51 protein-coding genes, 1 tRNA gene and 1 pseudogene (1 of these 53 cut by a window edge) are annotated in these 57,340 nt (G+C 69.8%); 28 read left to right on the plus strand and 25 right to left on the minus strand.

Annotated features, from left to right (window positions below; all coding sequences use genetic code 11):
- Positions 1–30: 30 nt before the first annotated feature.
- On the minus strand, positions 31–444 hold the full coding sequence (locus ACFWZ2_RS20265; RefSeq protein WP_384547507.1) for a DUF3151 domain-containing protein: 414 nt from the start codon (positions 442–444) through the stop codon (positions 31–33).
- A gap of 160 nt (positions 445–604) precedes the next feature.
- Between ACFWZ2_RS20265 and ACFWZ2_RS20270 the strand changes: the two genes are divergently transcribed.
- Entirely contained in the window at positions 605–1,264 is a 660-nt protein-coding gene (locus tag ACFWZ2_RS20270) for a hypothetical protein (RefSeq protein WP_384547509.1), read from the plus strand.
- 70 nt (positions 1,265–1,334) lie between these two features.
- Here the strand turns inward: ACFWZ2_RS20270 and fbaA are convergent, their stop codons facing one another.
- From fbaA to ACFWZ2_RS20305, 7 genes are all read right to left on the minus strand, one after another.
- Positions 1,335–2,357: a class II fructose-bisphosphate aldolase gene (gene fbaA, locus ACFWZ2_RS20275; protein ID WP_384547511.1), complete on the minus strand. Its 1,023-nt coding sequence runs from the start codon at positions 2,355–2,357 to the stop codon at positions 1,335–1,337.
- 136 nt (positions 2,358–2,493) lie between these two features.
- Positions 2,494–3,045, minus strand: coding sequence for an orotate phosphoribosyltransferase (pyrE, locus tag ACFWZ2_RS20280; protein ID WP_384547513.1), 552 nt, complete (start codon positions 3,043–3,045; stop codon positions 2,494–2,496).
- A gap of 10 nt (positions 3,046–3,055) precedes the next feature.
- Positions 3,056–3,853, minus strand: a complete 798-nt coding sequence (locus ACFWZ2_RS20285; RefSeq protein WP_384547515.1) for an aldose 1-epimerase — start codon at positions 3,851–3,853, stop codon at positions 3,056–3,058.
- Positions 3,854–3,878: 25 nt separating this feature from the next.
- Positions 3,879–4,769 (minus strand): SRPBCC domain-containing protein, encoded by an 891-nt coding sequence (locus ACFWZ2_RS20290; RefSeq protein ID WP_384547517.1) that lies wholly within the window; start codon positions 4,767–4,769, stop codon positions 3,879–3,881.
- Positions 4,770–4,815: 46 nt separating this feature from the next.
- A complete protein-coding gene (locus tag ACFWZ2_RS20295) occupies positions 4,816–6,384 on the minus strand; it encodes a polyamine aminopropyltransferase (protein ID WP_384547519.1) in 1,569 nt (522 codons plus the stop codon).
- A gap of 90 nt (positions 6,385–6,474) precedes the next feature.
- Positions 6,475–6,999 carry a DUF2617 family protein gene (locus ACFWZ2_RS20300; protein ID WP_384547521.1) on the minus strand — a complete coding sequence of 175 codons (525 nt, stop codon included), beginning with the start codon at positions 6,997–6,999 and terminating at the stop codon, positions 6,475–6,477.
- Between the two features lie 375 nt (positions 7,000–7,374).
- Positions 7,375–7,674, minus strand: coding sequence for a hypothetical protein (locus tag ACFWZ2_RS20305; RefSeq protein ID WP_384547523.1), 300 nt, complete (start codon positions 7,672–7,674; stop codon positions 7,375–7,377).
- A gap of 122 nt (positions 7,675–7,796) precedes the next feature.
- Here ACFWZ2_RS20305 and ACFWZ2_RS20310 point away from each other — a divergent pair, with 122 nt between their 5' ends.
- Entirely contained in the window at positions 7,797–8,996 is a 1,200-nt protein-coding gene (locus tag ACFWZ2_RS20310) for a pyridoxal phosphate-dependent aminotransferase (RefSeq protein ID WP_384547525.1), read from the plus strand.
- A gap of 63 nt (positions 8,997–9,059) precedes the next feature.
- Positions 9,060–10,268, plus strand: a complete 1,209-nt coding sequence (locus ACFWZ2_RS20315) for a hypothetical protein (protein ID WP_384547527.1) — start codon at positions 9,060–9,062, stop codon at positions 10,266–10,268.
- A 9-nt stretch (positions 10,269–10,277) separates the two neighbouring features.
- On the opposite strand, the gene ACFWZ2_RS20320 is transcribed toward ACFWZ2_RS20315, so the two are convergent.
- Both ACFWZ2_RS20320 and clpB read right to left on the minus strand, forming a co-directional pair.
- Complete coding sequence (locus tag ACFWZ2_RS20320) at positions 10,278–10,826, minus strand: YbjN domain-containing protein (protein WP_384547529.1); 549 nt, start codon at positions 10,824–10,826, stop codon at positions 10,278–10,280.
- 153 nt (positions 10,827–10,979) lie between these two features.
- The gene (gene clpB, locus ACFWZ2_RS20325) at positions 10,980–13,577 is read right to left on the minus strand and encodes an ATP-dependent chaperone ClpB (RefSeq protein WP_384547531.1); all 2,598 of its coding nucleotides are present in this window, start codon (positions 13,575–13,577) and stop codon (positions 10,980–10,982) included.
- 161 nt (positions 13,578–13,738) lie between these two features.
- On the opposite strand from clpB, the gene ACFWZ2_RS20330 reads away from it, so the two are divergent.
- Complete coding sequence (locus ACFWZ2_RS20330; RefSeq protein WP_384547533.1) at positions 13,739–14,179, plus strand: pyridoxamine 5'-phosphate oxidase family protein; 441 nt, start codon at positions 13,739–13,741, stop codon at positions 14,177–14,179.
- A gap of 148 nt (positions 14,180–14,327) precedes the next feature.
- Here ACFWZ2_RS20330 and ACFWZ2_RS20335 read toward each other — a convergent pair whose 3' ends face one another.
- The gene (locus ACFWZ2_RS20335) at positions 14,328–14,690 is read right to left on the minus strand and encodes a hypothetical protein (protein ID WP_384547537.1); all 363 of its coding nucleotides are present in this window, start codon (positions 14,688–14,690) and stop codon (positions 14,328–14,330) included.
- Between the two features lie 376 nt (positions 14,691–15,066).
- Between ACFWZ2_RS20335 and ACFWZ2_RS20340 the strand changes: the two genes are divergently transcribed.
- The 6 genes from ACFWZ2_RS20340 to ACFWZ2_RS20365 all read left to right on the plus strand — a co-directional run bounded on the left by ACFWZ2_RS20340 (position 15,067) and on the right by ACFWZ2_RS20365 (position 22,263).
- A complete protein-coding gene (locus ACFWZ2_RS20340) occupies positions 15,067–16,017 on the plus strand; it encodes a helix-turn-helix transcriptional regulator (RefSeq protein WP_384547539.1) in 951 nt (316 codons plus the stop codon).
- A gap of 306 nt (positions 16,018–16,323) precedes the next feature.
- A complete protein-coding gene (locus ACFWZ2_RS20345; protein WP_384547541.1) occupies positions 16,324–17,301 on the plus strand; it encodes a LuxR C-terminal-related transcriptional regulator in 978 nt (325 codons plus the stop codon).
- A 141-nt stretch (positions 17,302–17,442) separates the two neighbouring features.
- Positions 17,443–18,420 carry a LuxR C-terminal-related transcriptional regulator gene (locus ACFWZ2_RS20350; RefSeq protein ID WP_384547542.1) on the plus strand — a complete coding sequence of 326 codons (978 nt, stop codon included), beginning with the start codon at positions 17,443–17,445 and terminating at the stop codon, positions 18,418–18,420.
- A gap of 334 nt (positions 18,421–18,754) precedes the next feature.
- The gene (locus ACFWZ2_RS20355) at positions 18,755–19,129 is read left to right on the plus strand and encodes a hypothetical protein (protein WP_384547544.1); all 375 of its coding nucleotides are present in this window, start codon (positions 18,755–18,757) and stop codon (positions 19,127–19,129) included.
- A gap of 213 nt (positions 19,130–19,342) precedes the next feature.
- Positions 19,343–20,041 carry an ABC transporter ATP-binding protein gene (locus ACFWZ2_RS20360; protein WP_384547546.1) on the plus strand — a complete coding sequence of 233 codons (699 nt, stop codon included), beginning with the start codon at positions 19,343–19,345 and terminating at the stop codon, positions 20,039–20,041.
- Complete coding sequence (locus ACFWZ2_RS20365) at positions 20,038–22,263, plus strand: hypothetical protein (protein ID WP_384547548.1); 2,226 nt, start codon at positions 20,038–20,040, stop codon at positions 22,261–22,263. Before ACFWZ2_RS20360 ends, ACFWZ2_RS20365 begins: the two co-directional genes overlap by 4 nt.
- A 29-nt stretch (positions 22,264–22,292) precedes the next feature.
- On the opposite strand, the gene ACFWZ2_RS20370 is transcribed toward ACFWZ2_RS20365, so the two are convergent.
- The 3 genes from ACFWZ2_RS20370 to ACFWZ2_RS20380 form a co-directional block, all read right to left on the minus strand.
- Positions 22,293–22,472 (minus strand): hypothetical protein, encoded by a 180-nt coding sequence (locus tag ACFWZ2_RS20370; protein WP_384547550.1) that lies wholly within the window; start codon positions 22,470–22,472, stop codon positions 22,293–22,295.
- Entirely contained in the window at positions 22,469–22,780 is a 312-nt protein-coding gene (locus ACFWZ2_RS20375; RefSeq protein ID WP_384547551.1) for a hypothetical protein, read from the minus strand. The genes ACFWZ2_RS20370 and ACFWZ2_RS20375 overlap by 4 nt, the downstream gene beginning before the upstream one ends.
- Positions 22,781–22,884: 104 nt before the next feature.
- Positions 22,885–23,373: an ATP-binding protein gene (locus ACFWZ2_RS20380; RefSeq protein ID WP_384547553.1), complete on the minus strand. Its 489-nt coding sequence runs from the start codon at positions 23,371–23,373 to the stop codon at positions 22,885–22,887.
- A gap of 250 nt (positions 23,374–23,623) precedes the next feature.
- Here ACFWZ2_RS20380 and ACFWZ2_RS20385 point away from each other — a divergent pair, with 250 nt between their 5' ends.
- Both ACFWZ2_RS20385 and ACFWZ2_RS20390 read left to right on the plus strand, forming a co-directional pair.
- Positions 23,624–24,505, plus strand: a complete 882-nt coding sequence (locus ACFWZ2_RS20385) for a helix-turn-helix domain-containing protein (protein ID WP_384547555.1) — start codon at positions 23,624–23,626, stop codon at positions 24,503–24,505.
- 10 nt (positions 24,506–24,515) lie between these two features.
- Complete coding sequence (locus ACFWZ2_RS20390; RefSeq protein WP_384547557.1) at positions 24,516–24,713, plus strand: DUF397 domain-containing protein; 198 nt, start codon at positions 24,516–24,518, stop codon at positions 24,711–24,713.
- Here ACFWZ2_RS20390 and ACFWZ2_RS20395 read toward each other — a convergent pair.
- The 5 genes from ACFWZ2_RS20395 to dnaK form a co-directional block, all read right to left on the minus strand.
- A complete protein-coding gene (locus ACFWZ2_RS20395; RefSeq protein ID WP_384547559.1) occupies positions 24,682–25,194 on the minus strand; it encodes a hypothetical protein in 513 nt (170 codons plus the stop codon). The two genes, ACFWZ2_RS20390 and ACFWZ2_RS20395, sit on opposite strands and share 32 nt — an antisense overlap.
- Positions 25,195–25,328: 134 nt before the next feature.
- Complete coding sequence (locus ACFWZ2_RS20400; RefSeq protein ID WP_384547561.1) at positions 25,329–25,799, minus strand: heat shock protein transcriptional repressor HspR; 471 nt, start codon at positions 25,797–25,799, stop codon at positions 25,329–25,331.
- Between the two features lie 4 nt (positions 25,800–25,803).
- Positions 25,804–26,997, minus strand: coding sequence for a molecular chaperone DnaJ (dnaJ, locus tag ACFWZ2_RS20405; protein ID WP_384547563.1), 1,194 nt, complete (start codon positions 26,995–26,997; stop codon positions 25,804–25,806).
- A 33-nt stretch (positions 26,998–27,030) separates the two neighbouring features.
- On the minus strand, positions 27,031–27,714 hold the full coding sequence (gene grpE, locus ACFWZ2_RS20410) for a nucleotide exchange factor GrpE (protein ID WP_384547565.1): 684 nt from the start codon (positions 27,712–27,714) through the stop codon (positions 27,031–27,033).
- On the minus strand, positions 27,714–29,582 hold the full coding sequence (dnaK, locus tag ACFWZ2_RS20415; RefSeq protein WP_384547567.1) for a molecular chaperone DnaK: 1,869 nt from the start codon (positions 29,580–29,582) through the stop codon (positions 27,714–27,716). Before dnaK ends, grpE begins: the two co-directional genes overlap by 1 nt.
- Before the next feature lie 350 nt (positions 29,583–29,932).
- On the opposite strand from dnaK, the gene ACFWZ2_RS20420 reads away from it, so the two are divergent.
- The 7 genes from ACFWZ2_RS20420 to ACFWZ2_RS20450 all read left to right on the plus strand — a co-directional run bounded on the left by ACFWZ2_RS20420 (position 29,933) and on the right by ACFWZ2_RS20450 (position 41,329).
- Positions 29,933–32,215: a (Fe-S)-binding protein gene (locus tag ACFWZ2_RS20420; protein WP_384547569.1), complete on the plus strand. Its 2,283-nt coding sequence runs from the start codon at positions 29,933–29,935 to the stop codon at positions 32,213–32,215.
- A 207-nt stretch (positions 32,216–32,422) separates the two neighbouring features.
- Positions 32,423–33,778 (plus strand): FG-GAP repeat domain-containing protein, encoded by a 1,356-nt coding sequence (locus tag ACFWZ2_RS20425; protein ID WP_384547571.1) that lies wholly within the window; start codon positions 32,423–32,425, stop codon positions 33,776–33,778.
- A gap of 369 nt (positions 33,779–34,147) precedes the next feature.
- A complete protein-coding gene (locus ACFWZ2_RS20430; protein ID WP_384547573.1) occupies positions 34,148–35,545 on the plus strand; it encodes an FG-GAP repeat protein in 1,398 nt (465 codons plus the stop codon).
- 64 nt (positions 35,546–35,609) lie between these two features.
- Positions 35,610–37,067, plus strand: coding sequence for an FG-GAP repeat protein (locus ACFWZ2_RS20435; protein WP_384547575.1), 1,458 nt, complete (start codon positions 35,610–35,612; stop codon positions 37,065–37,067).
- Positions 37,068–37,182: 115 nt separating this feature from the next.
- On the plus strand, positions 37,183–38,664 hold the full coding sequence (locus ACFWZ2_RS20440; RefSeq protein ID WP_384547577.1) for an FG-GAP repeat protein: 1,482 nt from the start codon (positions 37,183–37,185) through the stop codon (positions 38,662–38,664).
- Positions 38,665–38,718: 54 nt separating this feature from the next.
- Positions 38,719–40,191, plus strand: coding sequence for an FG-GAP repeat protein (locus tag ACFWZ2_RS20445; RefSeq protein WP_384547578.1), 1,473 nt, complete (start codon positions 38,719–38,721; stop codon positions 40,189–40,191).
- A gap of 133 nt (positions 40,192–40,324) precedes the next feature.
- Complete coding sequence (locus ACFWZ2_RS20450; RefSeq protein ID WP_384547580.1) at positions 40,325–41,329, plus strand: Yip1 family protein; 1,005 nt, start codon at positions 40,325–40,327, stop codon at positions 41,327–41,329.
- 79 nt (positions 41,330–41,408) lie between these two features.
- Here the strand turns inward: ACFWZ2_RS20450 and ACFWZ2_RS20455 are convergent, their stop codons facing one another.
- On the minus strand, positions 41,409–41,906 hold the full coding sequence (locus tag ACFWZ2_RS20455; protein WP_384547581.1) for a phosphoribosyltransferase: 498 nt from the start codon (positions 41,904–41,906) through the stop codon (positions 41,409–41,411).
- Positions 41,907–41,914: 8 nt separating this feature from the next.
- Entirely contained in the window at positions 41,915–42,490 is a 576-nt protein-coding gene (gene dcd / locus ACFWZ2_RS20460; protein WP_362329563.1) for a dCTP deaminase, read from the minus strand.
- A gap of 552 nt (positions 42,491–43,042) precedes the next feature.
- Here dcd and ACFWZ2_RS20465 point away from each other — a divergent pair.
- A tRNA-Gly gene (locus tag ACFWZ2_RS20465) sits at positions 43,043–43,116 on the plus strand.
- Positions 43,117–43,481: 365 nt separating this feature from the next.
- On the opposite strand, the gene ACFWZ2_RS20470 is transcribed toward ACFWZ2_RS20465, so the two are convergent.
- The 3 genes and pseudogenes from ACFWZ2_RS20470 to ACFWZ2_RS20480 form a co-directional block, all read right to left on the minus strand.
- Positions 43,482–43,808 (minus strand): hypothetical protein, encoded by a 327-nt coding sequence (locus ACFWZ2_RS20470; protein ID WP_384547583.1) that lies wholly within the window; start codon positions 43,806–43,808, stop codon positions 43,482–43,484.
- Positions 43,805–44,149 carry a DUF6247 family protein gene (locus ACFWZ2_RS20475; RefSeq protein ID WP_384547584.1) on the minus strand — a complete coding sequence of 115 codons (345 nt, stop codon included), beginning with the start codon at positions 44,147–44,149 and terminating at the stop codon, positions 43,805–43,807. The genes ACFWZ2_RS20470 and ACFWZ2_RS20475 overlap by 4 nt, the downstream gene beginning before the upstream one ends.
- Positions 44,150–44,594: 445 nt before the next feature.
- Positions 44,595–44,884: pseudogene (locus ACFWZ2_RS20480) on the minus strand (YdcF family protein); the annotation flags it as partial.
- Between the two features lie 374 nt (positions 44,885–45,258).
- Here ACFWZ2_RS20480 and ACFWZ2_RS20485 point away from each other — a divergent pair.
- The 7 genes from ACFWZ2_RS20485 to ACFWZ2_RS20515 all read left to right on the plus strand — a co-directional run bounded on the left by ACFWZ2_RS20485 (position 45,259) and on the right by ACFWZ2_RS20515 (position 51,825).
- Complete coding sequence (locus ACFWZ2_RS20485; protein WP_384547713.1) at positions 45,259–45,822, plus strand: TetR/AcrR family transcriptional regulator; 564 nt, start codon at positions 45,259–45,261, stop codon at positions 45,820–45,822.
- Positions 45,823–46,010: 188 nt separating this feature from the next.
- The gene (gene phoA / locus ACFWZ2_RS20490; protein WP_384547586.1) at positions 46,011–47,390 is read left to right on the plus strand and encodes an alkaline phosphatase; all 1,380 of its coding nucleotides are present in this window, start codon (positions 46,011–46,013) and stop codon (positions 47,388–47,390) included.
- A gap of 78 nt (positions 47,391–47,468) precedes the next feature.
- Positions 47,469–47,645, plus strand: coding sequence for a hypothetical protein (locus ACFWZ2_RS20495; protein ID WP_384547588.1), 177 nt, complete (start codon positions 47,469–47,471; stop codon positions 47,643–47,645).
- A 9-nt stretch (positions 47,646–47,654) separates the two neighbouring features.
- Positions 47,655–48,254: a chemotaxis protein CheB gene (locus ACFWZ2_RS20500; RefSeq protein WP_384547590.1), complete on the plus strand. Its 600-nt coding sequence runs from the start codon at positions 47,655–47,657 to the stop codon at positions 48,252–48,254.
- On the plus strand, positions 48,254–50,173 hold the full coding sequence (locus tag ACFWZ2_RS20505; protein WP_384547592.1) for a CheR family methyltransferase: 1,920 nt from the start codon (positions 48,254–48,256) through the stop codon (positions 50,171–50,173). Before ACFWZ2_RS20500 ends, ACFWZ2_RS20505 begins: the two co-directional genes overlap by 1 nt.
- A 23-nt stretch (positions 50,174–50,196) precedes the next feature.
- A complete protein-coding gene (locus tag ACFWZ2_RS20510; protein WP_384547594.1) occupies positions 50,197–51,051 on the plus strand; it encodes a GAF and ANTAR domain-containing protein in 855 nt (284 codons plus the stop codon).
- A gap of 21 nt (positions 51,052–51,072) precedes the next feature.
- Entirely contained in the window at positions 51,073–51,825 is a 753-nt protein-coding gene (locus ACFWZ2_RS20515; protein ID WP_384547596.1) for an ANTAR domain-containing protein, read from the plus strand.
- 400 nt (positions 51,826–52,225) lie between these two features.
- Here ACFWZ2_RS20515 and ACFWZ2_RS20520 read toward each other — a convergent pair whose 3' ends face one another.
- The gene (locus ACFWZ2_RS20520; RefSeq protein ID WP_384547598.1) at positions 52,226–55,306 is read right to left on the minus strand and encodes a tetratricopeptide repeat protein; all 3,081 of its coding nucleotides are present in this window, start codon (positions 55,304–55,306) and stop codon (positions 52,226–52,228) included.
- Between the two features lie 266 nt (positions 55,307–55,572).
- On the opposite strand from ACFWZ2_RS20520, the gene ACFWZ2_RS20525 reads away from it, so the two are divergent.
- On the plus strand, positions 55,573–57,340 hold the 5' portion of the coding sequence (locus ACFWZ2_RS20525) for a hypothetical protein (protein WP_384547600.1). 812 nt of this gene lie beyond the right edge of the window; the window shows 1,768 of its 2,580 coding nt (coding positions 1–1,768); its start codon is at positions 55,573–55,575; its stop codon lies beyond the right edge, outside the window.

Consider the following 57,340-nt stretch of genomic DNA (forward strand, 5'->3'; position numbering starts at 1 on the left):
GCCCCGTACGGGGCGCGGGCGGCCCCTTTCTCAGCCGAGCGTGTCCGCCGCCGTCTGCGAGGAGTCCCGCAAGAAGCTCGCGCAGCGTTCGTACTCCTCCTGCTCGCCGATCGACTGCGCCGCGCGGGCCAGGGCGTGCAGGGCGCGCAGGAAGCCGCGGTTGGGCTCGTGCTCCCACGGCACGGGGCCGTGGCCCTTCCAGCCGCTGCGGCGCAGGGAGTCGAGGCCGCGGTGGTAGCCGGTGCGGGCGTAGGCGTACGACTCGACGACGCTGCCCCGCTCGTACGCCTCGTCGGCGAGCCGGGCCCAGGCGAGCGAGGACGTGGGGTACTTGGCGGCGACGTCGGCGGGCTCCGCGCCGTTCGCGAGCAGCTCGCGCGGCTCCGGGTCGTCGGGCAGGTGGGTCGGGGGCGGTCCCCCGAGCAGGTTCTCGTGAATGGCCATGTGGACAAGTCTGCGGCATTGTCCGAGATCGGTAACGGTCGCGTATGCCGTGGCCGGAATCCCTCCCTCCTGGCACACACTGCTGCGGCCGGTTCATTGACCGTGTACCGGCAAGCCGCACGCGCCCGCACCGCTCGCGTCCGACCCACGGGGGACCTCAATGCGCACGAAGACCCGCACGAACTGGAAGCTCTGCCTACTGGGCGCCACCGCCGCGCTCGCCCTGGCCACCACGGCCTGCGAGCCCTCCGGCGGCGACGACAACAGCGGCGACGCCAAGCCGTCCGCGACCGCCTCCCACTCCACGGACACGCCCTCGAACTCCACGGACACGCCCTCGAAGCCCGATGCCCCGGACAAGCCGGGCGGCGACTGGGACTACGCGGACCGGCAGAAGCCGCCGACCGTCAACATCTGCGACGCCCCGAAGCAGGACCAGTACGGAAAGATCGAGTCCGTGAACATGGGCGGCGAGAGCCCCTATCCGGTCATCGGCACCGTCCTCGGCTCCTACGACTGCGACGACGAGGGCCCCCACTTCTCGTCGTCCAGCGCGACCGGCGCCGCATCGGACCTGCTCGTCGACTCGAACCATCTGAAGGTGGTCGTGGGCGGCACGCTCGCCGAGGAGCTCGGCACCAGGACGCCGGACGCGAACACGTTCCTCGACAAGATCGCGGACATGCAGGACAAGGGCGAGCTCGACGGCGGCAAGGGCCCCGAGTTCTACATCGCGCACGACGCCGAGACCGCGGACAGCGTGCCGGTCGGCGACGACGTCCACGTCATCTACCTGTACCAGATCATCGACGGCGAGTGACGTCCCGTACGCAACGCGAAGGGCCCGGCACCCCCACGGGGAGCCGGGCCCAACTCGCGTACGGAAAGAGCTACTTGAGCTTCGTGCCCGTGGAGCGCAGGTTGGCGCAGGCCTCGGTGACACGCTTGGCCATGCCCGCCTCGGCGGACTTGCCCCAGGTGCGCGGGTCGTAGGTCTTCTTCGAGCCGACCTCGCCGTCGACCTTCAGGACGCCGTCGTAGTTCTTGAACATGTGGTCCGCGACGGGACGCGTGAAGGCGTACTGCGTGTCCGTGTCGAGGTTCATCTTCACGACGCCGTTCTCCAGGGCGGTCGCGATCTCCTGCTCGGTGGAGCCGGAGCCGCCGTGGAAGACGAAGTCGAACGGGGACGTCTTGCCGTACTTGGCGCCGACGCCCTCCTGGAGGTCCTTGAGCAGCTCGGGGCGCAGGACGACGTTGCCCGGCTTGTAGACGCCGTGGACGTTGCCGAAGGACGCGGCGAGCAGGTAGCGGCCCTTCTCGCCCAGGCCCAGGGCCTCCGCGGTGCGCAGCGCGTCGTCGACGGTCGTGTACAGCTCGTCGTTGATCTCGTGCGTGACGCCGTCCTCCTCGCCACCGGTCGGGGTGATCTCGACCTCGAGGATGATCTTCGCGGCGGCGGCCTTCGCGAGCAGCTCCTGGCCGATGGCCAGGTTGTCGGCGAGGGTCTCGGCGGAGCCGTCCCACATGTGCGACTGGAAGAGCGGGTTGAGGCCCTTGGCGACGCGCTCGGCGGAGACCTCAAGGAGCGGGCGGACGTAGCCGTCCAGCTTGTCCTTGGGGCAGTGGTCGGTGTGCAGCGCGACGGTGATGTCGTACTTGGCGGCGACGATGTGCGCGAACTCGGCGAGAGCGACCGCGCCGGTCACCATGTCCTTGTTGTACTGGCCACCCAGGAACTCCGCACCACCGGTGGAGATCTGGATGATGCCGTCGCTCTCCGCCTCCGCGAAGCCGCGCAGGGCAGCGTGCAGGGTCTGCGAGGAGGTCACGTTGATCGCCGGGTAGGCGAACTTGCCTGCCTTCGCCCGGTCGAGCATCTCGGCGTAGACCTCGGGGGTTGCGATGGGCATGTGTCCGCTCCTTGTGATGTGCGGGTGTGTGCTTGGCCCTGACCTAAGGGGGGCGACGTCATCGTCGCCCCCATCTTTCCAGACTTGCCGGACAGCTCCAGCCGGAGAGCGGCCGGATCCGTGGGACTTAAGTCCCTCAGTCCGTCAGGCCGAGGTCGTCCTTCGAGTACGCGAAGAGGTACGGGACCCCCGCGGTTTCGGTGATCTTCTCGCCCGCGCCGGTCGCGCGGTCCACGATCGTGGCGACGCCGACGACCTCGGCGCCCGCCTCGCGGACGGCCTCGACGGCGGTCAGCGGCGAGCCGCCGGTGGTGGAGGTGTCCTCGACGACCAGGACGCGGCGGCCCTTGATGTCCGGGCCCTCGACGCGGCGCTGCATGCCGTGCGCCTTGGCGGCCTTGCGCACGACGAAGGCGTCCAGGCGCTTGCCGCGGGCGGCGGACGCGTGCAGCATCGCGCCGGCGACGGGGTCGGCGCCCATGGTCAGGCCGCCCACCGCGTCGAAGTCGAGGTCCTTGGTCAGGTCGAGCAGGACCTGGCCGACCAGCGGGGCGGCCTCGCCGTCGAGGGTGATCCGGCGGAGGTCGATGTAGTAGTCGGCCTCCAGCCCTGAGGAGAGCGTCACCTTGCCGTGCACGACGGCCTTGTCCTTGATCTGCTGCAGCAGCTCGCCGCGTACGTCAGTCATGCCTATGAGCTTAAAGCCGCCGCCAGGTCCACGTGGTCGCCGTCTCCAGGGGCTCCAGGGGGGTGACCAGGCGCGGTGCGGTGTTGAGCCCGTTGGGCGGTCCGGTCTGCGGCTCGACGCAGACGGCGGCCTCCTGCTCGTCGTAGACGACGACCCACTGCTCGCGGCTCTGCACATCGAGCGCGAGCTGCCCGGGCCAGGTCAGCGTCACATCGACGCCGTCGGGCATGCCGAAGCAGTCGTCCCAGGGGCCGGGCCCCGCGTCGATGCGGCGGCCCGTGGGCAGGTGGTCGTCGCCGCGCTCCTCCTGCCAGCCGGGGCTGAAGTCGATCCGGACGTCCTGGTCGCCGAGGTTCCTGTTGAACCAGGGGTGCCAGCCGGCCTGCGCGGGGAACGAGTCGCCGTACGTCTCGATGCCCAGACGCAGCGTCAACGCGTCCTCGGCGAGTTCCACGATCTGGGTGACCCGGCCCGGGTAGGGCCAGGGGTCGGTCAGTTCGTACGTGAAGACGGCCCGGTCCGCCGAGAGGTGCGCGGTGCGCGCCGTGCGCCACTCGGCGTCGCGGGCGAAGCCGTGGATGGCGTGCGGCGGGGAGTTCACCGGCATCTGGTGGACGACCGCGCCGTCGCGGAACCGCCCGTCCCTGATCCGGCCGCACCACGGAACCATCGGGAAGGAGCCGTACTTCTTCCCCTGCCGCAGCAGCTCGACGCCGCCGATGCGCAGACTGCCGATACGGCAGCCGTTGCCCGGCTGCACGGTCACTTCCGCGTCGCCCGCGGTCAGGATCACGTCTTCGGTACTCACGCGCCCGACCCTACGGCGTGCGCCATCAGCGGCGGCGGCGCAGGGCCCTGCCGACGACGATGGCCGAGGCCAGCGCGAGGGCGGCGGCGGGCGCCGCCCAGCGGAGCGTGGCGCGCGTGGAGTAGGCCTCGGGGGCGGGCGCGGGGGCGTACCTGCCGCGCGGCGGCGCGTGGTCGACCTCCTCGGCGCTCCGCCCGATCATGGTGCGGCGCGCGTGCGCGGCCTCGGCGGGCTGGATCCCGATGTCCACGGCGTCGTGCGAGTCGACGATGTCGTCCACGTCGGCCACGTCGGCCACGTCGTCGACGGCCATGCCCGCGGTCACGTCCCCGGCGTCCTCGATGCCGTCGGTGTCATCGGCGTCATCGGCCTCGTCGAGGTCGTCGGCCAGCGGGTCGAGGGACGGCGGGGGCACCTCCGTCTCGAAGACGGTCGGTACAGGCGGTACGGGCGGCGCGGCGGCCGCCGGTTCGGGCGCGGAGTCCGGGGGCGCCGCCGCGGCGAGCCCCTCCGCGAACCGTTCGAGCAGTTTTCGCACAGCTGATTCCACAGCCTGTGGAGAACTTTCCGTGACCCGCCCCTCGGCGGCCGCCGTCCCGCCGAGCACCAGCGTGGTCCCGGCGACCGCGGGCACCAGACGCGCGGTCAGCGAGAGCTTCACGGAGCCGCCGCCCCGCACCTCGGCGCCCTCGCCCTCGATCGCGTACGTCCCGTCCGCGCGGCCCTCGATCCGCGCGGACCCGCGATAGGTGATCGTGTGCCCGCCGATCCGCGCCTTGAGGCGCCCGGAGATCGGCTCGGCCGTCTCCTCCGCGTCGCGTTGAAGCCCGGGGACCGCCCCGGCCACCCGTTCGGGGTCGGCCAGGACCTGCCGGAGCCGCTCTGCAGAAACCGGAACGAACACCTCATGCTCCATGGCAGCCGAGCCTACCCACGCTCCCGCCACCGTGTACGTCAGTTCGTCAGTTCGCGTACCGCGGGTGCACCAGTGTGGAGGGCGCGACACCCGGCTGCCAGGTCCGCCCGGCCGACCGCACCCCCGCCCGCACCACCGCCACATCGGCCGCGCGGACCAGGCCGGGACCGCTGCGCGAGGCGAGCACGAAGCCCCAGTCGCGCGGCGCCCGCGCCCCCTCCGACGTCCGGTCGGGCCCGGCGGCGAACCCGGACCGCCGGCCGCCCACGCGGTACGGCACGGTCTTCAGGCCCGCCGCGCGCAGCGTCGCCTCCACCGTCCAGAAGACGCGCGCCCTGGTCGACACGGGCCCCGCGTGCACGGCGATGCGCCCGTCACCGGCGAGCACGCGGCTGGCCAGGCCGTAGAACTCCTGGGAGTACAGCTTCGTGCTGGCCGTGATGCCCGGGTCGGGCAGGTCGGAGATCACCACGTCGTACGTCCCGTGGGCGCAGCGCAGCCAGCGGAAGGCGTCGGCGTTGATCACGCGCACCCGCGGGTCGCGGTACACATGGCCGTTGAGCCCGCTCAGGGCCGGGTCGTGCCGGGCCAGATCGACGACGCCCGCGTCCAGTTCGACGATGTCGACGCGGCGCACCCCCCGGTGCCTGAGCACCTCGCGCGCGGCGAGGCCGTCGCCGCCGCCGAGGATCAGCACGCGCGCGTGCGGCCCGCGCATCGCCGGGTGCACGAGGCCCTCGTGGTAGCGGTGCTCGTCGCGGCCGCTGATGCGCAGGCGGCCGTCGAGGAAGAGGCCGAGGGAGCCGCGTCCGCCGCCGGTCAGGACGACCTCCTGGACGTCGGTCTGCACGGCGACCCGCACGTCCCCGCCGTACACCGCGCGCCGCGCGGCCCGTTCGAAGTCGTCGACGAGCACGGCGGCCGACGCGAGCACGGACAGGACGACGACGTTCGCGGTGAGGAGCACCCAGCGGCCGCGGGTGCTCAGGTCACGGCCGAACAGGCCGAAGACGAGGGCGCCGCCCGCCACCGCGTTGACCGCGCCGGTGAACAGGGCGCCCGTCAGCTGCCCGAGCATCGGCAGGAGCAGGAACGGGAAGGCGAGGCCGCCCACCAGGGCGCCCACGTAGTCGGCGGCGAACAGGTCGGCGACGGCGCCGCTCGCGTCCTGCCGTCTGATGCGCTGGATGAGCACCATGAGGAGCGGCACCTCGGCGCCGATGAGCACGCCGATGGCGAGGGAGAACGCGACGAACAGATACCTCGATCCGCTCGCCCACACCTCGCCCCGGTCGCCGGTCCACGCGAACGCCGCGTACAGCGCCATCGCACTGCACCCGCCGACCAGCGCGAGCGCCGCCTCGACCAGGCCGAACCAGGCGGCGGCCCGGCACCGCAGTCGCTTGGCGAGCAGCGAGCCGATGCCCATGGCGAAGACCATCACGGAGAGCACGACGGACGCCTGGGTGACCGAGTCGCCGATCAAGTACGAGGCGAGGGCGACGAGTTCGAGTTCGTAGACGAGTCCGCAGGCAGCGCAGGTGAACACACCGGCCAGAACAAGGAACCGACCCGCCCCGGGCGAGACGGGCAGGCGCACCGACGACTCGATCACGCCAGGAACGCTACGTCACCGCACTCTTACGTCCAGTCACCCACACGGGTTCAAGTGGCCGTCAAAGGTGTAACGGCGCCGATCCCGGGATCACAGCACCGCGGGCATCGGCATCCGCACGCCCACCCGCGTGCGCGTCGCCACGAGCTGGCCGTCCTGGGGATACGCGTGCCAGGTGCGCCACATCATCGAACCCTCGTGACGCTGCGCCAGCATGGCCGTGAACGCGTGCGGGCTGCCGGGGAAGACGCCCGCGAGGCCGTGCGGATGCTCGGCGACCAGGGCGAGCAACTCCTGGGCGCGGCCCGCGAATTGGCCCCGCGTGAGGGTCTCGACGCGGGCCGCGAACTCGTACTCCCAGTCCCCCATGCGCTTGGAGACGCCCAGCGGCAGCGGTGTGCTGCTGCCCGGGATGCAGGCCACGGTCTCGGAACAGCTGCCCTGTGCCTCCTCGAGGAGCACCTGGTGCGAGGCCCCGAGCAGTCTCAACTGCATCTTCGCACCGGCCAGTTCGAGTTCGAGCGTGGCGAGCGCGGGCAGCGGCTCGCGCCCCAGGGCCCAGGCGAGGTCCGCGGCGCACGTGTCGGTATAGACAGTCTTCAGGGTCGTGAGCATGGGTCGGCTCCGCTAACACGCAATGGAGGTGGGGCCGGCGCACCCGGATCGGAACACCGGGAGGTCGGAATGCCGGCTCGTGCCCACGAGAACGTCCGCGGGCCCGGATCTTCGATGATCCGCGGCGGACGGCCGAGGGCGGTGCTGACTTTTAGAGGGAATCATGGTCGGCGACAGTGCCACAGCGTTTTTACCCAACTTCGTAGGGTTTCCATCCCCCTGGGGGCTGCACAGTTCACCTGTTCAAGCCCTCAACCACAAGGCGGCGCCGGAGCACACCACCGTCGCACTCCGTCACACAACGGCGAAGCGCCCGGTGGGAGTTGACTCTCCCACCGGGCGCCCCGCTGGAATCGGTGGACCAGCTGCCCCGTGTCAGCTGCCTCCGCCGCATCCACCCCCGCCGCCTCCGCACGAGGACCCACCACCGCCGCAGGACGACCCGCCGCCGCAGGAGTGCCCACCGCTGCAGCCGTGTCCACCGCCGTGGTGGTGTCCGCTGCCGCCGTAGGACCCGTCGTTGGATCCGGCCCACCAGCTGCCGCCCGCGGAGCCCGACGCGCCGCCGCCCGAGCTCCAGGCCTTGCGCCGCCGGTTGCCCTGCCGCACGCCGATCACCGCGGCCAAGGTGAACACGAGCACCGCGACGAAGATGAAGGCCACGATCACGGCCATCACACTCCTTCCGTTCCCCCGAAGCAGGTCCCCCGTGGGCCTCGCTTCTTGCGTGAAAGGGAAATGCCCCCACCCGTCGCGGGTCAAAGCAGAGTTGAGGAAGTCCAGAGGTTCGGCGCAGGATGGCGGCCATGACCTCCACTTCCGGGAGCGGGCGCCCGCTGCTCAACCGCCGCCTCGCCGAGTTCGGTACGACGATTTTCGCCGAGATGTCCGCGCTCGCGGTGAAAACGGGCGCGATCAACCTGGGCCAGGGCTTCCCGGACACGGACGGCCCCGAGTCCGTGCGCGAGGCGGCCGTACGGGCGCTGCGCGACGGCCGCGGCAACCAGTACCCGCCGGGCCCCGGCATCCCCGAGCTGCGCACCGCGATCGCCGAGCACCAACGCGCGCGCTACGCCCTCTCGTACGACCCCGACCGCGAGGTCCTCGTGACGGCGGGCGCCACCGAGGCGATCGCGGCGTCCCTGCTCGGCCTCCTCGAGCCGGGCGACGAGGTCATCGCACTGGAGCCCTATTACGACTCGTACGCCGCCTCGATCGCGCTGGCGGGCGGCGCACGCGTCCCGGTCACCCTGCGCCCCCGCGACGGACGCTTCGTCCTCGACCTGGACGAGCTGCGCGACGCGGTCACCGACCGCACCCGCCTGATCCTGCTCAACACCCCGCACAACCCCACCGGCACGGTCCTCACCCGCGCCGAGCTCACGGAGATCGCGAAGCTCGCCGTCGAGCGCGACCTCCTCGTCGTCACCGACGAGGTCTACGAACACCTCGTCTTCGACGACGCCGAGCACATCCCGCTCGCCTCCTTCCCCGGCATGCGCGAGCGCACGGTCACCATCGGCTCCGCGGGCAAGACGTTCTCCTTCACCGGCTGGAAGGTCGGCTGGGTGACGGGGACGCCGGAACTGGTCGGCGCGGTCCGCTCCGCGAAGCAGTTCCTCACCTACGTCGCGTCGGGCCCCTTCCAGTACGCGGTCGCCGAGGCACTCGCCCTGCCCACCTCCTACTTCGACGACTTCCGCGCGGACATGCGGGCCAAGCGGGACCTGCTGAGCGAAGGGCTCACGGCGGCGGGCTTCGCCGTCTACCGCCCGGCGGGCACGTACTTCATCACGACCGACATCACCCCGCTCGGCGAGACGGACGGCTTCGCCTTCTGCCGCTCCCTGCCGGAGCGCGCCGGCGTGGTCGCCATCCCGAACGCGGTCTTCTACGACCACCGGGACGCGGGCGCCCCCTTCGTACGCTTCGCCTTCTGCAAGCGGACGTCCGTCCTGGAGGAGGCGGTGTCCCGCCTGAAGTCGCTGGCGGGCTGACCGGCTTACCCCGCACGGGTCCCCCGGGTCGCGCCCGTCCCGCGTGGACCGCAGGGTTCGGGTGTGAGCCAGTCCAGCGCCCTTCTCACCGCCCCGGTCACGGAACCCGGCACCGCGACCCGCCGCGCGGGACGCCTGCCCGCGCCGGTCGCGGTCCCCGTCCTGGCCCTCGGTCTCTTCGCCGCCGTCCGGCTCACCGGCATGGTGTGTGTCGCGGTCGTCGCGCACGTCACCCACCAGGACACCTTCCGGCTGCTCGGCATGTCCTGGGACTCGCGCTGGTACACGGGGATCGCCGCCCACGGGTACGGACGCACCCTGTACTTCGAGCCGGGCGTGGTCCAGAGCGATCTCGCGTTCTTCCCGCTCTACCCGGGCCTCGTGCGCGCCGTCACCGCCGTCCTGCCCATCGGGTACGGCGCGGCGGGGCTGCTGCTGTCCTGGCTCGCGGCAGGGGCCGCCGCGTGGGGCGTGTACGCGATCGGGGAGCGGCTGCACGGGCGGCGCACCGGCACGCTCCTGGTGCTGCTCTGGGCGCTGCTCCCGCACTCCGTCGTCCTGTCCCTCGCCTACACGGAGCCGGTGCTCACCGCGCTCGCCGCCTGGTCGCTGTACGCGGTGCTGAGCGGGCGCTGGCTGTGGGCCGGCGTGCTCGCCGCCCTCGCGGGGCTCGCACGGCCCAACGGCTTCGCGGTGGCCGCGGCCGTCTGCGTCACCGCCGCGTACGAGATCGTCCGGATCCTCCGGCGCCGCGGCCACGGAGTTCCCCACAGCCTGTGGAAAGTCTGCGCGGGCGCGGCGCTCGCCCCGCTCGGCTGGGCCGCCTATGTCCTCTATGTGGGCATCCGCACGGGCGATCCGCTGCACGGCTACTTCGCGGTGCAGCGCGGCTGGGGCTCCACCTTCGACTTCGGCGCCGGCTCACTGGTCTTCATCAAGCACCTGCTGCGCGACGGGGACAAACTCGTCTTCTCCATGACCCTCGTCATCGTCGCGGCGGCGCTGCTGCTCCTCGCGCTGCTCGTCGCGGACCGCGCGCCGCTGCCGCTGCTCGTCTACACCGGCGTGCTCGTCCTCATCACCGTCGGCGGCTCCGGCTTCTTCGAGTCCAAGCCGCGCTTCCTGCTCCCGGCGTTCCCGCTGCTCGTCCCGTTGGCCCTCGCCATGACCAGAGCCCGGCCGAGGAACGCCCACCTCGTGGTGTGCGCCCTGGCCGGGCTCTCGCTCGCGTATGGGACGTATCTGGTGACGACCGCCCATATGCCGTTGTAGTACGGGGCCTCAGGCCTCTTCGTCGCCGGGCTTCCCATTGGTCTCGCCCTCGGCGGAGTCGACCTCGGCCTCCAGGCCCAGCTGCTCGACGAGCCAGCGGTCGAACTCGATGGCGGCGCGCACCCAGCTGACCGTCGACGACACGAAGTGCTCCAGGGAGACTCCGGTGCCGATCAGCATCTGGGCCTCGCCGATGAGGCGGACCGTGCCGTCGTCGTGCGTGTGGCTGTAGACCTTCGGCCACAGCGTGCGGCGGTTCCAGTCGTCGATCGACTCCAGGAGCTGCTGCTTGGTCTCGATCGCGTGCGGCCGGTCGTAGAACGTCCGCACCGAGAAGACCTGCTGGTCGTCCTCGCCACGGAACATGAAGTACGTACGGAACTCCTCCCACGGCGCCGCGAGGTCACCCTCGTCGTCGACGACGTGCTTGAGCTCCATCTGGTCCAGGAGCTGCTTCACCAGGTCCTGGTCGGGGACGACGGGGCCCGCCGGTCCTGCGCCCTGCTGCGGTTCGGGCTGGCCCCCGAAATTCGGAATCGAGGACGGGTCGATGCTCACGTGCTTTGTCCCTTCGTATGGATGGGCCCATCCTCTCCCAGGATGGGCCCCCGGGGGCAAGCCCGGTTCCTCGCCTGCCGGGTTTCCGCCGTTCGCCGTCTGCGGACAGTCCGTGGCTGATCGCGCAGTTCCCCGCGCCCCTTGGGGGCGCGGCTACAGGGACTTGCCCGTCGCGGGGCCCACGATCAGGCCGTCGCCGAAGACATCCACCCGCACCGTATCCCCGTCCTTGACCTCCCCGGAGAGGATCTCCTTGGCGAGGCGGTCGCCGATGGAGGTCTGGATGAGGCGCCGCAGCGGCCGTGCCCCGTACGCGGGGTCGTTGCCCTCGTCGGCGAGCCAGGCCAGCGCCGCGGGCGTGACGTCGAGGGTGAGGCGCCGGTCGGCGAGGCGCTTGGCGAGGCGGTTGATCTGCAGCTCGGCGATGTGCGACAGCTCGTCCTTGGTGAGCGCGGAGAAGACGACGAGGTCGTCGAGCCGGTTCAGGAACTCCGGCTTGAAGGACGCCCGTACGACTTCGAGGACCTGCTGCTTCTTCTCCTCCTCGGAGGTGAGCGGCTCCACCAGGTACTGGCTGCCCAGGTTGGAGGTGAGGATCAGGATGGTGTTGCGGAAGTCGACCGTCCGCCCCTGTCCGTCGGTCAGGCGCCCGTCGTCGAGGACCTGGAGCAGGATGTCGAAGACCTCGGGGTGCGCCTTTTCGACCTCGTCGAGGAGTACGACGCTGTACGGACGGCGCCGCACCGCCTCGGTGAGCTGGCCGCCCTCCTCGTACCCGACGTATCCGGGCGGAGCGCCCACGAGCCGCGCGACGCTGTGCTTCTCGCTGTACTCGCTCATGTCGATGCGGACCATGGCCCGCTCGTCGTCGAAGAGGAAGTCCGCGAGGGCCTTGGCCAGTTCGGTCTTGCCGACGCCGGTGGGCCCGAGGAAGAGGAAGGACCCGGTGGGCCGGTCGGGGTCGGCGATCCCGGCACGGGTGCGCCGCACCGCGTCGGAGACGGCCCGCACGGCCTCGCTCTGGCCGATCAGGCGCTTGCCGAGCTCGTCCTCCATGCGCAGGAGCTTCTGCGTCTCGCCCTCCAGGAGGCGTCCTGCGGGGATGCCGGTCCAGGATCCGACGACGTCGGCGATGTCGTCGGGGCCGACCTCCTCCTTGACCATGGTGTCCTTGGCGGCCTCCTCCTCGGCCTCGGAGGCGGCTTCGAGGTCGCGCTCCAGGGTCGGGATCTCTGCGTAGAGCAGCTTGGACGCGGTGTCGAAGTCGCCGTCGCGCTGGGCGCGTTCGGCGGTGCCGCGCAGCTCGTCGAGCCTCTCCTTGAGCTCACCGACGCGGTTGAGGGACTGCTTCTCCTTCTCCCAGCGGGCGGTGAGCCCGCGCAGCTCCTCCTCCTTGTCGGCGAGGTCGCGGCGCAGCTTGTCGAGCCGCTGCCGGCTCGCCGGGTCGGTCTCCTTGCTGAGCGCCAGCTCCTCCATCTTCAACCGGTCGACGGCGCGCTGGAGTTCGTCGATCTCGACGGGCGAGGAGTCGATCTCCATGCGCAGCCGGGACGCGGCCTCGTCGACGAGGTCGATGGCCTTGTCGGGCAGGAAGCGGGAGGTGATGTAGCGGTCGGAGAGGGTCGCGGCCGCGACGAGGGCGCTGTCGGCGATCTGGACCTTGTGATGAGCCTCGTACCGCCCCTTGAGCCCGCGCAGGATCGCGATGGAGTCCTCCACGGACGGCTCGGCGACGAGCACCTGCTGGAAGCGCCGCTCCAGGGCGGGGTCCTTCTCGATCCGCTCCCGGTACTCGTCCAGCGTCGTCGCGCCCACCATGCGCAGTTCGCCGCGGGCCAGCATCGGCTTGAGCATGTTGCCCGCGTCCATGGCGGAATCACCGCCCGCCCCGGCGCCGACCACGGTGTGCAGCTCGTCGATGAACGTGATGATCTGCCCGTCGCTCTCCTTGATCTCGGACAGGACGGTCTTGAGCCGCTCCTCGAACTCGCCGCGGTACTTCGCGCCCGCCACCATCGCACCGAGGTCGAGGGAGACGAGGCGCTTGTTCTTCAGCGACTCCGGGACATCCCCCTTCACGATGCGCTGCGCGAGCCCCTCCACGACGGCGGTCTTGCCCACGCCGGGCTCGCCGATGAGCACGGGATTGTTCTTGGTCCGCCGGGACAGGACCTGCACCACACGCCGGATCTCCTGATCCCGCCCGATGACGGGGTCGAGCTTGCCCTCCCTGGCCGCGGCGGTGAAATCGGTACCGAACTTCTCCAGGGCCTTGTACTGCCCCTCCGGGTCGGGTGTCGTCACCCGGCGCCCTCCCCTTGCCTTCTCGAATGCGTCAAGCAGCTTCTTGGCCGTCGCCCCCTGCCGGCCGAGCGCCTCTCCCGCGGCGCCGCCCTCCGCGGCGATGCCGATGAGCAGGTGCTCGGTGGAAAGGTAGTCGTCGCCGAGCTCCTTGGCCCGCCGGGCGGCGTCGGAGATCACGGCGAGCAGCTCGCGGTTGGGCTGCGGCGGCGCAACGGTCGACCCGGTCACGCTGGGCAGAGCGGCGAGGGCGCGCTCGGCGTCCGCGCGCACGGCGGCCTGGTCGGCGTCGACCGCGGCGAGCAGATCAACGATGTTCTCGTTGTCCTCGCCCTCCAGCAGCGCAAGCAGCAGATGCGCGGGTGTCAGATCCGGATGCCCGTCCTTGACGGCCCGACTGGTGGCCGCGTTGATGGCGTCCCGGCTCCTGTTGGTCAGCTCGGCGTCCACGTGCGTCTTCTCCTCCTTGCGGGCCAGATCTCCTCGCGGGCCGGGTCCGGCCTGGTCCGACCCCTCATACTGACTCAGTCAACGTACACAAAGTTGAGTCTATTCCACTCAACAAGGGGGTGGAAGGCCGGGCGCTCCCGGGGTGGCCTATGTTCCGGTGCATGACGAGCACGAGTTCCCGCAAGGACCGCATCGACCCGCGGAACCCGCCGGCCCACTACCTCAGCTTCTGGCGTGAGCGGCACCTGTGCACCTTGACGACCCTGCGCCCCGACGGCACGCCGCACGTCGTACCGGTGGGCGTCACCTACGACCCCGAGGCGGGGGTGGCCCGCGTCCTCGCCCGCAAGACGAGCAGGAAGGTCGCGCACATCCTCGCGGCGAGCGGGGTGGACGGGCCCGGCGCGCGGGTCGCGGTGTGCCAGTTCGCGGGCCGCCGCTGGGCGACCCTGGAAGGCCGCGCGGAGATCAAGACGGACCCCGCGGAGATCGACGCGGCGGAACAGCGCTACGAGGAACGCTACGAACGCCGCCCCTCGCCGAACCCCGACCGGGTGCTGATCGAGATCACGGTGACGCGGGCACTGGGCAAGGCGGGATAGGCCGCGGGCCCTTGGCGGACATGGCCGTATGCAGCCCTATGCGGCCTTATATGGGCACACACCACAGCGGCGCCACCGTGTTCAGGTCCACGGTGGCGCCGCTGCTGGGGGAAGCACCTGCGCGATTTACAACGACGGGGGAATCGCGTCAGGCGCTGCGGGGGGTGGCTGTGATGGTTCCTGCGCCCGGGGCGTTCGCAGCGCCCCGGTTCTGCTGGTCCCCGTCGCCGACCAGCTGGTGGTCACGCCGGTCCAGGTTGACGAAGACCATCCCGTACCGAATGGCACACCGCACCGGCTGCGGCGCGCCCCTCGGCCGACGGAGACACCGGTATGCCCGGATCTCCTCCTCGTCGTCCCGGGTGACGACGATCGGCTCACCGAGGAGGGTCACCATCAACGAGTCGCCGCGGTGAGGGATCGCGGTGACAAGGTCGATGAAGTGCCATCCGGAGCGGTAGGCGGTGGCCATTTCGCGGCGGAAGGTGCGGTCGTCGGGAGGGGTGCTCATGCCGCCACAGCTCCCATCGGGCCAGAGTTCCAGATGATGTCCCCCGCCGGTACGGAGGTCCAGATGATGTCCGGCGGCACCGCCGCCGGCACCTCTACAGCCGCGGCCTCGGTAGCCGAAGGCATGCCAAGAGCGCCGAATGCACTGACGGCCAAGCCGACGGAGAGGGCGCTGACAAGTACCGAGCGAAGCATTCCCTTACACATAGCGGGCTTCGTCCTCACTTCCATCCCGATTCTCCCCCGGCCTTCCAAGACGATGGCTCATTCAGCCATGCGGGCACCACACAAGCGATGCATCATGTTCCTGCACGTTCAGGACCCTGGGGGGTGGAGCTATGACAACAAAAAGTAAAATTGGGGCACATCCCCACGCCATGGGTGAACTCTGCGATGAGGGCAAGGCCCTTTACGCCAGCGCTCTGCGTACCGGTCGAATCCAACGGGCCGAGGCGGACGCCGCCCCCTGTCTGATGGAATTCGCCCTTCTGGATCCAGACCCGGACGACCCCGACTGGCTTCGCCCTGTTCCGCCCACGTCTGCGCTCGCACAGCGGCTTCGACCCATCGAGCAGGAGATCAAGGAGCGCAGAAGCCTCGCGATCGAACTGACCGACGCCTTTGAGCCATTTATGGCGATCAGTTCACAGGACCGTCCCGCCGTTCACTCCATCACCGTCCTGGAGGGGGTCAATCGCATCAACGCGGCCATAAGGGTCGCCACGGCCGAGTGCCAGTCGGAGATAATCACCGTCCAACCTGGCGGCGGTCGCAGCGAGGCAACCGTGACCGAAGCCGTGAAGGAGAGCCAAGGCATCCTCAAACGCGGTATCAGAATGCGTACGCTCTACCAGCACACCGCCCGGCACAGCCAGGCCACCATTGCCTACGCCGAGCACATGCGGCAAGGCAAAGTAGAGGTGCGCACGCTCGAAGAGCTCATTGAGCGCCTCATGATCTTCGACCGTACGGTTGCCTTCATACCCGCGCGGGACGACCGGCAAGTGGCCCTGGAACTCCGGCACCCCGGGCTCGTCGAGTACCTGGCAAACGTCTTCGAACAACTCTGGCAACGCGCGGCCCCACTGCTTGACGAAGCCCCATACGACCCACCGATCGACGGCATCACCGGCGTCCAGCGCTCCATCGCCAAACTCCTCATCGAAGGCCACGTCGACGAGGCCATCGCCCGCAGGCTCGGCATGAACGTCCGCACCTGCCGCGCCCACATCGCCAAGATCGCTGCCGCCCTCGGCAGCGGCAGCCGGGCCCAACTCGGCTATCTGATCGCCCAGTCCGGGATCCTGGACCAGGACAACCCGAAATGACGGCCGAGGCCCACCTCACGGTCCGGATGAACTGCGCGCGGCGGGCTCGGAGCTGTACACCCATGCGCTGCACGAAGACCGCATGCCGCGCGGCACACCGAACAGGTGCCGCTGCGTCTAGTTGAGTTCAGCCTCCTGCTCCCCATCCGCCGTCGCCCTGCCGCGCTCCCAACTCCGGTTCTTCACCGACCGGTCAGGAATCCTCGCCCACGGATCGCGACACGCCAGCGCGTTTCAACCCCTCGCCTGTACCACAACCGCCTTGCCTAGAATCACGTCGCCTCAACCCACTGGGAGGGAGCGCACATGGCCGACGGACACATACCGCACGACGTCGAGGAACTCTGCGCGGCGGGCACGGCCGTGTACGCCCGAGCCCTGCGAGAAGGGCACGTTCTGAGCAGCGATGCCGAGCAGGCGCCGTGTCTGATCAATTTCGGGCTCCTGCACCCCGACCTCCACGACGTGCAACAGCTGCGTCCCACCGCACCGGCCGTCGCCCTCCCACGCCTGCTCCGCACGATCGAGGACCGCATAAGCCATCACCGTCTCCGCGAGGAAAGGCTGGCAGCATCGTTCGAGTCCTTTCTTGCACTGGACAGCAAGTCGTTGCCCCGCGAGCCTTCCGTCATAACCGTCCTGGAAGGCCTGCCACGAATCCACTCGGCAATCGACCAAGCGGTCGCCAAAACCACCCAGGAAGTGCTGATCATCCAACCCGGCGGTGCCCGCAGTCCGGAACAAATGGCCGAGTCGCTGCCCCGTGCTCAAGAAATCCTGTCCCGAGGCGGTCGCATGCGGACTCTCTACCAACACACCACACGCCATTCCATGCCTGTTTTGGGCCACTACGGGCTACTCCAGGGCGATGTGGAAGCCCGCACTCTCGACGAACTGACCGAGCGGCTGTTCATCTTCGACCGAACCACGGCTTTCGTCCCGGTCAGCGACGACCTCGACCACCTGGTCGCACTCGAGCTCCGCTATGCGCCTCTCGTCGAGTACTTCGCCACCACCTTCTGGCGCCTGTGGAACCTAGCCACCCCCATGTTCCCGGACATCGCGCCCCAGCCCGTGAAGAACGGCATCACCACCCGCCAGCACGCGATCGCCACCCTCCTCACCGAGGGCCTCACCGACACGGAAATCGCCAGTCGCCTCGGCATGAACGTCCGCACCGCCCGCGTCCACATCGCCAAGCTCGCCGCCACCCTCGGCAGCCACAGCCGCGCCCAACTCGGCTACCTCATCGGCCAGTCCGGAATCCTCGACCACAAGCCGTGAGCCGCCGTCGCGCCGCGGACCCGCCGGGACCGCCGGATACCGGACAGCGAGAAGTGGACACTTCAATCACGGGGCCCATCCCCGCCCGCATACCCCCTGCATAGAATCTCGGCGCTTCAACCGAGCGGGAGGGGAGCTCATATGACCCGGGAGCACGGGCCCCACAGCGCCGAGGAACTGTGCGAGACAGGCTCGGCCGTCTACGCGCGCGCCCTGGGCGAAGGCCGCATCGCGGCCGAGGACGCCGAAGAGGCCCCCTGCCTGGTCGACCTCGGTCTCCTCCACCCCGACCTGGACGACCTGCGCTGGCTGCGCCCCACCGCCCCCACCGTCGCCCTGCCCCGCCTGCTGCGCACCATCGAGGACCGCGTCGCCGACCAGCGCGGCCGCGAGGAGAAGCTGAAGGCCGCCTTCGAACCGCTCATGGCCCTCGACGCACAGCTCTCCTCCGCCGCCGAAGAGGCCCCCGCGATCACCGTCCTGGACGGGCTCGAACGCATCAATTCAGCCATTGACCGAGCCATGGGCGAGGCCCGCGAGGAGTTCCTCGCCGTACAGCCCGGCGGCACCCGGCCCCCCGAGACCCTGGCCGAGGCGCTCCCCCGCGACCAGGCCCTCCTCTCCCGCGGCTGCCGCATGCGCACCCTCTATCAACACACGACCCGGCACTCCCTGCCCGTGCTCGGCTACTTCGAACAGCTGGCGGGCGACGCCGAGGCCCGTACGCTCGACGAGGTCACCGACCGCCTCTTCGTCTTCGACAGGACCGTGGCCTTCATCCCGGCGAGCAAGGACCGCAGCCTCGCCCTCGAACTGCGCCACCCGGCACTCGTCGAGTACTTCGCCACCACCTTCTGGCGCCTGTGGCGGCTCGCCACACCCATGTGGCCCCAGGCGGCCCCCCAGCTCTCCGAGAACGGCATCACCCCACGCCAGCGCGCCATCGCGGGCCTCCTCATCGAGGGCCTCACCGACGCCGAGATCGCCACCCGGCTCGGCATGAACGTCCGCACGGCCCGCGTCCACATCGCCAAACTCGGCGCCACCCTCGGCAGCGGCAGCCGGGCCCAACTCGGCTACCTCATCGGCCAGTCCGGCATGCTCGACCGCATCCCCTGACATTCCGCGCACACTCGCCCGGGCCCTGTCCCGGCCCACTCCGTATCCCCTCCCGTGAACGCGTCCTGTTTGTACCTTCGACCCCTTTTGCTCACCCCTCAACTGACTACAGCGCAAAAAGCCGGCGCTACCGCTCCAACTCCCGGTGACGGCAAGGTGGATGACGGCAGAAGCGGCAGAGAACAAGCCCCTTCCGTCGACGATCGGCCCTGTCCACCAACGCATGGCGGGGCCTTCGTTTCCCGAGTCGTCCCGGTCGGCCGTCCCCCGCGGTCCGTCCGGGGCGGCTCTCGGGCACCGAGCCCCTCAGAGGGCGGAGAGAGAAGGAGTTCTGGTGATCGGTACAGGTATGCGAAGAGCCGCCGTTGGCGTACTCGCTTTCGCAGCATTCGCGGGATCGGCTCCGGCGTTCGCCGAATGGAGGGGCGAACGAGAGGGCGCTCTGGGTTGGACTGAGGCCAACTACACAATCATGAACATCAGGGACACCCAGGCCGACGGCAACTGGGTAAAGGCGGAGTACTACAGAAACGCCCACCCGGGAGACAAGCTCACCCTGTGGAACAAGGCGGCGGTGGACGGCCCGCCGGACAACGACGGAAACCCCGGCACCGTGGAGAGCGGCAAGCACAGCAGGATATTCAAGGCGCAGGTCTGCGAGGAGCGCAACGCCCTTCCCGATTACTGCAGCGGCTGGGACACCTTCTAGAAGCACGACATCACCTGCTGCCGGCGCAATGAGCAGCCGCCGCAGTGAATGACGATGGGGAGGCGACCTCCGATACAGGCCGCCTCCCCATCACCGTCAACAGTAGTGCAGGGCAGGCCCTTTCGGCACCGAGCCCGCCCGGCACCCCCGCTCACACCACTGCGGTTCCACGGGAGGAGCAGTGGCCGATGGGAAGGATGCAGGACCAAGCGCATGGAAGAGATGGCGGGCCGTGCGGCCCTCGAACTCGTCGGCCTCGCATGCCGCGTTCCGGATCGGCTCCTGTTCACCGAGGTGGATCTCCGACTGAAGGCCGGTGAGTCCGTCTCGGCGACGGGGGCCAGCGGCAGCGGCAAGAGCACACTACTGATGTGCATTCTCGGTCTGGTGAAGCCCGATGCTGGAATCGTCCGGATCGCGGGGGCCGATGTGGGACGGATGTCCGCGCGGGCACTGGCCCAGCATCGGCGGGATCACATAGGCATGGTGTTCCAGTTCGGTGAACTCCTGCCGGAACTCTCGCCCGTTGAGAACGTCGCCCTGGCAGGACTGCTCAGCGGGATGCACCGCACGGAGGCGTACGACAGGGCGGCCGATCTACTGAACGAGCTGGGAGTTCCTACGCGTTCAGGAAGTACCGCCACGCTGTCGGGTGGTGAGCGTCAGCGGACCGCAGTCGCCCGCGCGCTCATCAACGACCCCTCCCTCCTGCTCGCCGACGAACCCACCGGCTCTTTGGACCAGGCTCACCGCGACTCGGTGGCCGACCTGCTCTTCGAACTGCCCCGGAGCCGGGGCTGTGCGTTGCTCCTCGTCACACACGACCCGGCCATAGCCCGTCGTGCCGACCGGCAGGTGACTCTCGCCGATGGAACATTGTTCCCGGCAGGAACCACCGAGGCACCGGCATGACGGCGGAGACCAGCGGCGGCCTCTTCCGCCAGCTGGTACGGATCGGTTCCTCAGCCTCCCGTCATGCGGAAGCCGGGCGGATCCGGTTCTGGTCGCTGACCTTGGCCACGGCCCTCTTGGGGCTGGCGATGAGCGGACTGGTCCTCGCCCAGTCGTCGTTCGACGGACGTGCCGACCGGAGCACGGAACGGTCTCCCCGGCTTGTCACCGTCCACCCGGACGAGCCTGCACGCGCCCTGCTGAAATGGTCGATCTCCTCCCATGAAGACATGCCGTACGACATCACCTACCTGGAGCCACTCTCCGAAAGCCTGAAGCCGCCCCCGGGACTGCCCCGGTGGCCCGAACCCGGAGAAGCCTTCGTGTCGCCCGCCCTGCTGAAGGCGGCAGGCGGGAAGGCCGGTGTGGGACGGGAGTACGGCAGCTTCGGCGGTGTCATCGGCGAGAAGGGTCTGGAGTCACCTTCGGAGTTCTTCGTCTATGCGCGCCCCAGTGCGCAATTGCTCGATCGCTCAGAGATGACGAAGATCTCCGGCTTCGGGGAGCCGGACATGCCCGGCCTTGCCGGGGAACACACACACTTCTTCGGCGCGTCTGAGTTCTACTCCGTCTACGTCGGCCTCTTTATGCTGCCGGCGGTCGTCTTCCTGGTCATCGCCGCCAGAACGGGCGCTGCATCCCGAGACAGAAGGACTGCCCTGCTCACGGCACTCGGTGCGGGCAAGGTCGCGCGCACCTGCTTCACCCTTGGCGAAGCAGCCGTACCTGTGGCGCTCGGTGCCGTCGCGAGCTCGCTCCTGCTCCTTCCTTTGTTCCTGGGCAACACATCAATGCCCATCGTGGACTTCACCCTTGCCGCGGACGACGCGCGAAGTGCGCTCCTGTCCGTGTTCGTGGCGCAGTTCGCCGTGCTGCTCGGCGTACTGATGTGTGTCGTCCTCCTCCAGCCCGCCGCACACCGTTCAGGGGCGACACGTCGTACGCGGTCGGCGCGCCGTTCGCCGTCGACACGGCCGACGACCGTCTCGCCGAAAAGCCGCACCTGGCCGCTGTGGGTGTTCCCACCGGCGCTCTTGTTCACGGCACGCATCGTCGACTTCGCCCCCACCGGCCTGACCGTTCCCCTGTACGCGCTGGGCTGCCTCGTCTCGCTGGCCGCACTGCCCCCGGTCGTCGGCATGGCCGTGAGCGCGCTCGGACCCGTACTCGCCCGGCTCGGCGCGCGTCTGGGCAGCCCGTCCTTGCTCATCTCGGGGCGTCGGATGGGAGCCGGCCCAAGGGCGGTCACCCGGCTCGTCGCTTCCCTGGTCATCGCCCTCGCCATCGCCGTCCAGGCCCAGGTCTGGGCTGGTGCGATGACCGAAGCGGGGCAGGCGGCGAAGGACTCACGGGATCGGGTGGGGACCAGCGTGCTCAAGGTGCGGCCGTATGCGACGCCGGAACGACTCCGTGCCTTCGAAGCCGCCCTCCCGCGAGGAGTTCACGCCCTCTCGGCTGCGGTGCCCGTCAGGGACGGTGGTCGCGTTGAGGTGGCCGGCTCCTGCTCCGCGGTTCGGGAGGTGGGGCTCTCCTGTCGGTCCGACGGCACCTCCGTCACCCCGGCCCCTGTGGATGCTCGGCTGCAGGAGGCCATCGGCTCCTGGGGCGGGGCGTCAATTTCCGTGCACTCGGGGGGTGTTGAAAAGCTCCCGCGTGGCTCCGGTGGGTCCCAGGGCCTGCTCGTCGTCGGTGACGACCATCAGCAGCTGTCGATGACGGAGATCAGTGGAATCGCCCACCGTGAACTGGCCATGGCCCCCACCGTGCAGCAGGTGAACAACTACGGCAGCGTCGGCAAACTCAACACCGCCGTCCACTGGCTGCGCCTCCTTTCCCTCCTGGGGATCGGCGTCATCGTCCTTGCCACCGGAACAGGAGCTTTGGCGGAGTTCCTCCGGTTCGGCCGTGACCTGGCACCCGTCACCGTTCTCTCCGCCAATCAGCGCATCTATCGCACGGCCGCGGCGTGGTCGCTCCTTCTCCCCGCCGTGCTTGCCTCTGTCACAGGAGTAGTCGTGTCCTGGTGGCTGTCGGCTGCCGTACGAAGCGTGGCGAAGACCGACCCCTGGAGCATGGCCCCCATCAGCCTCGGCGCTCTCGTCTGCTCTGCCGCGCTCGCCGTCTGGGGTGCGGCCACGACGGTACGCATTGCCCATAGATGGCGCCCCTCCGGCGACCAGTAACCCACCCCGTTCGGCGGGGCCCGGTGTCGTCACCCGCGCCGCGGCCCCGTGATCGTCTCGGTGATCGCGAAGCCCTTGGCGGGCCCGTCGGGGATCGTGACCTCCGTCCCGCACCGGACACGGTGGACGCCGACCCAGTCCGCCTTCTCTGGCTGCGGCTCGGTCAGGACGGTGACGGTGCCCGCGCCGTCGTAGTCGTCGATGATCACGTAGATGGGGATGCTGGCGCGGGCGTAAAGACGAGGCTCACCCCGGAGGCCTTGACGCCGCTGTCAGCAAGAGCCAGCACCAGGGCGTCCCTCAGCCGGTTGACGATCTGGGCATGGGCGAAGCGACCGGTGGGCGACACCTCAACGGCTGCCTCGATGATCTCAGCGCGGTAGCCCTCGGGGAGTTCCATGGCCTTCCACACCTGCCACAGCACTTTGTCACGCTCGGACAGCTCGGTGTCGTACGTCGCTGCGTCGGTCCTGGTGTCAGGCATGGTCTCGGGCCCTTCAGCGGCAAGAGCGGTCATGGTGGCGCACCTCCTTGCCAGGGTGGGCTTGGCGTCCTCGCGGCACAAGCAACGCGATCACGATATGTACGTTCATGCGGCTGACCTGGGGAAAGGGCCCCCAGTCACCCGATCCGGCGAGGACGGAAGGATTCCGTTCCACCCTCGGCCGCCGCCTCCAGCTCGAACCAGACCCCCTTCGCATACCGCCCCGCCCGCTCATCCGCGACGCCCCACGTGTCCGCCATGTCCTGGACGAGGGCCAGCCCCCGGCCCCAGCAGGCGACCGCCCCCACGGCCGGGTGCGTGACGACCGGCGGGTCCGGGTTCTCGTCGAAGACGGTGAGGCGGAGGCGGACGGGGGTGAGCCGGAGCCGGAGCATCGCCGAGCCCTTGGTGTGCAGGTGCACGTTCGTGACCAGTTCGGAGGTGCAGAGGGTCGCCGGCATGACCAGCGGCTCTCGGTCCAGGGTTCGGAGGACCGTGCGTACGAAGTCTCGGCAGACCTTGGGTGCGGTCGCGTCGCCGGGGGCGAAGAGGGTGTATTCGTACGTGAGTTGAGCCGCGCGATGCGGCGCGCGGGGCCCGTCCGGGCAGGCATGGGCAGGGGGCATGACGGCTTCTCCCGTCAGGAGGTGAGTGGGGGTGCCCCGTGCCGGGCGATGGCGCTGTCCGCGTACCCCTGGCGGGGGCCTCGGGTGCCTTTCGGCTTATGGGCAGGGGGAGTTGAGCAGTTCCGGTGAGTGACCGGTGCCACACTCACGGTAGGGTCATGAGGCGTCAATTGACAACCTAGTCGGCAACTTTGATGGACCAACTCCCTTGATCAGGGGAGACTTTGGGTACGCCATCGAGGAGAGATACGTGGGACTGCGCACCGTCATCAGCGAACGCCAGCGTCGACTCGGCTTTGAGCTCAAACAACTGCGCGAACAGGCGGGATTGACCGCAGGCGAGGCCGCCGAGCGGATCAACATGGGCCGGGGCCAGCTGAGCCAGATCGAGACCGCGAAGACGTCTGTCCTGACGGAACGGCTCCGCCAGCTGTGTCGCCTCTACGGGTGCACCGACGAGGCCTACATTGAAGCCCTTGTCGCACTGTCTGAATCAACAGGCAAGGGCTGGTGGAGCGAGTACAAGAAGCCCATGGAACTGAGCGCCCTCAACCTCGCGGAGCTGGAAGCCGACGCCGCAACCCTATGGATGCACCAATCCTTGTTCATCCCCGGCCTCTTCCAGACAGATAATTATGCGCGGGCCATCTTCACCAGCCCGGGGCTGGGGTTCGACCGCATCGAAGAAGCCCTGAGGTTCCGGATGGAGCGACAGAACATCCTTACGCGTGCGAATCCGCCCGCGGTGCACGCCGTGATCCACGAGTCCGCCCTGCACATGCGATTCGGCGGCACCGAGGTAGTACGCGGGCAGTTGCTGCGGCTCATCGAGCTGTCTCGCCTGCCCAACGTGACCATCCAGATCTATCCGTTCAGCTCAGAGGCGTACGCGGCCTTGAGTGGCAACTTTGTTCACGTCGTCCCTCAGCTACCCAAGTTGGGCACCCTGGTGCTTGAACATCCCATCGGTGTCCGGTACTTGGGAGACCAAGAGAGCCTGCGCCATTACGGAACACTGTTCCAACGCCTCGCCGAGCACGCTCTTGCCCCCATCGACGTATCGTTGGCCCCGGAATCACATTCGGTGAAGGATTCGCTGGCTCTCATCCAGCACCTGCTCTACGCCCTTTAGGGAGGCTCGCATGTCTGAACTGAACTGGCAGAAATCGTCGTTCAGCGGAGGCCCACAGGGCGAGTGCCTCTACGTCGCCACCGCCCCCGACGGAACGATCCGCCTCCGCGAAAGCGACACCCCCGACACCACCCTGGCCACCACCCCCACCCAACTGGCCGCCCTCCTGAACCACCTCAAGCGTCGGCCGCAGCGAGCCACTCCCTGAGCAACCCCTCCCGCTCCCCCGCCCGGGGCGTGCCGCCCTCGTGCGTGCGGCCCCACCGCGCCATGGCCGTCAGCGTCGTGTGGAGCGTGGCGGCGCCCTCCGTCATCCGCGACAACAGCTCCCGCGAAAGATCGTGCTCCGCCCGCGAATACCCCGTGGCCGCCGCCGTATAGGCCGTCAGCTCGACGGTCCCCTCGGCCGTCTCCAGGCGTACGGTCATCGTGGGGGCCTCGTCGCCGCCGCCGAGGCCGACCGTCAGGGCGAGGTCCACCATCGTGCCCAGCTGGCGCTTGAGGGACTTCACGGGGACGTCCTCGACGGTCAGTTCGAGGATGTCGTCCCAGAGCCAGAACGCGGACTGTTTGTCGCCGAGGGCCGTGACGCCCTCGGCGGAGAGACGGACTCCGGGGGCGAGTCCGGAGGGCTTCGCGCCCACGTACACATCGCCCTCGGCGATCCAGAACAGCCCCACCATGGCCATGGCGAACCACTTCCCCCTGCTAAAAACGATCAAGTACTGCGAAGTCGTCCTGCGCAACGCGTGAAGGGGCCGGGAGGTTCCCACCTCCCGGCCCCTTCACCGGCGTACGGAAGCGCATGAAAGCGCACGCGGAACTACTGCTCCGGCGACCTCTTGGGCCGCCACACCACCAGCGCGCTCGCCTGCTGGACATCCTGGTAAGGAACCAGGTCGCGGCGGTACGAGGCGTGCACCGCCGCTTCACGTTGCTGCATCGTGGCGGCGGCTCCCTCCACGGCCGCGGTCAGTTCCGCGACACGCGACTGAAGCGCGGTGACCTGGTTCTCCAGCTCGATGATGCGCTTGATGCCCGCGAGGTTGATGCCCTCCTCCTGCGACAACTGCTGCACCGTGCGGAGCAGTTCGATGTCGCGGGCGGAGTAGCGCCGGCCCCGGCCCGCTGTGCGGTCCGGGGAGACCAGGCCGAGGCGGTCGTACTGCCGCAGGGTCTGCGGGTGCAGGCCGGAGAGCTGAGCGGCCACCGAGATGACGTACACCGGCGTCTCGTCGGTGAGTTGATACGCCCTGCTGAAACCGGACTGTCGACGACGGCCGTCCCTCTCCATGGGGTCACGCTCCCTTCGAGGCCTGGAACAGTTCTGCCCGCGGATCGTCGCCCGCAGTCGCCTTGCGGTAGGACTCGAGCGCGTCCTTCGCCTTGTCCGAAAGCGATGTCGGCACCACGACCTCCACCGTCACCAGCAGGTCGCCGCGGGTGCCGTCCTTGCGGACCGCGCCCTTTCCGCGGGCCCGCATCGTACGGCCGTTGGGCGTGCCTGCGGGCAGCTTCAGCGTGACCGGCGGGCCGCCCAGGGTGGGTACCTTCACCTCGCCGCCGAGCGCCGCCTCGGGGTACGTCACCGGCACGGTGACCGTGAGGTTGTCGCCCTTGCGGCCGAAGACCGGGTGCGCGTCGACGTGCACGACGACGTAGAGATCGCCGGCCGGGCCGCCCCGTTCACCCGGGCCGCCCTTGCCGCGCAGGCGGATCCGCTGGCCGTCCGAGACGCCCGCCGGAATCCGCACCTGCATCGTGCGGGACGACTTCGCGCGGCCCGAACCCTTGCAGACCTCGCACGGGTCCTGGGCGATGAGCCCGCGGCCCTTGCAGTCCACGCACGGGTCGGTGAGGGAGAACCCTCCGCCGCCGCCCCGCGAGACCTGCCCGGTGCCGACGCAGGTCGGGCACACACGCGGCGTGCCGTTCTTGTCGCCGGTGCCCGAGCACGCCTTGCAGGGCGCCTGGGAGGACATGCGGAGCGGTACGGTCGCGCCGTCCACCGCCTCCGTGAAGCTCAGCGTGACCTCGGACTCGATGTCCTGGCCGCGCCTGGGCTGCGTACGCGTGCCGGTCCCGGCACCCCCGCCGCCGCGGTTGAACAGGCCCCCGAAGACGTCACCGAGGCCGCCCCCGAAGCCGCCGCCGGCCGCTCCACCGCCACCCGGGGCGTTGCCTCCGAAGAGGTCGCCCAGGTCGAAGTTGAACGAGCCGCCGCCGGCTCCGGGACCCGACCGGAATCCGCCGTTGCCGAAGAGAGCACGCGCTTCGTCGTACTCCTTGCGCTTCTTGGGGTCGCCGAGGACGTCGTTCGCCTCGGAGATCTCCTTGAAGCGCTCCTCCGCCTTGGCGTTGCCCTTGTTGGCGTCCGGGTGGTTCTCGCGGGCGAGCTTCCGGTACGCCTTCTTGATCTCGGCTTCGGTGGCGTCCTTGGGGACGCCGAGGACCTTGTAGTAGTCCTTCTCGATGAAGTCCTTGGTGCTCATCCCCGACGTCCCTCCTCTCTGGTCAGTGCAACGTCAGCCCTCGTCCGGGCCACCGTTGTCCTTGTCCGCTGCCTCGGCCGGTTCGGCGTCGGCCTCGACCGTCTCGCCCTTGACCGTCTGCGCGCCGGGCTGCGGCTCGGCGACGGCCACCCGCGCGGGGCGGATGGTGCGCTCGCCGATCCGATACCCCGGCTGCAGGATCGCGACGCAGGTCGTCTCGGTGACGTCCGGTGCGTACGAGTGCATCAGGGCCTCGTGGATCGTCGGGTCGAAGGGCTCGCCCTCCTTGCCGAACTGCTGCAGGCCCAGCTTGGCGACGACGGTCTCCAGCGACTCGGCGACCGACTTGAAGCCGCCGACCAGCTCGCCGTGCTCACGGGCGCGGCCGATGTCGTCGAGGGTGGGGAGGAGCTCGGAGAGGAGGTTCGCCGAGGCGATCTCCTTCACCGTCACCTTGTCCCGCTCCACGCGGCGGCGGTAGTTCTGGTACTCGGCCTGCAGCCGCTGGAGGTCGGCGGTGCGCTCGCTGAGCGCCTTCTGTGCCTGGTCCAGCTGGGCGGTCAGGCCTGCTGTCTTTGCTGCGTCCCCGGCCGGGGCCGCCGGGCCCTCCTCGGTGGAGGGCTCGGCGGCCTTCGGCGCCGCGTCATCAGGGGTGGCGCCGGAGGGGACGTCAGGCTTCTCGGCGTTCTCGCCGAAGCCCGGGGTCTCCTCGGTCATCAGGCGGCGCCGCCCTTCGCGTCACCGGGCTTCTCGTCGTCGACGATCTCGGCGTCGACGACGTCGTCTTCCTTGGACATGTTCGGGGCCTCGGCACCCGGGGCAGCGCCCTCGGCACCGGGGGCGCCCGCGGCCTGGGCGTCGGCGTACATGGCCTGGCCCAGCTTCTGCGAGACGGCGGCGACCTTCTCGGTGGCGGTGCGGATCTCGGCCGTGTCCTCGCCCTTGAGCTTTTCCTTCAGCTCGCCGACGGCTTCCTCGACCTCGGTCTTCACGTCACCGGGGACCTTGTCCTCGTTGTCCTTGAGGAACTTCTCGGTCTGGTAGACGAGCTGCTCGCCCTGGTTGCGGGACTCGGCGGCCTCGCGGCGGGCGTGGTCCTCGTCCGCGTACTTCTCGGCCTCCTGGCGCATGCGGTCGACCTCGTCCTTCGGCAGCGAGGAGCCGCCGGTGACGGTCATCTTCTGCTCCTTGCCCGTGCCCAGGTCCTTCGCGGTCACGTGCATGATGCCGTTGGCGTCGATGTCGAAGGAGACCTCGATCTGCGGGACACCGCGCGGGGCCGGCGGCAGGCCCGTGAGCTCGAACATACCGAGCTTCTTGTTGTACGCCGCGATCTCGCGCTCGCCCTGGTAGACCTGGATCTGCACCGACGGCTGGTTGTCCTCGGCCGTCGTGAAGATCTCGGAGCGCTTCGTCGGAATCGTGGTGTTCCGCTCGATGAGCTTGGTCATGATGCCGCCCTTGGTCTCGATGCCGAGGGACAGCGGGGTCACGTCGAGGAGCAGGACGTCCTTGACCTCACCCTTGAGGACACCGGCCTGGAGCGAGGCGCCGATGGCGACGACCTCGTCCGGGTTCACACCCTTGTTGGCGTCCTTGCCGCCGGTGAGCTCCTTGACGAGCTCGGCGACGGCGGGCATGCGGGTGGAGCCACCGACGAGAACGACGTGGTCGATCTCGGAGAGCTGGATGCCCGCGTCCTTGATGACGTTGTGGAACGGCGTCTTGCAGCGCTCCAGGAGGTCGGACGTGAGCTGCTGGAACTGGGCGCGCGTGAGCTTCTCGTCCAGGTGCAGCGGGCCCTCGGCGGAGGCCGTGATGTACGGCAGGTTGATCGTGGTCTCCGTGGAGGAGGACAGCTCGATCTTGGCCTTCTCGGCCGCCTCGCGCAGGCGCTGGAGCGCCATCTTGTCCTTGCCCAGGTCCACGCCGTGGCCGTTGTTGAACTGCTTGACCAGGTAGTCGACGACGCGCTGGTCCCAGTCGTCACCACCGAGGTGGTTGTCGCCGTTCGTGGCCTTCACCTCGACGACGCCGTCGCCGATCTCAAGGAGCGAGACGTCGAAGGTGCCGCCACCGAGGTCGAACACCAGAATGGTCTGGTCGTCCTTGTCGAGGCCGTAGGCCAGGGCGGCGGCGGTCGGCTCGTTGACAATACGCAGGACGTTCAGACCCGCGATCTCACCGGCCTCCTTGGTGGCCTGGCGCTCCGAGTCGTTGAAGTACGCCGGGACGGTGATGACCGCGTCGGCCACCTTCTCGCCCAGGTACGCCTCGGCGTCGCGCTTCAGCTTCTGCAGGATGAAGGCGGAGATCTGCTGGGGGTTGAAGCCCTTGTCGTCGATGTCCACCTTCCAGTCGGTGCCCATGTGGCGCTTGACCGACCGGATGGTCCTGTCGACGTTGGTGACCGCCTGGCGCTTGGCCACCTCGCCGACGAGCACCTCGCCGTTCTTCGCAAAGGCGACGACGGACGGCGTGGTCCTGGCGCCTTCGGCGTTGGTGATGACGGTGGGCTCGCCGCCTTCGAGAACGCTGACGACGGAGTTAGTCGTGCCCAGGTCGATGCCGACCGCACGTGCCATTTCGATTCCTCCAGATGTACTTCTTGAGTGGATCTGACTCAAGGATGCATGAGCGCTTCGCCGGAGTCAACAGAGCTGAGTCTGGTCGACTCAACTCTTATCCAGCCCTTACGCGCAACTGGGCCCCGTAAGGGGCGCGGGGAAAGGGGCGCGGGGAACTGCGCGACCAGCCACAGTCGGCCCGCGGATGAGTGTCGGCCACCCGGCGGGGCGCGACGCAAGGGTTGCCTGAGCGACGCAGATCACCGCCTCGCTGGCTACAGTGCCGCTGGGTAAGTGGGTAGTCTCAGACGGACTGCATAAGTTACCGCTTAGTAATAGTCCGCCTCGCAGGCCCGAGGAGCCCCGAAATGCAACTCGCCGCGATCATCGTGTCGCTGGTCCTCATCGCAGTCGGCGTCGCGCTGTTCGGCCGTGCCATCCTGCAGATCGTCCAGCTGATGCGGCTCGGCCAGTCCGTGCCCGCCGGCACGAGGACCGACCTTCCCCTCCAGCGCACCCTCACCGTGGTCCGGGAGTTCCTCGGCCACACCCGCATGAACAGGTGGGGGATCGTCGGCGTCGCGCACTGGTTCGTGGCAGTGGGCTTCCTCACGCTGCTGCTGACGATCGTCAACGCCATCGGCCAGCTCTTCAAGGCCGACTGGATCCTGCCGATCATCGGCGACTGGGCGCCGTACAACATCTACGTCGAGTTCATGGGCACGATGACCGTGCTCGGCATCGTCGCGCTGATCGTCATCCGGCAGCTGAGCAACCCGGCCAGGCCGGGGCGCAAGTCCCGCTTCGCGGGGTCCAAGACCGGCCAGGCGTACTTCGTCGAGAGCGTCATCCTCATCGTCGGCGTCTGCATCTTCACGCTGCACGCCCTCGAAGGCGCCCAGCACCACGTGGACAGCTACGAGGCGTCGTTCTTCATCTCGTACCCGGTGGTCTCCTGGTTCGAGGGCATGGACGTCTCCACCCTGCAGAACCTCACGTACTTCTTCGCCGGGCTGAAGATCGCGACCTCGTTCATCTGGATGATCACGGTCTCGGTCAACATCAACATGGGTGTCGCCTGGCACCGCTTCCTCGCCTTCCCGAACATCTGGTTCAAGCGGAACGCGAAGGGCGAGACCGCGCTCGGCGAGCTGCAGCCCATGACGTCCGGCGGGCAGCCGATCGACTGGGACGACCCGGCCGAGGACGCCGTCTTCGGTGTCTCCCAGGTCGAGCAGTTCTCCTGGAAGGGCCTGCTCGACTTCTCCACCTGCACCGAGTGCGGCCGCTGCCAGTCGCAGTGCCCCGCGTGGAACACCGGCAAGCCGCTCTCCCCGAAGCTCCTGATCATGTCGCTGCGCGACCACGCGCACGCCAAGGCCCCCTACCTGCTCGCCGGTGGCGGCAAGTCCATGGAGGGCGAGGAGAAGGCGACCGAGGAGCAGCTGGGGGACGTGCCCACCGCCGCGCTCGCGGAGGCCGAGCGTCCGCTGATCGGCACGTACGAAGAGAACGGCGTCATCGACCCGGACGTCCTGTGGTCCTGCACCACCTGCGGCGCCTGCGTCGAGCAGTGCCCGGTGGACATCGAGCACATCGACCACATCGTCGACATGCGCCGCTACCAGGTGATGATCGAGTCCGCGTTCCCGTCCGAGGCGGGCACGATGCTCAAGAACCTGGAGAAGAAGGGCAACCCCTGGGGCCTGGCCAAGAAGCAGCGCCTGGAGTGGCTGAAGGAACTCGACTTCGAGGTGCCGGTCGTCGGCAAGGACATCGAGGACCTGACCGAGGTCGAGTACCTGTACTGGGTCGGCTGCGCGGGCGCCCTGGAGGACCGGGCCAAGAAGACCACCAAGGCCTTCGCGGAGCTGCTGCACATGGCGGGCGTCAAGTTCGCGATCATGGGCGGCGACGAGAAGTGCACCGGTGACTCGGCACGCCGCCTGGGCAACGAGCCGCTCTTCCAGCAGCTCGGCCAGGAGAACGTGATGGCGCTGAACATGGCGTTCGGCGAAGAGCTCGACGACGACGGCAGGGCGACCGAGGAGTCGAAGAAGCCGAAGTCGGCGAAGAAGATCGTCGCGACCTGCCCGCACTGCCTCAACACGCTCGGCAACGAGTACCCGCAGCTCGGCGGCGACTACGAAGTCATCCACCACACCCAGCTGCTCCAGCACCTCATCGACGAGGGCAAGCTCATCCCCGTCACGCCGGTCGAGGGTCTGATCACGTACCACGACCCCTGCTACCTGGGCCGCCACAACAAGATCTACACGCCCCCGCGCGAGATCATGGACAAGGTCCCCGGCCTGCGCCAGCAGGAGATGCACCGCCACAAGGAGCGCGGCTTCTGCTGCGGTGCCGGTGGTGCGCGGATGTGGATGGAGGAGCGGATCGGCAAGCGCATCAACACGGAGCGGGTCGACGAAGCTCTGTCGTTGAACCCCGACATCGTGTCGACCGCCTGCCCGTTCTGCCTCGTCATGCTGACCGACTCGGTCAACGGCAAGAAGAACGACGGCAAGGCCAAGGAGTCCCTCCAGGTCGTCGACGTCGCACAGCTCCTGCTCGACTCGGTCAAGACGCCGGTCGACCCGGCGGGCGACGAGGAGTCGGCGGACGCTCCGGAGCCCGAGCCCGTCAAGTAGGCAAGCCCGGCAAGTAAGCACCGCAGTACGGCATTCAGGCCGGTTTCGCCCCCTTCAGCGGGGCGGGACCGGCCTGTTCGCGTCGTGATGCAAACGGGACCCCGCCGTCCTTATCCCGCGCGAGGGAGGGGAGCATCATGGGCTGGTTGTTGTCAGCCGAGGCGGTCGGGGTGGGTGAGGGGCATGCGGAGTGCCGGGACAGGTGGCGTGAGACGCGGCACGGTCGTGGGAGCGGCCGCCATGAGCTGTGCGCTGCTGCTCGCCGGCTGCGGCGGCCAGGACGACGACACGAAGTCCGGTACGCGGGGGCACCGGCCCGTCAGCATGGCGGACAAGGGCGAGGGAGCGCCTTCGCAGCCCGTACCGCGCGGCAAGGGCAGCAAGGTCGACGACGACTTCAACGGCGACGGCGCCCGCGATCTCGTACTCGACGATCTGGTGCACCGGGGCCACGGGGACGACGCGGGCATCGGCATCGTCTACGGCGGCAGGAACGGACTGACGCCCGGCGCACGGCAGTTGCTCAGCGCGCACGCCAACGGGGCGCGGATCAAAGGGGAGTTGCCCGCCGCCTTCGAGTCGGAGGCGTCCTGCGACCTCAACAAGGACGGCTTCACGGATCTGCTGGTCTCCACCGACCCGCCCTACGACGGCCAGGGCCGACCGCCCGTGCCGCTGCAGATCCTCTTCGGCTCGCCGCGGGGCCTGACCGGCAAGGCCGTGCAGCTGAAGGTGCCCGAGCAGGCACGTTTCGGCAACGACTGGCCCGACCAGCCGGTGTGCGGGGACTTCGACGGGGACGGCGCGAACGACCTGGTGCTGCACGCGAGCGGGGCGCGGCTGAGCTTCCTGCGCGGACCGTTCACGAAGCGGGGCGCGCCGCGCGCCGCGGGTGCCCCGGTCACCGCGCCCGGCAACAACCTCGTGACCGGCAAGGCCACGGACGTCGACGGCGACGGCTACGACGACGTGCTCGTCCGCAAGGCGGCGGGCGCCACGGGTGCCGCCGCCGGGGCCCTCGTCCTCGGCGGACCGAAGGGGCCCGGCGAGACCGGGGTGCTCTTCCCCGCGGGCAAGGACACCGCGTTCGGCCGCTTCGGCAAGGGCCGGGGCATGGACGCCGCGATCGCCTCGCCGTCCGGTGTCGCGCTGCGCTACGACGTGCCCGGCACCCTGCGCGGCTCCCTGGAGGCCAAGAACGCCATGGACACAGCCGTGGACGCGGGCGACCTCGACGGGGACGGTCTGAGCGAACTCGTCATCAGCGGCGCAGGCAGCGGCAGCGGGGGCGGCGCCGGAGAGGTGCGGGTCTTCAGGGGGCGTACGTCGGGTCTTGCCGCCAACGCCACGGCGGTCGTGGTCCCTTCGGCCAAGGGCACCACGCAGGTGCTCAAGGTCGCGGACTTCGACGGCGACAAGCGGGCCGATCTGGTGCTCCGTACGTATCGCGGGGACAGCGCCGACACCGTGGGCGTGTACCCGGGGATCGAGGGCGAGCTGGTCGCGCGCAAGCCGCAACTCACCTTTTCCACGGAGGAGTTCTCCTCCCGGAGCGACGGCTGACGACGGGCCGCACGCGGGTGGCGTTCGCCCGGACCGTTCTGCCCCCTCCCGCCACCGCGGCCCGCACCGTCTTTCTGCGCAGTTCCCCGCGCCCCTGACTGCGACGCCCCCTGCCCCTCCGGAAGCCGCGGCCCGCACCGTGGTTTCGCGCAGTTCCCCGCGCCCCTGAAACCCGTCCCCCGCCGGCCGGAAGCGCCCCGTCAGGGAACGCGGCCACGACACCGCCACCGCGTTCACCCTCCGGCCACCTCCCCGCCGCCGACGCACAACCCTTCGTACGTCCCGCGAGTCACACACCCGGAAGCCAAGTCATACCCAGAGGCTCACTCTGAGCCCGCGGATGCCCTGCCCCTTTTCCGGGAGTTCCACGTGCGCGTACGAAACCTGGCCCTCACCGCCACCGTCGCGGCCCTCGCGGCGGCGGGCCTGACGCTGCCCCTTGCCGGTCCGGCCAGCGCGGCGTCCACGCTGAAGGACGACTTCAACGGCGACGGCTACCGCGATCTGGCCGTGGGCGCGCCGAACAGCAACTCGGTGACGGTGACGTACGGTTCGGCGTCCGGTGTGTCCGCGTCGCGCGCGGTGACCGTCACCCAGGAGACCGCGGGCGTGCCCGGTGCGACCGAGCCCGGGGACGAGTTCGGCGAGAACGTCAGCACCGGCGACGTGAACGGCGACGGCTACGCCGACCTGATCGTCGGCGCGCCCGGCGAGCAGGTCTCGGGCCGGCCGTCCGGCTCCGTCACCGTCATCAAGGGCGGCAAGAACGGCTTCACGGGCGGCAGTTACGTGGTGCACGCGCCGAGCGACACCGCGGGCCGCTTCGGCGAGGCCACCGCATGGACCGACCTCGACTACGACGGCTCGCCCCAGCTCGCCGTGATCAGCGGCGACAACTGGTGGTTCTACGCGGGCTCCGGAGCGAACGACTCACGCCCCGTCGGCCTGGAGGTCCACTTCCTGCCCAAGGACGTACGCCTGGAGGGCATGGTCGCGGGCAACTTCAAGTACAAGGACGGCGTCGGCTTCGTCCTGTACGGCGAGCGCGCGGACGGCGGCGCCTACACCGCGCACATGAGCGGCGGCGTCGGCGACTACGGCTACGGGGCCGAGGTCCTCGCCGAGGGCGACGACCCGACGGCGACCCGCCACGCGGCCACCGCGGGTGACGTCAACGGCGACGGCTACGACGACCTGATCACCGGCAACCACCGCAACTCCGGTGGCGGCAAGGGCGGTTCGGTCACCGTGCGGCTCGGCGGCGACGGCACGTTCGGCGCCCCGGTGACGTACAACCAGGACAGCCCGGGCGTGCCCGGCGCCGACGAGGCGGACGACGGCTTCGGCGACTCCGTGTCCGCGGGCGACGTGACCGGCGACGGCCTCGCGGACCTCGCGGTGGGCGCCCCCGGCGAGACGGTCGGCGCGGTCGAGGGCGCGGGCAGCGTCACTCTCCTCAAGTCCACGGCAGGAAAGTTCACTTCGGGCCAGTCCTGGCACCAGGAGACCGAGGGCGTGCCCGGCGTCGCCGAGACCGGCGACCACTTCGGCACGTCCGTGCGCCTGAAGGACATCAACAAGAACGGCAGGGCCGACCTGTCCACCGGCGCGACCGGCGAGGACATCGGCAGCACCCAGGACGTCGGCGCCGTCTGGGTCCTGCGCGGCACGACGACCGGCCTCACCTCGTCGTACGCGGCCTCCTTCAACGGCAAGGACTTCGGGGTCGGCGGCACGGACGCGGGCTTCGGCCACACGCTCCGCTGACCCGGCCCCCTGCCCCCGACGGGCACCAACACCACCACCACCTCACCCAGTTGGAGACATCTCCGTGTCCAAGCACGTGCGGAAGACCGCGCGGAACAAGATCCTCGCGGCGGGCGCGCTCTGCGCCGCCACCGCGCTCGGCGTCACCGGACTCACGGCGGGCGGCGCGAGCGCCGCGGAGCCCTCGAAGCTCCGGGCCGACTACAACGGCGACGGCTATGTGGACCTCGCGGTCGGCGTGCCGGACGCGACGGTGGACGGCAAGGCGAAGGCCGGGTACGTCAACGTCGTCTGGGGCGGCGCGAGCGGCCTCGGCAAGCACGGCTCGACCACCGTCAGCCAGGGCACGCCCGGTGTGCCGGGGACGGTCGAGGCGGGCGACGGGTTCGGCAAGGCCGTCGCCTCGGACGACATGAACGGCGACGGCTACAGCGACCTGGTCGTCGGCACCCCCCAGGAGGACAACGACGCGGGCCTGGGCGCGGGCACCGTCGCGGTCGTCTGGGGCTCCGCGAGCGGCTTCAAGGGCGGCTTCACCGCCGCCAACGGCGGCTTCAGCGACGCGAGTTACGGCGCGCTGCTCGCGACCGGCGACTTCGACAAGGACGGCGACAAGGACATCGCCCTCAACACCCACTTCGACGAGTCCAGTTCGGTCGCCACCCGGCAGGGCCCCTTCACCCCGGGCTCCTCCAGCGAGCTCTCCAAGGTCACCGGCTGGCACTTCGGCGGCCCCGCCGTGCTGACGAGCGGCGACTTCGACGGGGACGGCGGCGACGACCTGGCCATCTCGTACGACGGCATGGAGATCAGCGGCACGACGGTGCAGAGCCGCGCCTCGGGCAGCTGGCAGTCCCTGTGGAGCACCGCCGACAGCACCGACAACGCCATGGCCGCAGGCGACTTCGACGGCGACGGCAGCACGGACCTCGCCATCGGCAACGTCCAGCCCAACCCCGAGGCCGACGACACCCACTGCGAGGACCGGCTCGGCGGCGCGATCCTCACCGTCTACGGCAAGCAGGGCGGCAAGCTCGGCGGCGGCGGCACCTCGTGCACCACGCAGTCCTCCCTCGAAGTCGGCGGCACCGCCGAGGCCGAGGACAACTTCGGCGCGCACCTCGCGACCGGCAACCTCGACCGGGACGGCGTCGACGAACTGGTCGTCGGCGCGGACACCGAGGCGGTCGGCACCGCGAAGAACGCGGGCAGCTACTGGGTCCTCGCTTCGCTCGGCGCGGGCAAGCCCCTGGCGGGCCCCGCCTTCAGCCAGAACTCCGCGGGCGTCGCGGGCACGGCGGAGGCCGACGACCGGTTCGGCGCGGCCGTCGCGACCGGCGACTACGACGGCGACACCTACCCGGACGTCGCGATCGGCGCGCCCGGCGAGGACGCGAAGAAGGGCGGCGTCTGGTACGCCCCGACCCCGAAGGACGGGCCCGTCCCGCCGGTCACGTCGGTGACTCCCGGGAAGCTGGGGCTCGCGGGGGCGCGGTCGTACGGGGCCGTGCTGAGCCACTAGGTCCCATCCCGGCACCGGTGCGGCAGGTCCTTCCGCACCGGTGCCGACGTCATCACCGGCTCCGCCGAGTTCGTCCTCGAACGCCGGACGGGCTGAATTCCCGAAGGAGAACCTCATGGCCAAGCACAGACGCACCGCCGCCCCCTCAAGACACAGCCGCCTCGCAGCGGCGACGGCCACCGCCGCCGCGCTCACCGGCGGACTCCTCGGCCTCTCGGCCACCACCGCGGGCGCCGCCGAGCCGCCCGCCGCCACACAGCCCGACGAGGCGGACTTCAACGGCGACGGCGCCCCCGACCTCGCCACCTCCGCCCCACTGGCCAACGTGGGCGGCCAGGACAAGGCGGGCCAGGTCACCGTCACGTACGGCGGCGCCGAGCGGCACCACGTCACGTACAGCCAGAACAGCCCCGGCGTGCCGGGCAGCGCCGAGCAGAGCGACCGCTTCGGCGGCGACACCGCGTACGGCGACTTCGACCGCGACGGCTACGACGACCTCGTGGTCGGCGCCGGGGGCGAGGACGTCGGCAGCGATGTCGACGGCGGCACCGTGCAGGTCCTGTGGGGCTCGAAGAACGGCCTGTCCGGCGGCACCACGCTCAAGGACCCGCGCCCCACCAAGCACGACCTCTTCGGCGGCCCCGTCCAGGCGGGCGACTTCGACGGCGACGGCAAGGACGACCTCGCCATCGGGTCGGGCTCGGGCGCGGCGACCATCGACCTGTTCAAGGGCGGCATCACCCGCACCGGCGCCACCGGCGGCCACTACACCGTCCTGCCGCCCATCATGAGCGGCCCCGACGACGGCCCGTTCAACCTGCACTCCGGCGACGTGAACGGCGACGGCAAGGACGACCTGATCGTCAACGGCTTCTCCACCGGCGACGGTTACAACGCCAACCTGTGGCTGCCCGGCAGCGCGAACGGCGTCACCACCAGCGGTGTGCAGCGGCTGCCCGGCGGCCACATCACCGACGTCGGCGACACCGACAGCGACGGCCACGAGGACATCGTCATCGGCCTCACCTGGGACGACGGCATCGACGGCGCGCACAAGGGCGGCACCGTCCACGTCGTCAAGGGCAACGACAACGGCCCGTACGGCAGCACCCAGGTCATCACCCAGGACACCGAGGGCGTGCCCGGCGGCGGCGAGCAGGGCGACGCGTTCGGCGCGGAGCTCGACCTCGGCGACATCAACGGCGACGGCCACCTCGACCTGGCCGTCAGCACGCCCGGCGAGGACCTGGAGGGCGTCACCGACGCGGGCTCGGTCACCGTCGTCTACGGCGCGGCGGACGGCTCGGGCCTCTCCACCGCGGGCTCCGTACTGCTCAGCCAGGACACCCCCGGCGTCCCCAACTCCAATGAGAAGAACGACTACTTCGGCTCGGACGTCCACATCGACGACCTGAACGACGACGGCCGCGGCGACATCGCCATCGGTGCGTACGGCGAGAACGCGGGCAACGGCGCGGTCTACGTCCTGGACTCCCTGGCCAACGGCACGCTCTCCGGCTCGACCGGCGTCTACACCTCGACGGTCGGCATCTCCGGCACGGGCACGCCCCGCTTCGGCGCGAACTTCGCCGACTGACGCACGGCTGCCGCCGGTCAACACTCCATGGTCCATCGCAGAGTTGGAGCCCTCGTGCGCCCACGCACATGCGCCATCGCCATCGCACTGGCCGCCACCGGCCTCGCCCTCCCCCTCACCGCCCACGCCTCCGAACCCACCGAACCCCCGCCCCTGACCAGCGACTTCAACGGCGACGGCTACGCGGACCTCGCCGTCGGCGTGCCCAGCGGCACCGTCGGCGGCAAGGCGAAGGCCGGCTACGTCAGCGTCGTCTTCGGCGGCGAGTACGGCCCTGGCCCGCACGGCGTGCGCCGCATCACGCAGGCCACCGTCGAGGTCCCCGGCACCCCGGAGGCGGGCGACCGCTTCGGCTCCGCGGTCACCACGGCGTACGTGAACGGCGACCGGTACGCCGACCTGGTCATCGGCGCCCCCGGCGAGGACATCGACGCCAAGGCCGACGCGGGCTCCGTCACCGTCCTCTACGGCACCGGCGACGGCTTCGCCACGGCCAACACGGCGGCCCGGGGCGACGCCGCGGGCGCCGCGTACGGAAACGCCCTCGTCGCCGCCGACTTCACCGGCGACAAGGCCGTCGACCTGGCGATCGGCGCCAAGGACAAGGTCGTCTTCAACGCCGCCCCCGCCGCCGCGAAGACCGGGCTCGCCATGGACGACCGCTTCGGCGGCCGCGCCCCCGTCATGACGACCGGCGACTTCGACGACAACGGCATCCCCGAACTCGCCGTCGCCTTCTACACCCAGTCCCAGCCCTACACCCAGTCCCACGTCCAGCTCTTCCGCTACGACAAGCCCGACGAGCCCGACAAGCCCGACGAGTTCGACGGCGGCTTCGCCCTGACCTGGAGCAGCGACAACAGCGCGGCCAACGCGCTCGCCACGGGCGACTTCAACGGCGACGGCCTCGACGACCTCGCGCTCGGCAACTGCCGCGAGATCGCCGACGAGAACATCGACGACCCGTGCGGCCCCGAGGAGACCGCCAAGGGCGGCGGCATCCACATCCACTACGGGGACGGCGACGGCCTCGTATGGCAGGGCCAGACCCTCAACCAGGACACCCCTGGCGTCCCGGGCGTCGCCGAACAGGGCGACGACTTCGGCAACGCGCTCACCTCCGCCGACTTCGACGGCGACGGCAAGGACGACCTGATCGCGGGCGCCCCCGGCGAGGCCATCGGCAGCGCGGCGCGCGCGGGCAGCGTCACCGTCCTGAAGGGCGGCGCGAAGGGCGTCCTCGACGCGGACGGCAGCGCGAGGGCGGTCTCGTACCAGCAGAATTCCCCCGGCATCCTGGGCGTAGCCCAGAAGGATGACGCGTTCGGCGCCGCCCTCGCGACCGGCGACCACAACGGCGACGGACGCCCCGACCTCTCCGTCGCGGCACCCGGCGAGAACGCCTCGGCGGGCGGCGTGTGGGACCTGCCGGGCGGCGCCGCGGGCGGTTCGGTGATCACCCCGAACTCCCTTGGCCTGCCCGTCTCTTCGGATCCGCTGGCATACGGAGCGGTGCTCGGCCGCTGATCCACTGCGGGTCGCGGTCGGCCTGGGGCAAACCCCTCAGGGTTCCCTTAGGGGTTGTCACAGGTCGGCCGCAAAGCCCCTCTCCTCCCGGGGAGGGACGACCCGACCCCCCAAGACCAGGTACGTTCGATTCGTGGCTGGATTCAGGATCGGACGCGGCCGGGACAACCGCACCCCGCAAGCGCGACCACAACAACCGCGGCAGCAGCCGTACGGACAGCAGGCCCCGCAGGGGCAGCAGCAGCCGTACGGCTACCCACCCGTGCCCCCGAACCCGCAGCAGCACGGCGGGGGCGGACCTCAGTACGGCGGCCCGCAGTACGGCGGCGGACGCCCGCAGCACGGCGGCCCGCAGTACGGGAACGGTCCGCAATACGGCGGTGGCGGTGGCGGTCAGCAGTGGCCGCAGGCCGCCGGCGGTCACGGCGAGCCGGAGTACTTCGGCGGCCCCGACGACCAGGGCCACGGCCCCCAGGGCGGCTACGACCCCTACGCGGCCAACAACCCCGGCAGCACCCAGGCCTTCTCCATCGGCGAGGACCCGTACACCCAGGGCGACACCTACCGCGCGGGCCAGGCGGCGGCCCCGCCCATGGGCCCGCGCCTGCACTGGAAGGACCTGCTGCGCGGCATCGTGCTGCGCCCGGGCCCGACCTTCCTGCAGATGCGGGACTACGCGATGTGGGCCCCGGCCGTCATCGTCACCTTCCTCTACGGCCTGCTCGCGATCTTCGGCTTCGACAAGGCCCGCGAGGACGCGATCAACGCCACGCTCTCGGCGGCGGTCCCCTACGTCCTCACCACCGGCGTCGCGATCACCATCAGCACCTTCATCCTCGGCGTGGTCACGCACTCCCTCGCCCGCCAGCTCGGCGGCGACGGCGCCTGGCAGCCGACGGTCGGCCTCTCCATGCTGATCATGTCGCTGACGGACGCGCCCCGCGTGATCGTCGCGATGTTCCTCGGCGGCGGCCAGCCCTTCGTCCAGCTGCTCGGCTGGGCGACCTGGCTCGCGGCGGGCGGGCTGCTCACGCTGATGGTGAGCAAGTCGCACGACCTGCCGTGGCCGAGGGCGCTGGGCGCGGCGTCGATCCAGCTCCTGGCGATCCTGGCGATCATCAAGCTGGGCACGTTCTAGTCCTACGGACGGGCATGGGGAAGGGCCCCGGCGGACGCACTGTCCACCGGGGCCCTTCCCCGTTCACGTGCCGACGCGCTCAGGCGTCGAGGACCTGACCCTCACGCTTCACGACGGGCGGCTCGACGCTCCACGGGAAGTTGATCCACTCGTCGGTGCGCTTCCAGACGTACTCGCACTTCACGAGGGAGTGCGACTTCTCATAGATCACGGCGGACCGGACCTCGGCGACGTGGTCGAGGCAGAAGTCGTGGACGAGCTTCAGCGTCTTCCCGGTGTCGGCGACGTCGTCGGCGATCAGGACCTTCTTGTTCGAGAAGTCGATCGCGTTCGGGACGGGAGCCAGCATGACCGGCATTTCGAGCGTCTCATTGACGCCCGTGTAGAACTCCACATTCACGAGGTGGATGTTCTTGCAGTCGAGCGCGTACGCCAGGCCACCGGCGACGAACACGCCGCCGCGGGCGATCGACAGGATGACGTCGGGCTCGTACCCGTCGTCGGCGACGGTCTGCGCGAGCTCGCGCACGGCCCGGCCGAACTTCTCGTACGTAAGGTTCTCGCGCACGTCACTCATGCTGGATGTCACACCTGTGTCCGATGGAAATTGAGGAAGGAACGGGAGGCGGTGGGCCCGCGCTGCCCCTGGTAGCGAGACCCGTACCGCTCCGACCCGTAAGGCGACTCGGCGGGCGAAGTGAGCCGGAACATACACAGCTGCCCGATCTTCATGCCCGGCCAGAGCTTGATCGGCAGGGTCGCGAGGTTCGACAGCTCAAGGGTGACGTGCCCCGAGAACCCGGGGTCGATGAACCCGGCGGTGGAGTGCGTGACCAGCCCGAGCCGCCCGAGGCTGGACTTGCCCTCGAGCCGACTCGCAAGATCGTCGGGCAGGGAGATGACCTCGTACGTGGAGGCGAGCACGAACTCCCCGGGGTGCAGGATGAACGGCTCGTCCCCCTCGGGCTCCACGAGCCGCGTCAGATCGGCCTGCTCGACGGAGGGGTCGATGTGGGGGTAGCGGTGGTTCTCGAACACCCGGAAGTAGCGGTCCAGCCGCACGTCGATGCTCGAGGGCTGCACCATGGATTCGTCGTACGGGTCGATCCGCACCCGTCCGGAGTCGATCTCGGCCCGGATGTCCTTGTCTGAGAGAAGCACGCACCGAGGATACGCAGAGCGCGCGGGACCGCCCCAATCGGACGGAACCCCGCGCGCCTCACCACCTGCTGCCGCGAGCCCCTGCCCGCGCCGCTCGCTGCCCGCGCCCGCTACCGCTTCTGCAGCGCCACGGGCACGGCATGCCGGAGCCGGGCACACCGCGGACAGCGGATGAGCCGACCGGGACCGAGCCGGTCGGCCTGCTGCATCGGGAACGAAGCGGTGCTGAACACGTGCCCTTCGGCACAACGGACGACGGTGCGCTCCATCAAGTCCTCGAGTCCCTTCCCCAAAGCCGTAATTGACCTCGTCATGGCCCGTACTGACTCGTCCTGCTACTCACTCCGAGCCGACGGCGAAAGGCCACATTACGGTATGAAAGGGACGCCCCTCCAGGCGGCACGACCACAATCCACGGTACGCCCCAACTCCCTCCCCCCGCACGGCGCATCCACCCCCCGGACAGCACTCGGGCCCCACGGCGAGAGCGCCCGGGGCCCGGTATGAGGTACAGTGTGCGACGTTACGACACCGCCTCCGGCGGCACGTTTCGCGGGTGTAGTTTAGTGGTAGAACATCAGCTTCCCAAGCTGAGAGTGCGAGTTCGATTCTCGTCACCCGCTCCATAGTTGAGGCCCAGGTCAGCGACCTGGGCCTTTTTGTTGTGCGCCTGCTCCCCACTCGCGCCGACCGTCGCGTGCCGGATCCGTGCCAGAACCATGATCGTCAGGTCTTGCGTCCATGAGCCGCGCGAGGCCGAGGGTGACCAGCGCGGCCGCAGACGTGAGGGAACGCAGGTCACCCGATTGGTGCGGAAACGACACCCGGTGGGGGCCGGGCGGCCGCCCCGTAGCAGACGTCGCGGCCCTTCTGCCACCGGGAGAAGGGTGACGGGAGCAGCCGGGCAACGGCCGGAAGTCACAATGCGACGGATCCCGCCCGGAGGGGCAGCGATCCTGCCGCTCGACAGCTGCCTGTCAGCGGGCCGACGTCACTGCCAGAAGATCTCTTCAACGACGATCTGGGGGTCGGTTACACGGTGCATGAAGATGTACCGGAGCCAACCTCGGTAGTTGTCGAAGTACAGAACACGAGGTCCCTTGGGGCTGGTGGACCGCGCTGGCTCGACTCTCATGGTGCCCGGCAGTTCGGCGTCGGCTTCGATGCCACGAAAGTACGGGTCCTTCGCTGTCACCAGCTCAGCGCGGGCCGCGTCGACGATCTTCCGTACGTGCTCGGGCAGGGCGTCCCGTGCGGCTTGGGCTTTGAGAGTCCAGTCCATCTGCCAGGGCGGCCCCATGAACCCCTCGTCACTCATCGGCCCGGCTCCGTACGGGCAGCCATGTGGCGGATGTTGGATGCCTTCTCCAGAAGCTTCTTGGCCTCAGCGAGGTCGGTGGCTTGGGTGGCACGCGCTTCAAGGTCGGTCAGGTGGGCGTCGAGGTGCGGGTCACGGGCAATGGCGTACTCGCCCCACCAGCGAGCCATGAACGCGGGCACGGGACCAAGGTCGAACGTGTCGGCGATCGCCCACTTCCAATGCGCGTCGAAGTCGGTGAGCAGCTGCGGAGCGTTCTGAACAATGGCTTCGCGAAGTGCCTTCGGCGTTCTCTCGGGCATGGGAGGGATGCCGGGTGAATCGGTAGCAGCAGTGCTCATGCTCTGTCCTCCATCGGCCCGCGTCTCTCCGGTTTCCGAGCCTACCGTCGTGGCCTAGGCCACGACGGAGGTTCGCGCCGGACCCGTGTCAGAGCCGGGCATCGACCGGCGGTCTCGATCTGAGCGGTGGCCGGGAGGGACTCCCCCCGACCGTCAGTCGTCGCCGGTCGAACGGGCACCACAACAGCACAAGCAGCCACCGCACCACAGACGCACCAGAACGAGCGGGGAACCACGGGGAACGGCGGTGACAGCGAGGGGTTCGACAGAAGCCTTGATCCAAGCATTGATGCAGCTCAGCCCAATGTTCTTCGCTGAATCACTCAGCTTCCCAAGCTGAGAGTGCGAGTTCGATTCTCGTCACCCGCTCTTTCTCGAACCCCTGGGTCATGGACCCGGGGGTTCTTTGCTGCCCGGACCGTCGCACCGTCCCTGTGCCCCGGTTCGCCTCGTCCGGGATGCCGAGGGACAGGGCGAGCTCGCGGTGGTGCACCGCCTCGCCGCGAGGGCAACGGGCGCGGGTGGTGGGACTGCTGCCGCCGCTGAAGACGAGGGCCGGGAAGAGGCCGGCGTGGTGGAGGCCCGGGGAGGCGGCGGCCGCACCGAGGTCGTGGCTGCCCAGAGCGATCGCCGCCGAGCAGGGCCGGAGCTCGTGGCCATCTGGTGGTAGGCCCAGATGAGTTCGGCGTCGTGGAACTGCTCGTCGGTGATGGTGCCCTGCTCGTGGTCCGGCACTGCGACTCCTTGGCTCTTGTGCAGCTCGGGCAAGGACGGACGGCCCGGAGTCCGACTAGCCCTGGAGCACCTCCTTGTCGTGCGTCTCTTGCCGGGCCGCGGCTCGTACGGCGCGAGGGCCATTCCACCGCGGGGACCCTCACCACAGCTCCCCGGCGAGCCGTTCGTGGCTGAGGGCCACGAGTACGGCCACGGACGGCAGGGGGCACAGGTCGCCGGGGTCGCGCGGGAGTGCCGCCTTGGTTTCGTCCTGGTCGGTTCGGAGCCTGATGGCTGCTCGGCCCTGGAAGAACCCACGTTCTTAGTGGAAGCTGAGGGCGGGCAAGAACCAGGATTCTTGGTGGGGAGGGTCGGGGCGCGTGGGGGCTGTTGGGGTGGAGGTCAGTCGGCGGCAGATACTCGCTGCGGCGCATGAGTTGTTTTATGCGCACGGGGTTCGGGCGGTGACGATGCAGCAGATCCGGGATGTGTCGCGGGTGCCGTTGAATCGGTTGTACAAGACGTTTCCGTCGAAGGACGATCTTGTCGTTGCGTATCTGGATGACCGGGACCGCCTGGTACGCGATGCGCTCGGGGCCGCGCTTGCGGTGTATGACAGTCCTCGGGAGAAGGTTCTGGGGGTGTTCAGCTGGATGTATGAGGTCTTCCGGCAACCCGACTTCCGTGGCTGTGTGTTCACCAATACTTATGGCGAGCTGGGGGCCGACAGTCCGGCTGCGCGGATCGTGGTGCGGCACAAGGGTGCGATTCGTGAGCTGCTGACGGGCCTCGTCCGTGAGGTCGGCGTTGCCGATGCCGATGCCCTGGGGGTCCAGCTCCAGGGGCTGTGGGACGGGGCGATCATTCTGGCCACCATGACCCGTGAGCCCGACCACGCCCTGCACTCCCGCGCCACCGCGCAGACCCTGCTGGCCGCGGCCGAGGGTGACCGCCATTAGGGACAAGAGGCGGCCGAGCGTGGCCTCTGAGGCGGCTGAGAAGCGGCTGGGGCCGGGCCGCGAGGCGGCGTAGCGTCGGCGCCGCGTGTCGTTCCGAGGACATCAGGAAGGCATCCGTACGTCCCGCGCGGTTCATGTGGTGCTGGTGAGGTGACGGCACCGTACAAGGACGATTTGAGGAGTTCCGCATGGCCAGAGCGCGTCTGTCCCGTCGCCGGCTGATAGGTGCCGCTTCCGTGGCCGCCGCCACCGCGGTGGCGGTGACCGTCACCGCTTCGGCGGGGGCCTCCGACACGAAGGACCAGGCCCAGCGGGCGATCAAGGGCGGCAAGGCGAAGAACGTCATCCTGCTCATCGGCGACGGCATGGGCGACTCGGAGATCACGCTCGCGCGGGACTACACCGTGGGCGCCGACGGCCGGCTCAACATGGACAAGTTTCCGCTGACCGGCTCGTACACGACGTACTCCGTGCACGCGGACGGCTCCCCCGACTACGTCACCGACTCCGCCGCCAGCGGTTCCGGGTGGGCCACCGGCGTGAAGACCGTCAACGGGCGGATCTCGAAGACGCCGGGCACCGACAAGGCCGTGCCCACGATCCTGGAGCTCGCCCAGAAGAAGGGGTACGCGACCGGGTCCGTCACCACGGCCGAGCTGACCGACGCCACCCCGGCCGTGCTCGCCTCGCACGCGACCGACCGCAGCTGCCAGGGTCCGGCCGACATGGCCAAGTGCCCGGCGGACACCATCGCCAAGGGCGGGCCGGGGTCGATCGCCGAGCAGAGCGTCAACCACAAGGTCGACGTCCTCCTCGGCGGCGGCAAGAAGCGGTTCGACCAGAAGGTCACCGACGGGAAGTACAAGGGGCTCACCGTCACCGAGCAGGCGCAGAAGCTCGGGTACCAAGTCGTCACCAATGACAGTGAGTTGAAGTCGGTCAAGTCCGTCAAGGGTGGCAAGCCCGTCCTCGGGCTCTTCGCTCCCGGCAACGTACCCGTCGAGTGGACCGGCAAGGCCGCGGCCAAGGGCGGCACCGACCCGCAGCGCTGCACCACCTCCAACCCGGGCCGCCCGGACGGCACTCCCGCCCTCGCCGATCAGGCGAGCAAGGCCATCAAGCTGCTGGAGGCCAAGCAGAAGAGCGGGAAGGGCGGGAAGGGCTTCTTCCTCCAGGTCGAGGGCGCCTCGATCGACAAGCAGGACCACGCCGCCGACCCCTGCGGTCAGATCGGTGAGACCGCCGCGTTCGACCGCGCCGTGAAGGTCGCCCGCGACTACGCCGCCAAGCACCCGGACACCCTGGTCGTCACTACCGCCGACCACGCCCACACCAGCCAGATCGTCCCGCTGGAGGCGCAGCCGCCCGGCCTGTCCTCCACGCTCGTCACCGACGAGGGCCAGCAGCTGAAGGTCAACTACTCGACGAACACGCCGGGCGCCTCCCAGGAGCACACCGGCACGCAGGTCCGGATCGCGGCGCAGGGGCCGCAGGCGTACCGCGTCCTCGGCGTCACCAACCAGACCGATCTGTTCACCACCGTGCGTGAGGCCCTCCGGCTTCACTGAGGAGTGAACGAGGAGTCAACTCCCATACAGCGTTGCCTTGTTGAAGGCCCCGTCCCGGGTTCGGGCGGGGCCTTCGTCGTGTCCGCGGGCGCAGGTGTCCGCCCCCGCTCACTCCCTCGACAGCTGGTCCGCGGGGGCCATGACGCGACGTACGTCGGTACGTACTGCCAGGGCCGCGACGACACCTACGAGGGCTCCCCCAAGAAGCCGGGCGACCTGCACCTGACCCGGTGCGGGCGGCGCACGGTCCGATAGGCTCGCCATGTGACGGCCGACCAGCCCTCCGCGGGCCCTTACGCCATCGTCGCTGTCGCTTCGTCCGCGGGCGGTATCCAAGCACTCAGCACTCTTCTGGGAGCGCTGGGCCCTGAGCTCGCGGTGCCCGTTCTCGTGGTCCAGCATCTCGATCCGCGGCACCGGACGGTGATCGCCGACGTGCTCTCGCGACGCACCGACCTGCCGGTCAAGCTCGCGGAGGCCGGGGAGAAGCCGTCGCCGGGCACCGTCTACATCGCGCCTCCCGACCGGCATCTGCTGATCGGTTCCGACGGCATTCTGACCCTGTCGAGCACTGAGCTCGTCCATTTCGTACGCCCCTCCGCCGATCTCCTCTTCGAATCGGTCGCCGGTGCCTACGGGGCGCGGGCGATCGCCTGTGTCCTCACCGGGACCGGCATGGACGGCGCGATGGGGGCCGAGGCCGTGCAGTCGCGCGGCGGGACCGTGATCGCCGAGGATCCGCAGACCGCGGAGTTCCCGGGAATGCCGAGAGCGGTGGTGGACACGGGCGCGGTGGATTTCGTGCTACCTCTTGTGGAGATCGCGGCTGTGGTCCACGGACTTCTCGAAGCCACGGGGCAGTGATGAGCCAACCTCAGCAGGAACCTGCGCAGGAACATCGGCAGGAACGGACAGGGCCGCCGGATCCGCTGAAGGCGGAGTCCGACGAGGCCCTGGAAGAGCTGCTCATCTTCATCAGGGAGGCCCGCGGCTTCGACTTCACGGGCTACAAGCGCTCCACCCTGGGACGGCGCATCAACAAGCGGATGACCGACGTCGGCATCAGCTCCTACCCGGACTACCAGGACCTCCTGGAGACGAGCGCGGACGAGTTCAGCGCCCTCTTCAACACGATCCTCATCAACGTCACCTCCTTCTTCCGCGACACGGACGCCTGGAACCTGCTGCAGCGCGAGGTCGTCCCCGAGCTGCTCGCGGACCTCGCGCCCGACCAGGAGATCAGGGTGTGGAGCGCCGGCTGTTCCAGCGGTGAGGAGGCGTACTCCCTGGTCATCATGTTCGCGGAGGCGCTGGGCATCGAGGAGTGCCTGCGCCGGGTCAAGATCTACGCCACGGACGTCGACGAGGAGGCGCTGCGCGAGGCCCGTTCGGGGCTCTACCCGGCGAAGTCCCTCGAACCGCTCTCCATGGAGCTGCGGGACAAGTACTTCGAGCAGAACGGCGCGCAGTTCAGCTTCCGGCCCGACCTGCGGCGCCGGGTGATCTTCGGGCGGCACGACATCACCCGGGACGCCCCCATCTCCCGGCTCGACCTGCTGATCTGCCGCAACACCCTGATGTACTTCAACGTCGAGGCGCAGACGCAGATCGTCGACCGCTTCCACTTCGCGCTGCGCCAGGGCGGGTACCTGTTCCTCGGCAAGGCCGAGATGCTGCTGAACGACGCCGACCGCTTCGAGGTCGCCGACATGCGGCAGCGGATCTTCCGGCGCCGCACCGGGGAGGCCGGACTGCCGTACCACCCGGCCCCGTTGAAGGTCAGGCCGGGCACGGGCATCGAGCTGAACTCGGTCGCGCGCACCCGTCAGCTGCGCGATCTGGTCCTTGACTCGGGCCCTGTCCCGTGGATCGCCCTGGACAGCGACGGCATCGTCGTCGTCATCAACAGCCATGCGCGGATCCAGTTCGGGCTGAGTTCGGGTGACGTCGGACGCCCCTTCCAGGATCTGGAGATCTCCTACCGTCCCGTCGAGCTCCGTTCCCTGATCGAACAGGCCACGCACGAGCGCCGCACGCTCCGGGTCAACAGGGTCGAGCGAAGAGCGGGCGAGGAAGTCACGTACCTCGACATCCTCATCCAGCCGCTCTCCGGGCCCAACGGCCTGCACGTCGCCACCACGATCTCGTTCACCGACGTCACCGTCGCCACGCAGCTCAAGGCCGAGATCAAGCGGGTGCGCGAGGACCTGGAGACGGCGTACGAGGAACTCCAGTCGACCAACGAGGAGTTGGAAACCACCAACGAAGAACTCCAGTCCAGCATCGAGGAACTGGAGACCACGAACGAGGAACTCCAGTCCACGAACGAGGAGTTGGAGACAACCAACGAAGAACTCCAGTCCGGGAACGAGGAACTGGAGACCATGAACGACGAGATGCGCATCCGCACCGAGGAGCTGGACGAGGCACGCGCGTTCCTGGAAGCCGTGCTGACCAGCATCGCGGCGGGCGTCGTGGTCCTGGACAGCAAGCTGCGGGTCAAGAGCTGGAACCGGGGCGCCGTCGACCTGTGGGGACTGCGCGCCGACGAGGTCGTCGACGAGCCGTTCTTCAACCTGGACTTCGGGCTGCCGACCGAGTCGCTGCAGCCCGTGGTGCACCAGTGCCTGAAGACCCGCAAGCGTTCGGGGCCGGTCGGTGTGCACGCCCTGAGCCGCATCGGCAGACCCATCACGTGCGACGTCTTCTGCTCCCCGTTCGACGGGCACAACGGCGGTGTCGTCCTCATGATGGAAGAAAGCAGAAGCGACGTTGCCGACTGACGGCGGCGGCGTACGCTGCTGGCATGACGCCGAAGGGGTATGACGAAGCCCTCGGTCTGGCGGCGAAGGCGCGCAACCGCGCCGCCCACGCGCTCGAACGCGCGGCGCGGGCCGCTGCAGTGGCCGAGCGCCACGAACTCCTCGCGGGCAGGCCGGGGGGCGAGTTCAACGCCCAGATCGCGGCGACGCACCGCCACACGGCCGAGTGCCACCGCTCGTCGGCCCAGCTCCAGGAGGCCTTCGCCCGCCGATCCGTGGCGTGGGCGCGGGGCCAGGGCGTGCAGCCCCGGTTCATGACCGGGGTCGCCGAGGCGTGCGGCACGCAGAGCGCGGCGCTCACCCTCGTCGACTCCGCCCACAACCAACTGGCGGTCGCCCCGTCCGACGAACGCGCAAGGGCCGCCCAGGACTTGGAGTTCGTGCTCGGCGAAGGACCGTCCAGGGACGCGGCGTCGGGGATGTGCCCCGTCGCCAGCTCGGGACCGGCGATCGAGAGCCGCTGGCCGTGCTACGGGCCCGCCCTCGTCGCCCTCGGCATCACGTCGGTGGCCGCGGTTCCGCTGCGGACACCGGGCAGTTGCATCGGCTCGCTCGCCGTCTTCGACCCCCGCCCCGATGCCGCGGAGCTGTCCGGTCTCGCCGAGATCGCCGCCGCGCTCACCCGCATCGTGATGCTCGGCCCCGACGCCGACCCGGAACTGTACGGCGGAACGGACCACCGGGACCTGGTCCAGCAGGCGGCGGGCGTGCTCGCCGCCCGCTCCGGGTGTTCCGTCAGTGACGCGGTGGCGCTCGTCAAGGCGCATGCCTTCGCCGGGGAGACCTCCACCGAGGAGATCGCCCGGCAGATCCTGCACGGAGACCTGGAACTCGGCTGAGAAGGAAGCGGGAGAAGAAGCATGACGACCGAGCAACGGCTGGCCGATGTGTTCGTTGCCTTAGCCGGAGGCCCGGCGGCGGGTTCCCCGCAGGACCCGACGGACCTCCTGGGCACCCTGTCGATCCTCGCGCACCACAGCCCGCCCCTCCTCGGAGTCCGCGCCGCCGCCGTGGTGTTCGTCCCCGGCGGGCGCGAGGCGCCGCAGGTGGTGTCCTCGGACACCAGGGTGTACCGCATGGAGTACGCCGCCGTCGGCCATCGCGAGGGCCCCGCCCACGACTGCCACCACGGCGATCGGCGCCCGGCCCCCGTGCCCCTCGACAGCCCCCAGGCCAGGGGGCGTTGGCCGCACTACGCGCCGCGGGCCGTGGCCCTCGGCTACACCCACGTCGCCGCCCTCCCCCTGCGCGGCCACACACGGAACAGCGGCGCGCTCGTCCTGCTGTCGTCCGGCCACCGGAGCGGCTTCTCGCCCGGCGTCCTCGCGCTCGGCCAGTCGATGGCGGACTTCACCGCCGTCACCCTGGAACGCGCGCAGGAGGCCGACCACAGCCGCACCCTCGCCGCCCAGCTGGAACAGGCCCTGACCAGCCGCGTCGTCATCGAACAGGCCAAGGGGATGATCGCGGCGCGCAGATCCCTGAGCCTGAACGACGCCTTCGACCTGCTGCGCAGGCATGCGCGGTCGCACCGGCGGCTGTTGAGCGACGTGGCCCGCGAAGTCGTCGAGGGGCGGGCGGACCCGGAGTTGAGCGGGGAGCGCGTCAACTGACCGGGCCGGTCGGGGTCCTGGGACGACTGGCCCGGTCGCGGGGGTCCGTCAGGCGGTCGTCCTGTCCGGGCGCACGCCGTCAGGGATGACGGAGTACGCCATGCACACGAGCCCGATGGAAGCGATTGCGATGGCAACTCGCACCGCGGGGAGCTTGGTGAACCTGCGACGACCGGGCCCACCGTCTTGCTTGTACGTCACCTAGGAAGACTCCTCGCCTGAATTGGCATTTCTCAACGATGAGGGCATGCCGGATCGCCACGAAGATTCGACATCCAGGTGATCGCCCGACGAGAGCAGATGCTACAGACCCCGGTAGCGGTACAGGCAAGTTATGGCCCAGGATTCCGGGTATGCGGCACCCGGGGACAGTTACGCGCGTAACTCTCGGCACACCGTGTCAATACCCGCGCCCACGCAGCCGCCCCAGCTCCCGCGACGCCCTCGCCTCCTCCGCGCGCGCCCCGATGCGCCGGCAGATCGACAGGCTCTCCTCCAGGTGCGCGACGGCCTGCGCCCTGCGCCCCGTGTCGAGTTCGACGCGGGCCAGGCCGTAGAGGACGTCCGCGATTTCGCCCTCGGCGCGGATGTGCCGGACCACGGCCAGCGCGGCGACATGCTGGGGCAGGGCCTGTTCGCCGCGGCCCGCGATCCGGTGGGCCCTGCCGATGCCGTTGAGGGCGATTCCCTCGCCGAGGCGGTCGCCCACGCCGCGCAGTACGGGCAGGGCCTTTCCGTAGAGGGCGAGTGCCTCTTCCGGCTTGTGGAGGGTGGTGAGGACGTTCGCCAGATTCATCTGGAGGGTGGCGTGATCGCCCCTGCTGCCCATGCCGTTCGACAATTCGATGGCTTCTCTGTAAGACCTTTCCGCGGCTTTTGGATCGCCGTTCTTTCGGTACAGCTCCGCCATATTGTTCAGGGTGCGATATCTGCCTCTGTCGTCGCCCTCTTTCGTGAAGCCGGAGAGGGCGGAGAGGAAGCATTCGATTGCTTCCTTGTGCTGTCCCAGGTGGAGGTGGGCTATGCCGAGAAGGTTGTGGGTGCGGGCCACCTGGAGGGTCTTCCCTGTTTGCAGTAGGTAAGTCAGGGAGTGTTGTTGGAGCGAGCGCACCAGGGCGTACCGGCCCGTCTGCCACAGCGGGATCGACAGCTGGTGGATGGCCTCGCTCTCCAGCTCGGCGTCCTCGAGGTCCCGCGCGATGTCCAGGGCCTCGCGGGCGGCCGCGATCCCCTCCTCGTACTGACCGCTGTGGGTGTGCACGGCGGACAGGTCGAGCTGGGCGCGCGCCCCGGCCGCGTGGTCGCCGACGGCGCGCCAGTGGTCCGCGGCCCGGCGCAGCAGGGGTGCGGCCGTGCCCAGGTGGCCTTCCATGTCCAGGAATCCGGCCAATGCATGGACCGCCAGGGCGAGTTGACGTTCCGACGCGTTCTGTCGAATCCAGTCGAGAACGTCCAGCAGATTGGCGCTCTCGGTCATGAACCATCGTTCGGCGGTGTGCGCGTCGTTGAACTCCGGACCTGTCTGTACGGAAAGTCCGTCCGTGTCGAGCGGAATGCGCGAGCGGAAGGGATAGGCGAGCCGGTCGGCGCGGTCCGCAACATGGATGTAGTGATCCACCAACCGCCGTACTGCCAGCCGGGATTCGCCTTCCGGTGCGACCTCGCCGGGGATTCCGCTTTCGTCATCGAAGAGCGAACGCGCGTACTCACGAAGGAGATCGTGCATGGTGAATCGATGCGGCGAAGGTTCGGAGATGAGGTGTTGGGAGAGGAGTTCTTCCAGTATTCGCTCGGTTGTGCCGACGGGGAGACCGGCCAGGGCCGCCACCGCGTGCGGGGCGAAGTCCACGCCGAAGTGCAGGCCCGTGCGGCGGAAGACGAGGCGCTGGGTGGCGGTCAGGGCGCGGCTCGACAGTTCGAAGACGTGCCGCACCGTCCGTTCCCCGTCGTGGAGTTCGGAGAGGTGCTCGCCGCCCGCGGTCAGCTGGTCGAGCAGGTCGGACGTGGTCCATGAGGGCCGGGAGAGCAGTCGGCTCGCGGCGATCTCGATGGCCAGGGGCAGATGACCGCAGAGCCGGACGATCTCCTCGACCTCCGGCTCGCGGGTCACGCACCGTCCGTCGACGCGCCGCAGGAAGAGCGCGACCGCGTCGTCGCGCGGCAGGACGTCGAGGGACACCGGGCGCACGCCCGGCAGGCCGGGAAGCCGCCTGCGGCTCGTCACCACGACCGCCGTCGGCGATTCGCCGGGGAGCAGCGGCCCGACCTGCCCGGTGTCGGCGGCGTCGTCCAGGATCACGATCATGCGCCGGTCGCGGACCGTGGCCCGCCAGAGGGAGACCAACTCGTCCAGGTTCTGCGGGAGTTCCATGGGCGGCACGCCGAGCAGGCGCAGGAGTTCGGTGAGGGCGCGGGCCGCGGTGAGCGGGTCCCGGTCGGAGGCGTGCCCGCCGAGGTGCAGGAAGAGGCGGCCGTCCGGGAAGCGGTCCCGCAGCCGGTGCGCGAGATGGACGGCCAGGGCGGTCTTGCCGACGCCGCCCATGCCGTCGATGGCCTCGACGGTGACGACCGCGGCCGATGTGCCGTTTCCTTCGCAGAGGGCGGCGGTGAGGCGGCGCAGTTCGTCGTGGCGGCCGACCCAGGGGATGTCGCGCGGCACATTGTCCGGGACGCCGCGGGGCCGCCCGGCGGGCTGCTGCCTGCCGGTTCCGTGGTGGTCGAGCAGGGCCTTCGCGGGTGTCGCGGAGAGGATGCCCTGGTGGACGCGGCGCAGTCGGCGGCCCGCGTCCAGGCCGATGTCGCGGACCACGCGCTGCCGGGTGCGCTGGAGCAGCCGGGTCGCCTCGGCGGTGCGGCTGCTGCCGTACAGGGCGATGGCCAGGTGCTCGGCGAGCGCCTCGTCGACGGGGTGGTCGTCGGCGAGGGGCAGCAGGACGGGTACGGCCTCGGTGAACTTCCCCGCCCGCATGAGGATGTCGGCGCGCAGCATGGCCGCGGCGAGGCTGCTCTCGGCGACGGTGGCGCGCAGGTGCTCGGCCCAGGAGCCGGTGATCCCGGCCAGGGGTTCGCCGCGCCAGAGGGTGTCGGCGTGGTCGAGCAGGCGCAGGGCGGCGTCGTCGTCCTTGCTGTCCTTGAGGGAGCGGGCCTGGTCGACGCAGCTGGTGTAGCTGCGCAGGTCGACCCGGTCGGGGTCCACGTCCATCACGTACGCGTTGGTGCGGCTGACGACCGCGGGGGCCGCACCTCCCACGATCCGCAGGGCCTTGCGGATCCTGGACACATGGGCGTGCAGGGCCTCCCGCGCCTTGACCGGGGGGTCCTCGTCCCAGATCCGGCGGATCAGGGTGTCCATGCCGACGGTGCGGCTCGCGTCCCAGGCCAGGGCGGCGAAGGCGAGGCGGGTCTTGGTGGAACCGATGTCACCGCGCCGGCCGGCGGCTCGTACCTCGACCGGTCCTGAAAGTCGGATCTCGAATTCCACCAGCGTCCTCCCGCCGGTCCGGCCCTCTCCTGGCCGGGTGTTCGAGAGTGACATGGACCTGTCGTACTGGCCATATCTGCCCCGCTTAAGTCCGAAACTGAACGACGCACGAATGCTTCTGTTCATTTGTCGGCCGGAGTGGGGAGTGACTCTCCAGCGCACCGAAGAAACCGGAGAGACCGAAGAAGCCGAAGAAGCCGAAGAAGCAGCATTCCGCGTGCACAGGCGGCCGACATGATCGGGCGGTCGAGAAGGGGGCCACATTCGTGCCAGTCCCACAATCCGGCGGAGCGGAAGCGCTGTTGTCGGCCATGGTCGCGTGCGGTTCCGACCGGGAATCCGCCGCCTGGCACGCGCTGGACCGAGTCGTACGGGACGCGGCGGCGGCGGACCCGGCGCTGGCCCTGGCTCCGCGCTGGCCGCCACCACAGGGACCGGCCAGCGCGGAGTTACGACAACTCGCCATGGCCCTGGAGGAGTTGGCGGCCCGCGACGCGGCGACGCGGCACGCGCTCGCGGACTGGCTGCGGCAGTACGCACCGGGCCCGCCCCCGACCGCATCACCGGCGCCGCCCGCCGCCGTCTCCGATACCGCCACCACCGTCTCCGACACCGCCACCGCCGCGAACGTCATCAGCGGCTCCGCCGCACTCCACGGCCCGACCGTCCAGGCCCATCACATCCAGGGCGACGTCCACTTCCACCAGCCGCCCGCGCCCGACACCGCCCCCGGCCACCACCGGCTCCCCGTCCCCCGCCAACTGCCGCCCGTACGCACCCGGTTCGTGGACCGCGAGGGCGATCTGCGGGTCCTGGACGGCATGCGGGCGCGACGGGCGGCGCACGCGGCCCCGCTCGTGGTCGTCAGCGGATTCGCCGGGGTCGGCAAGACCAGCCTCGCCTCGCGCTGGCTGCACAGGAACGCGAGCAGCTACCCCGACGGGCATCTCTACGCCGATCTCGGAAGCAGCACAGGCGAGGGTGCGGGGGAAGGCGAGGGGGAGGCGGGCCGCGGCCCTGTCGCCCCCGCCACCGTCCTGGAGGGTTTCCTGTTCGCGCTGGGCGCCCCCTCGGTGCCGTCGAGCGTCGCGGGCCGGGTCTCCCTGTGGCGCACGCTGACGTCGGGCCTGCGCATCGCCGTACTCCTGGACAACGCGTTCACGGCCGCGCAAGTACGTCCGCTGCTGCTCGGCGCGCCGACCGGGCTCACCGTCGTGACCAGCAGGAACGACCTCACGGGGCTGCGGGTCGACGGGGCGTCCGTGCACCGGCTCGCCGCGCTGCCCGCCGACTCCGCGGTCGAGCTCCTGGCGATGGGGGCGGGCGGCGGACGCGTCGAGCGCGACCTTGCGGCCGCCCGCGAAGTGGTCACGCTGTGCGGCCGGTTGCCCCTCGCGGTCTGTCTGGCGTCCGCGCAGCTCGCGGCCCGCCCGCACCGTTCCGTGGCGGCTCTCGCGGAGAGCCTGTCCCAGGGGCAGGGGTCCCTGGACACCCTGCGCGTCGACGGGGAGGCAGTGATGCGTACGGCACTGGACATGTCCTACGGTCTGCTGCCGCCCGACGGCGCGCGGCTCTACCGGCGCCTCGGCCTGCTGCCCACGGACCGCTACGACGCGTACCTGCTGGCCGCCGTCGCGGGCGACGCGGGCGGGGACCCCGGCAAGGGCGGGGACCCCGGCACGGGCGGGGACCCCGGCACGGGCGGCGAAGCGACAGGCACCACGGCCGTCGAGATGTCCGTCGACGCCCTCATGGAGGCGAACCTCCTGGAGGAGACCGGCCCCGGCGTCTACCGCTTCCACGACCTCGTACGCCCCCACGCCCGCCGCGTCGGCGAGGCGGAGGAGAGCCCCGCGCAGCGCGCGCACACACTGCGGCGGTACGTCGACTGGTGCCTGGCCACCGCGGCCGCCGCGGAACGCATCCTCACGCCGAGCCACCCCCTGCCGGGCCACGACCTGCCCGCGCCGGGCGTCGCGCCCACCCCGCTCGAAGGCCCCGACGAGGCGCTGGCCTGGCTGGACGCCCACCGCA

Origin of the sequence: Streptomyces sp. NPDC059002, from assembly GCF_042740435.1 — a bacterium.
Lineage (GTDB): Bacteria > Actinomycetota > Actinomycetes > Streptomycetales > Streptomycetaceae > Streptomyces.

Coding starts and splice junctions, on each gene's coding strand:
- ACFWZ2_RS20265 (WP_384547507.1), bottom strand. CDS start 444: ATGGCCATTCACGAGAACCTGCTCGGGGGACCGCCCCCGACCCACCTG.
- ACFWZ2_RS20270 (WP_384547509.1), top strand. CDS start 605: ATGCGCACGAAGACCCGCACGAACTGGAAGCTCTGCCTACTGGGCGCC.
- fbaA (WP_384547511.1), bottom strand. CDS start 2,357: ATGCCCATCGCAACCCCCGAGGTCTACGCCGAGATGCTCGACCGGGCG.
- pyrE (WP_384547513.1), bottom strand. CDS start 3,045: ATGACTGACGTACGCGGCGAGCTGCTGCAGCAGATCAAGGACAAGGCC.
- ACFWZ2_RS20290 (WP_384547517.1), bottom strand. CDS start 4,769: ATGGAGCATGAGGTGTTCGTTCCGGTTTCTGCAGAGCGGCTCCGGCAG.
- ACFWZ2_RS20300 (WP_384547521.1), bottom strand. CDS start 6,999: ATGCTCACGACCCTGAAGACTGTCTATACCGACACGTGCGCCGCGGAC.
- ACFWZ2_RS20305 (WP_384547523.1), bottom strand. CDS start 7,674: ATGGCCGTGATCGTGGCCTTCATCTTCGTCGCGGTGCTCGTGTTCACC.
- ACFWZ2_RS20310 (WP_384547525.1), top strand. CDS start 7,797: ATGGCGGCCATGACCTCCACTTCCGGGAGCGGGCGCCCGCTGCTCAAC.
- ACFWZ2_RS20330 (WP_384547533.1), top strand. CDS start 13,739: ATGACGAGCACGAGTTCCCGCAAGGACCGCATCGACCCGCGGAACCCG.
- ACFWZ2_RS20335 (WP_384547537.1), bottom strand. CDS start 14,690: ATGAGCACCCCTCCCGACGACCGCACCTTCCGCCGCGAAATGGCCACC.
- ACFWZ2_RS20340 (WP_384547539.1), top strand. CDS start 15,067: ATGGGTGAACTCTGCGATGAGGGCAAGGCCCTTTACGCCAGCGCTCTG.
- ACFWZ2_RS20345 (WP_384547541.1), top strand. CDS start 16,324: ATGGCCGACGGACACATACCGCACGACGTCGAGGAACTCTGCGCGGCG.
- ACFWZ2_RS20350 (WP_384547542.1), top strand. CDS start 17,443: ATGACCCGGGAGCACGGGCCCCACAGCGCCGAGGAACTGTGCGAGACA.
- ACFWZ2_RS20360 (WP_384547546.1), top strand. CDS start 19,343: ATGGAAGAGATGGCGGGCCGTGCGGCCCTCGAACTCGTCGGCCTCGCA.
- ACFWZ2_RS20365 (WP_384547548.1), top strand. CDS start 20,038: ATGACGGCGGAGACCAGCGGCGGCCTCTTCCGCCAGCTGGTACGGATC.
- ACFWZ2_RS20375 (WP_384547551.1), bottom strand. CDS start 22,780: ATGACCGCTCTTGCCGCTGAAGGGCCCGAGACCATGCCTGACACCAGG.
- ACFWZ2_RS20380 (WP_384547553.1), bottom strand. CDS start 23,373: ATGCCCCCTGCCCATGCCTGCCCGGACGGGCCCCGCGCGCCGCATCGC.
- ACFWZ2_RS20390 (WP_384547557.1), top strand. CDS start 24,516: ATGTCTGAACTGAACTGGCAGAAATCGTCGTTCAGCGGAGGCCCACAG.
- ACFWZ2_RS20395 (WP_384547559.1), bottom strand. CDS start 25,194: ATGGCCATGGTGGGGCTGTTCTGGATCGCCGAGGGCGATGTGTACGTG.
- ACFWZ2_RS20400 (WP_384547561.1), bottom strand. CDS start 25,799: ATGGAGAGGGACGGCCGTCGTCGACAGTCCGGTTTCAGCAGGGCGTAT.
- dnaJ (WP_384547563.1), bottom strand. CDS start 26,997: ATGAGCACCAAGGACTTCATCGAGAAGGACTACTACAAGGTCCTCGGC.
- grpE (WP_384547565.1), bottom strand. CDS start 27,714: ATGACCGAGGAGACCCCGGGCTTCGGCGAGAACGCCGAGAAGCCTGAC.
- dnaK (WP_384547567.1), bottom strand. CDS start 29,582: ATGGCACGTGCGGTCGGCATCGACCTGGGCACGACTAACTCCGTCGTC.
- ACFWZ2_RS20420 (WP_384547569.1), top strand. CDS start 29,933: ATGCAACTCGCCGCGATCATCGTGTCGCTGGTCCTCATCGCAGTCGGC.
- ACFWZ2_RS20440 (WP_384547577.1), top strand. CDS start 37,183: ATGGCCAAGCACAGACGCACCGCCGCCCCCTCAAGACACAGCCGCCTC.
- ACFWZ2_RS20455 (WP_384547581.1), bottom strand. CDS start 41,906: ATGAGTGACGTGCGCGAGAACCTTACGTACGAGAAGTTCGGCCGGGCC.
- ACFWZ2_RS20470 (WP_384547583.1), bottom strand. CDS start 43,808: ATGAGTGACGAGGGGTTCATGGGGCCGCCCTGGCAGATGGACTGGACT.
- ACFWZ2_RS20475 (WP_384547584.1), bottom strand. CDS start 44,149: ATGAGCACTGCTGCTACCGATTCACCCGGCATCCCTCCCATGCCCGAG.
- phoA (WP_384547586.1), top strand. CDS start 46,011: ATGGCCAGAGCGCGTCTGTCCCGTCGCCGGCTGATAGGTGCCGCTTCC.
- ACFWZ2_RS20505 (WP_384547592.1), top strand. CDS start 48,254: ATGAGCCAACCTCAGCAGGAACCTGCGCAGGAACATCGGCAGGAACGG.
- ACFWZ2_RS20510 (WP_384547594.1), top strand. CDS start 50,197: ATGACGCCGAAGGGGTATGACGAAGCCCTCGGTCTGGCGGCGAAGGCG.
- ACFWZ2_RS20515 (WP_384547596.1), top strand. CDS start 51,073: ATGACGACCGAGCAACGGCTGGCCGATGTGTTCGTTGCCTTAGCCGGA.